The sequence below is a fragment of the Methylosinus sp. sav-2 genome (assembly GCF_004366495.1).
Classification (GTDB): Bacteria; Pseudomonadota; Alphaproteobacteria; order Rhizobiales; family Beijerinckiaceae; genus Methylosinus.
On record NZ_SOEJ01000010.1, the window covers coordinates 115,343 to 170,534 of the forward strand.

Genomic DNA, 55,192 nt, shown 5'->3' on the forward strand with positions numbered 1-55,192 from the left:
TGGCGCGCGCCGAGAGAACGGTGGATTCGGCTTTCTTCACATTGTTGAGCGTGCGGCCGCCGTCGAAAAGCGTCTGCGAGACATTGACGGTCACCGCCTGCGGATTGCCGTCATGGTCATTATGCAGATAGATGCGCTCATGCATGAAGGGCAGCCGAATCGTCGGCACCAGCAATTCGGTCCGCATGGCGCCGAGGCCGGCGATCACCGAGGCGTTGGGCCGCAGGCCGCTCCAGGCTTTGGCGACGCTCTCGTCATGCACGCGCACGCCGGCGCGTTGCTGGTTGAGATCGGGATTATAGGCATAGGCGCTCGCCAGAGCCGATGGCAAAGTCTCGGCGCGGGCGGGCGCGAGTATCGCGCCGACCGCCGTCAGGCCGATGATCATGCACGCATGTATTTTCATCCGTGCCAGCCGCCCTTCGGAGCGCGAATTACAAATATGACACGAGCGTAAAGCTCGGAGCGGCCGAATTAACGGCCTGTTAACGGTACTAGCTTTCGAGACACGCTCTGTCAAGGAAAGCTAGTCTCGGCGATTGCCTGCAAGCTCAGAAAATTGCTCATAAAAGCTCCTTCGCTGTCGCGCTGTGCCGCTGTGGGCCATGCGAGGCGTGGGGCCGCTCATGACGGCGGCGCCGCAAGCTCCTTTTCCGATTTTGCGGGCGTATCTGTTCGAGCTTCCGAATCAGTCGTGGTCGCCTCGACCGCGCCGCCTTCCGCCGTCTGGCTGGCGAGATATTCGGCCAGCGCGCGGACGGTCGGATGGTCGAAGACGACAGTCGAGGGAATGGAGACCGAGGCGCCGAATTGCCCGAGCAGGCGATTGCGCAGCTCCACGGCCATCAGCGAATCCATCCCCAGCTCGAGGAAGCGGCTGTCCGGCGCGGGCGGCTGCGCGAGACCGAGAATATGCTGCAATTGCCCTTGCAGATGCTCGGTCAGGAAGTCCGCGCGCTGCGCCTCCGGCACTTTTTCGAGCTGCTTCAAAAAGGCGCCGTCGAAGGCCTGCGCCGCGGCGGCCTTGGGCAGCACATGCTCCAGCATGGGCGGGCGGGTCGGTCCCATCAGCTTGGCGATGCGCTGCCATTGGGCGCCGATGACGATGGCCTGCGCCGCGCCATGACGGATCATCTCCGCCAAGGCCGAGAGCGCCATCGCCGGCTTCAAAGGCGTCAGCCCTTGCCTTCCGAGATTGACGCGCGCGGCCTCGCTCGCCGCCATGCCGGCCTCGGCCCAAGGCCCGTAATTCACGCTCGCCGCCGGCAGGCCCAGCGCATGACGATGCGCCGCGAGGCCGTCGAGGAAAGCGTTGGCCGCCGCGTAATTCGCCTGCCCGGGCGAGCCGAGAACGGCCGACGCCGAGGAGAACATCACGAAGAGCTCCGGCGCGTCGTCGAGCGTCAAAAGATGCAGGAGCCAGGCGCCGAGCGCTTTCGGCGCGAGGGTCTTCAGCACTTTTTCCGGCGTCTGCTGCGGAATGAGCGCATCGTCCAGCACGCCGGCCAGATGGAAGACGCCGCCGAGCGGCGGTCCGTCGCGCCGCACGCCCTCGAGCAGAGCGCGAAGGCTCGCCTCGTCGCCGACATCGGCCGTGATGGCGTCGACCCGGCAATCATATTGCGCCGCGATCGCCGCGATCGTCTCTTTCGCGCTGTCGTCCGGCGGCCGGCGGCTCGTGAGCACGAGACGTCCGGCGCCCTGCTGCGCCAGAAATTCCGCCATGCGCAGGCCGAGCGCGCCGAGGCCGCCGGTGACGAGATAGCTTCTGTCGCGGCGGGGCTTGGGCGCCTCCGGCACGGTGAGCACGATCTTGCCGATATGACGGGCCTGCTGCATGCAGCGGAAGGCCGTTTTCGCCTCGGTGATCGGATAGGCCATGAAAGGCAGTGTTTGCAATTCGCCGCGGCCGAGATCCTCGGCGAGCTTATCCAGCATTCGCTCGATGCGTGGAAGATCGTCCCGCATCACATCGTCCAGCGCCAATATGTGATAGGCGATGTCGGGCCGGGCCGCGGCCATCGCCTCGGGCGTCCAAATGTCGCGCTTGGCGATCTCGATGAAGCGGCCGCCCTGCGCCGTGGCGCGCACAGTGGCGGCGACGAAGCCTTCGCTGGTCAGGCTGTTCAGCACGATATCGACGCCGGCGCCGCCTGTGTCCGCCAATATCTGGTCGGCGAAATCGAGCGTGCGCGAGTCGTAGATATGTTCGACGCCTAGATCGCGCAGCGTCTGCTGCTTGGGCGCGCTCGCCGTGGCGTAGACGATCGCCCCCGCCTTTTGCGCGAGCTGCACGGCCGCGAGGCCGACGCCGCCGGAGGCCGCATGGATCAGCACGCGCTCGCCCTTTTTCGGCAACGCCCATTCATAGCCGAGCATGACGGTCAGCATGGCCGCCGGCAGCGTCGCCGCCTCCGCCGCGCCGACGCCCGCCGGCTGATGCGCGAGGAAGGGATAGGGCGTGTTCACCGCCGTGGCGAAAGCGCCGCCCGGCGCAAAGCCGAACACGTGATCGCCGACCGCAAAACCCTCGACGCCCTCGCCCACCGCCGTCACCACGCCGGCCAGCTCGCCGCCGATCTCGCCCGGATCGCCGGGATAGAGGCCGAGGACGTTCAGAACGTCGCGGAAGTTCAAGCCGCCCGCGAGCGGACGCAGCTGGACATGTCCCGGCCCCGGCGGCGCGAAGCTCTCCGGCGCGAGGCGCAGATTGTCGATCGCGCCGCGCTCGCTCGGCTGCAGGCGATAATCCTGCGTCGGCGCCGCGAGCAATCCGCTGCGCGCCCAGGGCATCAGCCGCGGAGCCATGCATTTTTTCCGGCGCAGCGCGAGCTCGGGCTCCGGCGCGCCGGAGAGCAGCGCATCGGCGAGGGATTGCAGAGCCTCGGCGCTTCCATCCGTGTCGATCAGCGCGCAATGGGCGTCGGATTGCTCGGCGAGAATGGTGCGGCCGAGGCCCCAGATCGCCGATTGCGCCGGATCGACATTCTCGCTCGGATCGGCGGCGACGGCGCGCTCGGTGACGAGCCACAGGCCCCGCGCCGGCGGCGTCGCGCCCTTGCCGACGAGATAGCGCGTCGCGCCGATGATCCCGTCGAGATCATTGGTGAGGCGGGCGATGAGCGCATCGCTCGGCCCGGCCTCGATGGGGCCGGCGTTGCCGGTCGCCAGAAAGACGAGGGCGAAGGCGCTCTCGCCCGCTTCGGCGAGCGCGAGAAAGGCCTTGCGCCAATGTTCGGCGTCGCGCGGATCGAGCGTGAAGCCGTCGTCCCGCCGCTCATAGGCCGCGGCCGGGGCGACCGTGACGATGCGGCGTCCACGCTCGGCGATCGCCGCGCGCAGAGCCGGCAGCCTCGGATGATCGGGCGCCGCGACGACGAGCGCGACTTCGGACGGCGCCGCCTCGGCCGCCGGCGCCACGACGAGCGGCCGCTCACGCCAGCTCAAGAGATGCAGCAATCGGCCGGCGTCGACGCCGAGGCCGCGCAGCAGCGCTTGGCGGGGCGCGCGCTTGACGACGAAATCGTCTATGCCGCCGAGATAGCGTCCCTCACCATCGACGAAGACGAGATCGAAAGCCTGTGTCTCGGAGCGCTCATCGGCGTCGGCGCGCCAGTGCGCATGGCAGTAGAAGCGGCGCGGCATTTTCTCGCGCAGAGTGACGCGCTCATAGCGCAGCGGCAGGAACAGGCTGCCGTCGTCCGCCGTGGCCTCGGGAGCCGCGGCGAGCAGAACGGCGCCGGCGACGCCGGTGCAGAGATCGAGCAGCACCGGATGGATGGGCTCGCTCGAAATATGCTCGGAAAGCTCCTCGCCGGCCTGCAGCTCGCCCACCGCCTCGGGGCCTTCCGCCCAGAGCGCGCGCAGCGAGCCGGACCAGTTCGGCCCCCAGCGCAGCTCATTTTCCGCGAAACCGTCGAAGAGCCGCTGCGGCGGCATGGGCGACAGCCTGCCGATGATCGTGTCGATGGCCTCGGGCGCTTCGTCGGTGACTGCGGTCTCGAGCTCCACGCTGCCGGAGGCGTTGAGCGACCAGCTCGCGTCGCGATCGTTGCGCGGGCGGCTGTGCACCTCGAATTTGCGCAGGCTCGGCGAGGCTTCCTCGCTGGCGCGCAGCGTCAATTGCACATCGCGCTGCTCCTCGCCGGTGAAGACGATCGGCTCGTAGAAGAACACCTCGCGCAGCTGCGCCGGCGCGCCGACGGCGGCGAGCGCCATGGAGGCGTAGGTGGCGCCGGGCACGACCATGGCGCCATAGATGACATGGTCCTCGAGCCAGGGCAGATGCTTCACGCTGAAGCAGGTCGCATAGAGCGTATCGCCCGAGGGGAGATCGCAGAGCGAGCCGAGCAGCGCGCCGGCGCCCGCTGCGCCGCCGCCCCGCGCGACAATGGCGCGCGGCCAATATTTCTTGCGCTGGAACGGATATTTCGGAATGTCGACCTTGCTGCGCTTCCACGGCGCGTCGATCGCCGCGAAATCCGGCCGCGCGCCCGCGACATAGAGCTGGCCCAAGGCCTCCTCTATCTGCCGCGCGTCGGAGGAATCCCGGCGCAGCGAGGCGACCGCTTGCGGCGCCTGCCGGCCCTCGGGCCAGGCGCGCAGCGACATGGCCGCGAGCACCGGCTGCGGGCCGATCTCCACCAGCACGCGGCAGCCCAGATCGGCGAGCGTCTGCACACTCTGCGCGAATTGCACCGGCTGGCGCGAATGACGACGCCAATATTGCGCGTCCAATCGCGTCTGCGCGTCCAGCGCCCGGCCGGTGCGATTGCAGATGAGCGTATGCGTCAGCGTCTCGAAAGGCGTTTCTCCGGCGAAGGCCTCGAAAGCGTCGAGCGCCGGCTCCAGCAGCTCGGAATGGAAGGCGTGCGAGGTCTCCAGCTCTTCCGTGCGGCGGCCTTCCCCGCGGAAGGCCTCGACCAGCGCTCGCACATCCGCCTGCGGGCCACTGATGACGATATTCGCGCCATTATAGGCGGCCACGGAAACGCGCGGATAGGACGAGAGCCGCGCCTCGACGACGCCGGCCTCGGCGAAGACCGCCGCCATCGAGCCGCCGGCCGGCAGATCGCCGAACAGACGTCCGCGCTCGGCGAGCAGACGTGCGCCCTGCTCCAGCGAAAAGGCGCCGGCGACGCAGGCGGCCGCATATTGGCCGACGCTATGGCCGAGCACGACGTCGGGAGTCATTCCCCAGCTGCGCCACAGGCGTGCGAGGCCCATCTCCAGCGCGAACAAGGCCGGCTGCGCGTAAGAGGTGTGATTGATCGCGCCGTCCTCGCCGAACATCACCTCCAGCAGCGGGCGCGGCAGAATATCGCCGATGGCCGCCGCGCATTGATCCAGCGTCTCTTTGAAGAGCGGCTGCGTCTCATAGAGCTCGCGGCCCATCCCGGAATATTGACTGCCCTGCCCCGTGAACAACCAGGCGGTCTTCGGCGGGTCCGCCGAAACGCCCGAGTGAAGTCCCGGCGCGGGACGCCCCTCGGCGAGCGCCGCCAGCAGCCGCGCGGCGTCGGCGCCATCCTGCGCGACGATTGCCGCCCTGTGCTCGAGATGGGAGCGCGCCACGCCGGCCGTGTGGCAGACATCGGCGAAGGCGGCGACCGAGGGCAGCGCCTCGACGCGCGCAACATAGGCCTGCGCCAGCGCCTGCAGCGCCGGAGCGCTGCGCGCCGAGAGTGGCAGCAAATGCCAAAGTCGCTCGGCCGGAGCGGCGTTCTCGCCGGCCGGCGCGACGACGGGAGCCGGCGCTTCCTCGAGGATCACATGGGCGTTGGTGCCCGAGAAGCCGAAAGAGCTGACGCCGGCGCGTCGCTTGCGATCGGAGCGCGGCCAGGGGCGCGCCTCCGAGACGATTTTCAGCGGCAGCTCCTTCCACGGAATATGCGGCGAAGGCGTCTTGAAATGCAGATGCTTGGGCAGCAGCCCATGTTCTAGCGACAGCACCACTTTGATGACGCCGGCGACGCCCGCCGCGGCTTCCAAATGGCCGATATTCGTCTTGGCGGAGCCGATGAGCAAAGGCCGATCGGCCGGCCGTCCGGCGCCGAGCGCCGCCGCGGCGGCCTGCGCCTCTATGGGGTCGCCGAGCGAGGTGCCGGTGCCATGGGCTTCGATATAATCGACATCCGCCGGGGCGAGGCCGGCCTGGTCCAGCGCCGCGCGAATGACGCGCTGCTGCGCGCGGCCGTTCGGAACGGTGAGGCCGCTGGAGGCGCCGTCCTGATTGACGGCGCTGCCGCGCAGCACGGCGCGGATGCGGTCGCCGTCGCGCTGCGCGTCCGACAAGCGTTTCAGCACCAGCACGCCGACGCCTTCGCCGCGCGCATAGCCGTCCGCCGAGGCGTCGAAGGTCTTGCAGCGGCCGTCCGGCGAGAGCATGCGCGCGCGGCAGGCGGCGATCATCGTCGCTGGGCTGAGCAGCACATTGACGCCCGCGGCGAGCGACATGTCGCATTCGCCCGCGCGCAGGGCCTGGGCGCCCTCGTGCAGCGCGACGAGAGACGAAGAGCAGGCGGTGTCGATCGCCATCGCCGGACCTTCGAGCCCGAGCGAGAAGGCGACGCGGCCGGCGATCACGTTGAGCGCATTGCCGGTGATGAAATAGGCCTGAATCTCCTCCGGCGAGCCGGCGAGGAGATGCGAATATTCATTGGCGCCGACGCCGACGAAGACGCCGGTTCGGCTGCGCGACAGCCCCGCCGGCCCGAGCCCTGCGTCCTCGAGCGCTTCCCATGCGGTCTCCAGCACGAGGCGCTGCTGCGGCTCCATCCACAGAGCTTCGCGCGGCGACACGCCGAACAGCTCGGAGTCGAAGAGATCGACCCCCTCCATATAGCCGCCGTTGCGCGTATAGACCTTGCCGGCCGCTTCGGGATCGGGATCATAGAGCTCGTCTATGTCGAAACGCTCGGACGGGGCCTCTCGGATGGCGTCGACGCCATGCGAAAGCAGATCCCAATAGGCGTCCGCGCCGCCGGCGCCGGGCAGGCGGCAGGCGAGGCCGACGATGGCGATCGGCTCGTCGGCGCGCAAAGTCTGGACGATGGGCGCGGCCTCCGCCTGCGCCTCATTCTGCAATCCGATGCGCGAGAGCAGGAAATCGGCCGCGTCGGTCAGCCGCGGATGGTCGATTGCCATCGTCGCCGGCAGCGTCTCGCCGAGGTCCTTCTCGAGACGCTTGCGCAGCTCGATCGCCATCAGCGAATCCATGCCGAGATCGAAGAAGCCGGCCTCCTCGCGAATCTGCGCCGGGTCGAGGCGCACCACCTCGGCCAGCACCTGCCGCATATGGTCGAGCAGCATGCGCTTGCGGCCCTCGGCCGGCGCCAGCAGCAGGCGCTGCGCCAGCGCGCCGCCGCCGATGATCTGCTCCTCGCCCTCGGGCGTCTCCTTCTCCAGCTCCTTCATGAAGGCGCGCCGCGCTTGCAGCTGGAACACGGGCAGGAAGCGCGCCCAGTCGACGCGCGCCACGACGCCGCGGCCATCGGCGGATTCGAGCACCGCCTTCATGCCGTTCAGCGCCAGCTCGGAGGAGAGCTCGAGCACGCCGCGCTTGGCCAATTGCTCGCGCGCCGCCTCATCCGCCATGCCGGCGGACCAGGGGCCGAAATTCACGCTGGCGCCCGGCATTCCCTGGCGGCGCTGCCAGGCGGCGAGCGAGTCGAGAAAGCCATTGGCGGCGGCATAGGCCGTCTGGCCGAAGCTGCCCCACACAGAGGCGATGGAGGAGAAGGAGATGAAAAAGTCGAGCGACGCGCCTTCGAGCGCGCGCGTCAGCCGATAGGCGCCCCAGACCTTGCCGGCGAAGACTTTCTCTATGTGCTTTTGCTCGAGCGCCGTGAGGCGCGTCGCGTCGATCTCGCCGGCGGCGTGAATGACGCCGGCGAGCGGCGGCATGGTTTCGCCGATGCGCTCCAGAATGCGCGCGACATCCGCCTCTGAGGAGACGTCTCCCGGAATGACGCGCAGCTCGCAGCCCTCATAGCGCTCGCGCAGCGCCTCGAGGCGCTGATGCGCGCGATCGTCTGGCGTGCGCCGGCTGGTGAGCGCGATGTGACGCGCGCCCTGCCCTGCGAGATAGGCGGCCGCCTCCAATCCCAGCGCGCCGAGGCCGCCGGTCACGAGATAGGTTTTTTCCGTCCCGATATCGAGCGGCCGCGCCGCCGCGATCGTCCGGCGGCGCAGGCGCACGATGAAGGTCTGTCCGCCGCGAATGGCGAATTGGTCCTCGTTCTCGCGCGTCTCCGCGCGCAGAATATTCGCGCAGGCGCGCCAGTCGGCGGCCGACGCTTCGGCAGCGGGAAGATCGACGAGGCCGCCCCAGAGATCCGGATGCTCGAGCGCCAGCACCTTGCCGAAGCCGAAGGCGCAGCCCTGCGTCGGATCGATAGCGTCACTCTCGGCGACCGGCTGCGCGCCGCTCGTGACGAGGAAGACGGGCGTCTTGGCGCCGGACGCCGCGAGAGCCTGCGAGAGGCCGCAAGCGCCGGCCATCACCATTTGCTCGAAGCGCTTCAGCGACGTTTCGCCGAAGCCCTCGGGCGCATCGATCGCGGTGAGAATGGCGACGCGCGTCGGCAGAGCGGCGGCGACGAGACGCGGGAAATCCGCGGCGGCGGCGAGATCGACGAAGCGCGCGGCATGGCCGGCGTTCGTCAGCTCGTCCATGAGTGGACGCGCCGACGCTTCGCTGCAAGCGGCGACGAGCCAGGAATGCGCGTTCGCCTGGGGCGCGAAATCGCGGCCGGCGCGCTTGCTCCAGGCGAGCTCATAGAGATTTTCGGCAGTGTTCTGCGAAAAGCGCTCGCGCTGATAATGATCGTAGAGCGCCTGCAGAACGCGCTGCGTCGCGCCTTTGTCGTCGGCAAGGCGCAGCCGGCCGCCGAGCTCCTCGAGCTGGCCATCCTCGATCATTTGCAGGATTTGCGAGTCGGCGCTCTTCTTGTCCTGCGCCGGCGCGCGCGTCTGCTTGAACCAGAAGCGCTTGCGCTGGAACGGATAGAGCGGAAGATCGATCTTGTTGCGCTTCCACGGCGCCTCGACGGCTTTGAAATCGATGCGCGCGCCGGCGACATAGAGCTGGCCCAAAGCCTCCTCTATCTGCCGCGCGTCGGAAGAATCTCGGCGCAGCGAGGCGACGGGCTGCGGCGCCGGAGTCGCCTCCGGCCAGGCGCGCAGCGCCATCGCCGCGAGCACCGGCTGCGGGCCGATCTCCAGCACGGCGCGGCAGCCGAGGCTCGCCAGAGTCTGCACGCTCTGTGCGAATTGCACGGGCTGGCGCGAGTGGCGCCGCCAATATTGCGCGTCGAGCCGCGTCTGCGCGCCGAGCGCCTTGCCGGTGCGATTGCAGACGAGCGTGCGCGTCAAATTCTCGAAGGGAATTTTCTCGGCGAAAGCTTCGAAAGCGTCGAGCGCCGGCTCCAGCAATTCCGAGTGGAAAGCATGCGAGGTCTCGAGCGCCTCGGCGCGTTTGCCTTCGCCGCGGAATTGCTCGGCCACCGCCAGAACATCCGCCTGCGGGCCGCTGATGACGATATGCGCGCCATTATAAGCGGCGACCGAAACATGCGGATAGGCGGAAAGACGCGCCTCGACGGCGGTCGCCTCGGCGAAGATCGCCGCCATGGAGCCGCCCGGCGGCAGAGCGCCGAACAGACGTCCGCGCTCGGCGAGGAGACGCGCGCCCTGCTCCAGCGAAAACGCGCCGGCGACGCAGGCCGCCGCATATTGGCCGACGCTGTGGCCGACCACCACATCCGGCGAGACGCCCCAGCTGCGCCACAGACGCGCGAGGCCCATTTCGAGCGCGAACAGCGCCGGCTGCGCGTAAGAGGTGTGGTTGATGGCGCCGTCCTCGGCGAACATCACTTCGAGCAGCGGACGCGGCAGAATGTCTCTGATCGCCGCCGCGCATTCGTCCAGCGTGTCGCGGAAGATCGGCTGCGTCTCATAGAGCTCGCGGCCCATCCCGGAATATTGGCTGCCTTGGCCGGTGAAGAGCCATGCGGTCTTCGGCGGATCGGCCGAGACGCCCATGTGAACGCCCGGCGACGGACGCTCTTCGGCGAGCGCCGTGAGCAGCCGCGCCGCGCTCGCCGGATCTTCCGCCACGATCGCCGCGCGATGCTCGAGATGCGAGCGGCCGACGCCCGCCGTATAGCAGATATCCGCGAAGGCCGCGACCGAAGGCAGCGCCTCGATGCGCTCGGCATAGGCCTGCGCCAGCGCCTTCAGCGCCGCAGCGTTGCGCGCCGAAAGCGGCAGCAGGCGCCAGGGACGCTCGGGGATGCGCGCGGTCTCCTGCTGCGGAGCGGCAGGCGCGGGCGCCTCCTCGAGAATCACATGGGCGTTGGTGCCGGAAAAGCCGAAGGAGCTGACGCCGGCGCGCCGCGCCCGCTCGGAACGCGGCCATTCGCGCGGCTCCGAGATCACCTTCAGCGGCAGCTGCTTCCACGGAATATGCGGCGAGGGCGTGCGGAAGTTGAGATGCTTGGGCAGCAGCTCATGCTCGAGCGAGAGGACCACTTTCAGCACGCCGGCGACGCCGGCCGCGGCCTCGAGATGGCCGATATTGGTCTTGGCCGAGCCGATCAGCAGCGGCCTGTCCGTCGGGCGGCCTGCGCCGAGCGCGGCGGCCGCGGCCTGCGCCTCTATGGGGTCGCCGAGCGAGGTGCCCGTGCCATGCGCCTCGAGAAAATCGATCTCGCCGGCGACGAGATTGGCCTGCTTCATCGCCTCGCGAATGACGCGCTGCTGCGCGCGGCCATTGGGGACGGTGAGGCCGCCCGAGGCCCCGTCCTGATTGACGGCGCTGCCGCGGATCAGCGCGCGAATGTTGTCGCCGTCGCGCAAAGCGTCGGAGAGGCGCTTCAGCACGAGGATTCCGCAACCCTCGCCGCGCACATAGCCGTCGGCGGCGGCGTCGAAGGTCTTGCACTTCCCGTCCGGCGCGAGCATGCGCGCGCGGGAGAAGTTGATCATCGTGCCGACATTGTAGATGACGTTCACGCCGCCCGCGAGGGCGAGCTCGCATTCGCCGGCGCGCAGCGCCTGCGCGGCCTCGTGCAGCGTGACCAGCGAGGAGCTGCAGGCCGTGTCGATTGTGACGGCCGGCCCCTCGAAGCCGAAACGGAAGCTCACGCGCCCGGCGCAGGCGGCGGGCGAGGTGCCGGTGCCGAAATAGGCCTCGATGACCGCATAGCCCAGCTTGCCGGACAGCAGCGTCAGATAGTCATGCGTGCTGAGGCCGACGAACATGCCGGTGCGGCTGCCCTCGAGATCGGCGGGAGCTATGCCCGCATGCTCGATCGCGTGCCAGCTCGTCTCCAGCATCAGGCGATGTTGCGGATCCAGAAATTCCGCCTCGCGCGGCGACACGCCGAAAAATTGCGCGTCGAAATTGGCGACGTCGTCGGCGAAGCCGGCGCGACGAGTCGTCACCTTGCCGGCGGCGTCGGGATCGGGATCATAGAAGGCGTCGGCGTCCCAGCGGTCGGCGGGAATGGGAGCGATGCCGTCCCGCCCTTCGCTCAGCAGGCGCCAGAAGGCCTCGGCGTCGCGCGCGCCGGGCAGACGAGCGGCGTAGCCGATGATGGCGATGGGTTCGGCGCGGGCGTCCTCGAGCTCGCGCACGCGGGCGCGCAGAGTTTCGATGGCGAGGAGCGCCTTTTTCTTGAAGTCGGCCTCGCTCACGAGCGTCTATCCATTTTGAGAACCGCGTCAATGCTGCCCTCGAGCAGCGCATCCAGAGCGGCGTCGTCGAGCATGTCGATCTCCTGCTCGAGCGAGGCGCCTTCCCAGGCGATGGGCGGCGGAGGCTCCGGCTCCGGCTCGGCGGGCTTCATCCCCAGCGCCTCCTCGCGAATGAGCCGCGCGAGCGCCTCCACTGTCGGATGCTCGATCATCAGCGTCACCGGGAAGGAATGCTGGAAGGCGGCGGAGAGCGCATTGCCGAGCTCGACGCCTTTCAGAGAGTCGATGCCGAGATCCATCAATGGCGTCTTCCAGCTGATGTTCTCGACGCCGCATTCGCGTTGCAGCCAGTCGACGAGCTGGCGCTCCAGCACGCCCGGCTGGGTGAGCGGCTCGCCGGTGAAGTCGATGGGCGCGACCTGCATGGTCGAGCGCCACTCGTGCAGCGCCGCGAGCGTTCCGTCCTCGAGCGCGGCGCGGCAGGCCGCGCGCTGGACCTTGCCGCTCGACGTCTTGGGTAGGCCGAAGGATTTGAGCAGCACGATGCGGTGCAGCGCGAGCTGATGCTCGCGGGCCGCCTCGCGCCGCATGGCCATGAACACCTCCGCGGCATCGACGGAGCGCCAGGCGCTGCGGCGCAGCTCCTGCACGGCGACGAGGCGCACCGCGTCGCCCTCCTCGACGCCGAAGACGGCGCAGGAGGCCGGCTGCAAGGCCGGATGGCTCGCCTCGATCGTCTGCTCGAGATCCTGCGGATAATAATTGACGCCACGAATGACGATCAGATCCTTGCGCCGCCCGGTGACGAAGAGCCGGCCCTCGCTCAGAAAGCCGAGATCGCCCGTGCGCATGAAGGGGCCTTCGCCCGCCGCCGTGCGCGCGCCGAATGTCGCCGCCGATTCCTCCGGCTTGTTCCAATAGCCTTGGCCGACGCTGCCGCCGCCCACCCATATCTCGCCGACCTGCGAAGCCGACGCCTCGACGAAGGAGTCCGGATCGACGATGCGGACATCGACGCCGAGCGCCGGCTCGCCGGAGCTCACCAGCGGCTTGCCGCGCGCATCCTCGGCGTCGCAGAAGGCGACGCTGTCACGGCGCAGCGCGGACTCGTCGACCGCGCGAACGAGCGGCCGGACGGGACCGCGCTTGCCGGTGACGAGCAGCGTCGCCTCCGCGAGGCCGAAGGCCGGCGTCAGCGCCTCCGCACGGAAGCCGGCGGGCGCGAAAGTCTTTGCGAAATCATCGATCGTCGAGGCGCGAACCGGCTCCGCGCCATTCCAGGCGATCATCCAGGAGGAGAGGTCGAGCCCCGCGACTCCATGCGCGCGGGCCGCCTCGACGCAGGCCTGATAGGCGAAATTGGGGCCGCCGCCGATCGTGCCGCGATAGCGCGAGATGGCGCGCGGCCAGCGCAATGGGCTCTGCACGAAGCTCGCCGGGCTCATGAGATAGACGGGACATCCGGCCCATGTCGGGGCCAGCGCGCCGGCGATGAGCCCCATATCGTGGAACAGAGGCAGCCAGCTGACGAAGACCGACTCCGGCGTGGAGCCGAACCCGTCATGCAGCGCCATCAGATTGGCCGCCACATTGCCATGGCCGACCATCACGCCGGCCGGCGAGCGCGTCGAGCCGGATGTGTATTGAAGGAAGGCCAGATCGCCGGCGGCGCGCGGGACGTCGCGCCAGACGTCGCTCTCATCGGCGAGCCCGTCGACGGCGATGATCGGCGTCGCCGCCGCTTCGCCCTCGGCGAGGCGGCGTTGCAGCAGCTCGACATGCTTGGCGGTGGTGAGGACGAGCTTGGCGCCGCTGTCGGAGACGATGAGCTCGAGCCGCCGATCCTTGCCATGCGCGAGCGGCAGGGAGGCCGGCACGGCCGGCATGCCGGCGAGGAGACATCCATAGAAGGCCGCGAGAAAATCGAGGCAGGTCGGAAAGGCCAGCACCACGCGCTCGCCGGGCGCGGCGTGCTTTTGGAGAAAGGCCGCCATGAAGCGCGCGCGGCGATCGAGCTCGCCGAAGCTCCAGGATTGGCGGATCTCGAGATCGTCGTCGAGAAATGCCGCCGCCAGCCGGTCCGGATGCTCGACGGCGTGACGCCGCAGCCGCTCTGTCGCCAGCTCCTCGACTTCGCTCAATGAATTCGTCGCGCCCATTTCGTCGCCCCCAACGCGCACGCGTCCGATCACGCCGCAGCCGCGGCGTGGACGCAGTGTCGAACCTTGCTCGTCATAGCGGCTTCGCCCGTCGCCCCCGGGCCGACGAAGCCTGCTCGCCCCTCATCTCACGCCGAAGCGATCATCTTCTTCAGCTTCAACGCGAGCCCCATATCGCCATCGACCTTCAGCTTTCCGGCGAAGAACAGATCGCGGCTGTCCACATCTCCCTCGGCCATGCGGACGAAATCGGCGGCGGCGACGCGGATCGTGCAATCGGCCTCGCTCTCCCCTTCGCGCACGCCGGGATCATCCGCTGTGAGATTGAGCACGAAAGTGCAGGCGCCTTCGCCCTTCAGCACGAATTTGTAGCGGGCGCCCACAGAGCTCGCCTTGTCTCTGTGCGTGTCGATCATCTGGGTGGCCCGATCCAATATGTCCCTCACCGTGGGCATGCGCTCTCCTCGAATTTGCGCGCGCGCAAAATTGCTGCTCAGAGTCATTTGAAAACGCGGGACTTCGAAAAGCCGACTCCCGCTTTTTCGAATTCCCGCTCACGCGGGCTCGGCCTGAAATTCATCGATCTGCGCGAGCAGCCGCTCGTCGGGTCCGGGAAAGGCCGACGGCTGCTCTCCCTTCTCGATTCGAGACATTTCCCGCGTATAGAGCTTCCTCAGCAAAATGATTGCCGCGTCGGAGGCGCCGAGCCGGTTCTTCGAGCGATCCGGAATAATGCCTTGGCCGACCAGAACGATTCCGTCCTCGATGAGCAGAAGATCCGGTCGCGATTCTATGTCTTCCCAGCGCTTCTCGCCGGAGAGCACGGATTGGATGACCTGCTCGACGGGCGGCAGGGACGAGGCGACATAGCGCATGCCCGAGCGCACTCCATCGGCGACGTCGCGGCCGTCCTCCGGCGACAAATGCGCCGCGACGAGGAGAAAGAACATTTTGTGGCTGACGTCGTCGACCGGCACATTCCACAAGAAGCTCTTGAATCCGCGCAGCATGCCGGCGCCGGAGGTGAAATAGAGCATGTTCGGCATGAAGAGCGCGAGCTTGCGCAGATAGCCGTTGGGAAAGGAGGTGTATTGCATCAGGCCGAATTCGGTCTCGAGCGCCGTCGCCGCGGGAATCTGCCCGGCGTTGGCGGCGTCCTGATAAATGCCCTCGGCGTGCACCCAGCGCTGGTGCACATCGTCGACCGTGTTCTCGAGATCGTGGAAATAGTTCCACTTGCGCAATTCGACGACGTGAAAATAGCCGCATTGCTCCAGCGAGGGCCAACGCGGCAGCGGCGGCGTCGGCGCGGGGCCGAGATAGACCCAGATCAGGCCGAAATATTCTTCGACCGGATAGCTGCGCACGCGCACCTTGGCGGCGAAGCTCTTGGGCTCGAAGGGCTGCTCGACGCATTGGCCGGTCGGGTCGATCTTCCAGCCGTGATAGCGGCAACGTATGCTGTCGCCTTCCACCTTGCCGACCGACATCACGAGCCCGCGATGCGGGCAGCGTCCGTCGATGATGCGCGCCACCTTGTCCTCTCCCCGATAGAGGGTGAGCTCCTCGCCCAGAATTTTCAGAGGCTTGGGATGCGCCACCGGAAGCTCTTCGGAGACGAAGGCGGGCTGCCAATAGCGCCGCAGCAATTCGCCCGCCGGGAGTCCGGGGCCGGTGTGCTCGAAGTCGACATGCGTCGATCCGTTCATTCTACTCGTTCCTAGAGATAGTTTGGACAAAAAAGCTCAGCGTCATTCGATGCAAAATAATCTCGTCGCGCATCCGCGCGCAAAACGGCAAGTAGACCATGCGACCTATCGGCCGTTCATGCGGTCGTTAACCGTAACAGCCGGCGAGTGGCGCGGTCCCGGCGCTGTCCGCGACGGATGGATGGCGTTGCATCCCTTTGGACTGTAGCGTAAAAAGCAAAGGTAGCCAAGCGCGCCGGCGTCGCGCTGCGATGCGAAATATTGCGCTTACAATCGAATGCGCAGGTGGTTTCATTGATCGACCTCTCGGAATCTATCCGGACTTCTTCGATATCTACTTCCATAGCAGGCGCCGCTGAAGCGTGGTGTGCGCTGCGACACATCGCGATCGCGCGCGGCGCCGCATGAACGAGCCGAACCCTGCCTCGCTCGATTGGCTGAAGCGTATGTCCGCAGACGATCACTCTTTAGTGACGATGATCTGCTTTCCGCCCGCGGGCGGCGGCATGACGGGATTTTGGCCCTGGATCGCGCCGCTGCGCGGCCGCGCCAATCTCTACGCCGCCTCGCTTCCGGGACGTGAGCAGCGGCTGCGCGAGGAGCCCGCGCGCAGGCTGGACGCGCTCGCGACGCCGCTCGCCGAGGCGGTCGCGGCGCTGGCCGATCGGCCGCTGCTGATTTTCGGGCACAGCTTCGGCGCTCTGCTCGCCTATGAGATCGTCCATCGCCTGCTCGCCGAGGGACGCGCGGCGCCGGAGCGCCTGCATTTCCTGGCCTCGGGCCGCGTCGCGCCGCATCTGCTCTCACGAGCGGAGCGCGTATCGCATCTTCCGCCGCGCGATGTCGTGTTCCGCGTCGCGAAGCTGCACGGCAATATTCCGGTCGCTCTGCTCGAGCAGAGCGATTATGTCGAGATGATCGGCCGCGCGCTGCAGGCCGATCTCTCCATCAACGAGACTTATGGCTGGACCGAGCGTCCGCCCCTCCCTTGCCCGCTGACGGCCGTGGGCGGCGACGGCGATCCGGTCGTGTCGGCGGCCGAGCTCGACGCCTGGGAAAAGCATGCGGGCGGCGGCTTCGAGCGGCGCCTCGTCGCGGGCGATCACTTCTACTTTCGTCCGGCGACCGGACAGCGGGCGCTGATGGAGATCGTCGCTCGCTGCTGCGAGACGCTCACCGCCACGACGCAATAAACGCGCGAGACCCGAAATGAGCGAGCTCGAATTCAAGAAAAAGGCGATCGTCGCTCTGGAGACCCTGCGCCGTCGCGTGGCCGAGCTCGAAGCCGCGACGCGCGAGCCGATCGCGATCATCGGCTATGAGGCGCGCTTTCCCGGCGGCGCGGACGCCGAAGCCTTTTGGGAGATGCTGCGGGACGGGCGCGAAGGCGTCGGCGAAGTGTCGCTCTCCCGCTGGGACGCCGAGGCTGTTTATAACGCCGATCCTGACGCGCCGGGAAAATCGCTGACGCGGCGCGCCGGACTCTTGGACAGCATCGATGATTTCGACGCGCAATTCTTCGGCGTCGCGCCGCGCGAAGCCTCCTGCATGGATCCGCAGCATCGTCTGCTGCTGGAGACGAGCTGGCGCGCGCTGGAACATGCAGGCGTCGCCGCCTCGGAGCTGGAAGGCGCGCGCGCCGGCGTCTGGATAGGCGTCAGCACGCATGAATATCTCGGCCTGCTCGTCAACAATATGACGCCCGAGACCATCGACGCCTATTATGCGACGGGAACCTCGCCCGCGGCCGGCGCCGGACGCATCAGCTATCGACTCGGGCTCGAGGGGCCTGCGGTGACGGTCGACACGGCCTGCAGCTCCTCGCTCGTGGCGATCCATCAGGCCTGCCAGGCGCTGCGCTTACGCGAATGCGACCTCGCGCTGGCCGGCGGCGTCAACGCGATCCTCACGCCGGCTCTGATGATCAGCATGTCGCGCGCGCGCATGCTGGCGCCGGACGGCAAGTGCAAGACCTTCGACGCCGCCGCCGACGGCTATGTGCGCGGCGAAGGTTGCGGCGTCATCGTGCTGAAGCGGCTCTCCGACGCGCTGCGCGACGGCGACCGCATCCGCGCGGTGCTGCGCGGCGGCGCCGTCAATCAGGACGGTTCCTCGGGCGGGCTCACTGTCCCGAGCGGCCGCGCGCAGCAGCGCGTCATTCGCGCGGCGCTGGATCAGGCCGGGCTCACGCCCGCCGATGTCGATTATCTCGAGGCCCATGGCACGGGCACGTCGCTCGGCGATCCGATCGAGGCGCAGGCCGCCGCCGCCGCGCTCGGCCCCGGCCGCGCGCCCGACAGGCCGCTGCTCATCGGCTCGGTGAAGACGAATATCGGCCATCTCGAAGCAGCCGCGGGCGTCGCCGGCGTCATCAAGGTGACGCAGGCGCTGGAGAACGAGCTGCTGCCCGAGCATCTGCATTTCCGCACCCCGTCGCCGCATATTCCGTGGAAGCAATTGCCGCTGAAGGTCGTTTCGGAGGCGCGCCCCTGGCTGCGCGCCGAGCGCAAGCGACGCGCCGGCGTCAGCTCTTTCGGCTTTTCCGGCACCAATGCGCATGTGATCCTCGAGGAGGCGCCGGCGGCGCCCCAGGCCGAGACGAAGGACGCAGCTTCGTCATTTTCCGAACGTCCCTGGCATATGTTGCCGCTGTCGGCGCGGAGCGTTCCGGCGCTGAAGGCTCTGGCGCGATCCTATATCCAGCGCGTCGAGACGCTGCCCTCGGCGAGCGCGCTCGCCGATGTCTGCCATTCGGCCGGCGTCGGGCGCTCGCATCTCGAGCATCGCGCGGCGATCGTCGCTGAGGACGGCGCCGAGGCCGCGCGTCTGCTGGAGGCGTTCGCCGATGAGCGCGCCTCTGCGGGAGTCTACACCGGCTTCGCGGCCGATCCGCCGAAGACCGCCTGGCTCTTCACCGGACAGGGCGGCCAATATTCCGGCATGGGCCGCGAGCTCTATGAGACGCAGCCGCTCTTCAAGGAGACGCTGGACCAATGCGCCGCGGCGATCGCGGATATGCTTCCCGGCCCGCTGCTCGAAGTGATGTTCGCCGAGGATGGCGCGATCAATCACACCTCTTACGCGCAGCCGGCGCTGTTCGCGCTGGAGATGGGTCTCGCGCGGCTGTGGCGCAGCTGGGGCGTCACGCCGGATGTGGTTCTGGGCCACAGCGTCGGGCAATATGCAGCCGCCTGTGTGGCCGGCGTCTTTACGCTCGAGCAGGGCGCGCGTCTGCTCACCGAGCGCGGGAGATTATTCGGCGCCTTGCCGGCGGGTGGGCTGATGGCGGCGATCTTCGCTGAGGCCGAAGCCGTCGAGGCGCGGCTCGCCGCTTTCCCGCATGTCTCGATCGCGGCCTATAATGGCGCGCATATCGTGGTCAGCGGTCCGCAGCCGGATGTGCGCGCGCTGGCGGAAATGTTTCGTAGCGAAGGCCGCCGCACGGAAGAGCTCGAGACCTCGCACGCCTTTCATTCCGAGCTGCTGGAGCCGGCGCTCGACGCCTTCGAGCGTTTCGCCGGAGAGACGCCTTTCGAGGCGCCGACGCGCACGCTCATCTGCAATCGCACGGGCAAGCCGCTCGCCGCGCAGACGCGATTGGATGCGCAATATTGGCGGCGCCATTCGCGCGAGCCGGTCCGCTTCGCGCAGAGCGCGCAGACGCTCGCGGAATTAGGTTGTCGGGTCCTGCTCGAGGTCGGTCCGCAGCCGGTGCTCGCCGCAATGTCGCTGCGCGCCTGGCCGGAGGGGCGGCCGACGCCGCAGGCGGTCGCCTCGCTGCGCCGCGACGTGTCCGACGCTCGGCAGATAGAGGAAGCGCTCGGCCAGCTCTATGCGGCCGGCGCCCGCATCGACTTCCGCGCCGTCGATGCGCCGTGGCGGCGCAGCAAGGTCGATCTTCCCAAATATCCGTTTCAGCGCAAGCGCTTCTGGTTCCAGGCCGTGCGGCGGGACGCGCATTCCTTCTCGGGGTCCGGCGAAGAGCGCGCGGCCGCGCTCGCCTCCGACGACTCTCTCGCTCTCCCGGCCGACACTCCCGCCGCCGCCGCGCCCGACTCCTGGCTTGCCGATGCGCCGCAGGAGGAGCGGCGCGGTCTCGTCGTCGAGCGTCTGAAGGCGGAGATCGGCTATGCGCTGCATATGAGCGCCGAGGATATCGATCCGCATACGGGCTTCGCCGCGCTCGGCATGGATTCGCTGACCGCGATGGAGCTGCGCAGCCGCTTGCAGGCGGCGCTCGGCGCGGCCATTCCAGTGGCGCTCTTCATCGAGAGCCCCGATGTCGCCACGCTCGCGACGCGCCTCCTCGATTGGTGGGAGGAGCAGCGCGGCGCCGCCGCAAAGCGCCAGCCGCCGATGACGCGCCGGCCGCGCGACGGTTCGCCTCTGCCGCTCTCCTTCAATCAGGAGGCGCTGTGGTTCCTTCATGAGCTGGCGCCGGGCTCCAGCGCCTATAATATCGCCGCCGCCGTGCGCATTCGCGGCGCGCTCGACGCCGCTGTGATGCAGCGCAGCCTCGACGCCATCGTCGCGCGGCACGAGTCGTTGCGCACATCGTTTCGCAGCGAGCGCGGCGTCGCGCAGCCGCAGATCTTCGGCTCGCTGCGCGTTCCGCTGCCCGTCGAGACCGTGCGCGACGAGGAGGAGGCAGCCGAATGGGCGCGGCGCGAGGCCGGAGCGCCATTCGATCTCGCACAGGCGCCTCTGTTTCGCACGCGCCTGCTGCGCTTCGATGAGACGCATCATATTCTGCTGGTGACGATGCATCATATCGTCACCGACGGCTGGTCCTTCGCCGTGCTGCTGCGCGAGCTCTCCGCCGTCTATCGCGCCTTTGCGACGGGCGAGGCCTGGCCGCTTCCCGAATTGCCGATTCAATACGCCGATTACGCCGCCTGGCAGCGCGACTGGCTCGCCGGCGAGATGCTGGGCGAGCTGCTCGAATTTTGGAAGGCGGAGCTTTCCGGCGCCGCGCCTTTGGCCCTGCCGACCGACCGGCCGCCGCCGCGCACGCCGAGCTTTCGCGGCCGCCGTCTGCGCTTCGCGCTCGGCGCCGAGCGCGCAAAGGCGCTGCGCGCATTGGCGCAGGCGGAGGGCGTGACCTTGTTCTCGCCGCTGCTCGCTGCGCTCGCCGCCGTGCTGCAACGTCACAGCGGCCAGGACGAATTCATCGTCGGCGCGATGAGCGCCAATCGCGGCCGGCTCGAGATCGAAGGATTGATCGGCCTCTTCGTCAATGCTCTGCCGGTGCGCGTCGTCCTCGACGGGGATCCCGACATGCGCGCGCTGATCGCCCGCCTCGGCGCGCGCGTTCAGGGCGCGATGGCGCATCAGGACGCGCCCTTCGATCATGTAGTCAACGCCGTCGAGCGCGAACGCGACGGCTCGCGCAATCCGCTCTATCGCGTGCAATTGCTGCTGCAGGGTGGGTTGCAGCCGCCCGCTGTGCCCGGCCTCGAGATCGACGTGCAGGAGATCGACACGCAGACGGCGAAGCGCGATCTCACCTTCACCATCTTCGACGATGCGGCGATGGCCGGCCATGTCGAATATTCGACCGATCTCTTCGATGCGCCGCGCATAGAGCGGCTGCTGCGGCACTTCCTCGCCGCGCTCGACGGCGTTCTCGCGGATCCGGCGCGACGCCTTTCGACGCTGCCGCTGCTGACGCCCGAAGAGCGCGACGCGAGCCGTGCGCCCGTGGAGGCGTCGTCGCCCGCCCCGCTCACTGTGGCGGAGCTGCTCGAATCCGTCGCCGTGACGCGCGCCGATGTGATCGCTTGCGAGGATGACGAGCGCCGCCTCACTTACGCCGAGCTGCAATCGGCCGCGCGGCGTCTCGCGCGCTGGCTGCGCGCGAAGGGAATTCGCCCCGGCGACGCCGTCGCTATGCGCACGGGGCGCAAGGTCGATATGATCGTCGGAATGCTCGGCGTGATGAAGGCCGGCGCCGTCTATGTGCCGATCGACGAATCCTATCCGCGGGAACGTATCGCGCATATGCTCGCCGAGGCGAATGTCGCGCTCGACGTCTCCGCGCCTTTCGACGCCGATGTCGCGCGCCAGTCGGACGCGCCGCTCGAGGCGTTGGTCAGACCTTCGGACCCCGCCTATATCGTCTTCACCTCGGGCTCGACAGGTCGGCCGAAAGGCGTGGTGATCTCGCATGGCGCCGTCGCCGAATATGCGCAGACTCTTCGTGCGGAGCTCGGCGTCGTCGCCTCCGACGCCTTTCTGCATACGGCGTCGAGCGCCTTCTCTTCCTCCATGCGGCAGATATTGGCGCCGCTCGCCGCCGGCGCGCGTATCGTCATCGCCAGCGACGACGAGCGGCGCGATCCCTTCGCTCTGCTTGCGCGCATCCGCGCCGCCAAGGCGACGATCATCGATCTCGTGCCCTCCGTGCTGCGGCAGCTCGCCGATGCGCTCGCGAGCTTGCCGGAGACCGCGCGCGCAACACTGCTCGATAATGAGCTGCGTTTGCAGCTCACCGCGAGCGAGCCTTTGCGTCAGTCGCTCGTGCGCGATTGGCGCGCCCTCGTCGGCGACGAATTGCGCTGGGTGAATCAATATGGGCAGACCGAGACCTCCGGCATCGTCAGCCTGCATGTGGTAGGGCCGAGCGCGCTCGCCGATTCGCAGGCGATCGTGCCGATCGGACGGCCGCGCGCCAATGTGCGATTGGTCGTGCTCGACTCGCAGAAACGGATCGCGCCAATCGGCGTTCCCGGACAATTGCACATCGGCGGGCCATGCCTCGCGCTGCGCTATCTCGGCGATGCTGCGCTGACGCAAGAGCGCTTTTTCGCCTTCGACGATGGCGAGGCGACGCAGCGTCTCTATGCGACCGGCGACATTGTGCGGCGTGAGGAGGACGGCGTTCTCGCCTTCGTCGGCCGCGACGACCAGCAGGTGAAGATTCGCGGCGTCCGGATAGAACCCGGCGAGATCGAGCGCGCATTGCTCGACCATCCGCGCACGCGCGCGGCGGCGGTCGCGGCCTATGACATGGACGGCGAGGCCCGGCTCGCGGCCTATCTCACCTTCGACGGACCGGCGCCGAATGTGCTGGCGCTGCGCAATCATCTGCGCCGCCTTCTGCCCGATCATATGATTCCGTCCGCCTTTGTGACGCTCGACGAAATGCCGCTGACGGCGAATGGCAAGCTCGATCGCGCCGCCTTGCCGGCGCCGCCGCGCGATGCGGTTCGTGACTCGGCCTTCGTCGCGCCGCGGACCGAGGACGAGGAGAGCCTCGCCGAGATCTGGCGTGATCTGCTGAAGCTCGAGCGTGTCGGCGCCGATGACAGCTTCTTTCTGCTCGGCGGTCATTCCATGCTGGCGGCGCAATTGCGCGCGCGCATTCATCAAAGCCTCGGCGTGGAGCTGCCGCTCGGCGCGATTTTCGAGGATCAGACTCTCGCCGCGCTCGCCGCCCGGCTCGACGGCGCGCGGCGCGGCGCGACTGTCGCCCTGCCGGAATTCGTCGCGGCGCCTGCAGGCGCTGTCGCGCCGGCCTCGATCGCCCAGCTCGGCGCCCTCGCGGCCGAGCAGGCGTCTCCCGGTGCGCCGGGTCAGTGGATCGACGTCGGCGTGCAAATTCTCGGCCCGCTCGACGAAGAGCGCCAGATCGAGAGCATAAGGGAAGCCTTCCGGCGCCACGCCATTCTGCGCACCATCCTCGAGCCCATGGCCGATGGCGGCGCGATGCAGCGGATCGTCGATGCGCCGCCCGAGGTGACGCTGCTCGGTCCCGAGGAAGCGCCCGATCCTCTGGAGCCAGTCCGCGCCGATGACGGGCGGCCCGCGATCCGCGTCTCGCTGCAGCGGATCGGCGATGGCGAGCGTCTGCTGCGGCTGCGCTGTCATCGCTCGCTCGCCGATGGCGCCACCGTCCGCATGCTGCTCGGCGAAATCGGGGCGCTCTACGCCAATGGCCTCGAGGGCATGGAGCTGTTTCCGCTCCTCGATCGTTCGCTCTCCTACGCCGATTACGCTCTGTGGGAGCGGCAATGGCTGACGCCGGAGCTACGCAGCGGCCAGACGGCCTATTTCCGCCGGCTGTTCGAGAGCGGCCTGCCCGCGCCGATCCGGTGCGATCGGCCGCGCGGGGAAGGCGCCCTCGTCCCGGAGGGCGCCGTCTTCCGTTTCGATTTTCCGCAGGCGGCCGTCGACGCCGCCGAGGCGCTCGCGGCAAAGGAGCGGGCGACTCTCGCCATGACCTTGACGGCGGCCTTCGCCGCCGCTCTCGCGGAGCGCGCCTCGGACGATGCGCTCGCTCTGACGATTCCGGTCTCGCTGCGGCATCATGCGGCGACGCATCGCATGCTCGGACCCTTCATGAACGCTCTGCCGCTGCGCATAGAGCGGCCCGGCGACGCGCTGGAAGAGCTGCTGCCGCGCGTGCGCGAGGCGACGCTCGGGGCGCTCGCCCATCAGAATGCGCCTTGGCGCGACATCATATCGGCGCTGCGCGAGGACCACGGCCCGGACGCCGAGCGGCTCGGCGATGTGGCGCTGGTGATCGAGGACGCGCCGCCGCAGAATGTGCAATTCTCAGGACTGACGCTGTCGCGCGCTTCCGCCGACCGTGTCGCGGTGCGCCGCCCACTCACTCTCTCCGTCTCCTTGGACGATGGCGAGATCAAGGGCAGCCTCATCTATGCGACGAGCCTGTTCGAGCGCGACACGATCGAACGGCTCGCCGAGCGCGTCATTCGCGCGCTCGCGCCGGGCTGACGGGCGCGCTCCGTCAGCGCTTCGCTATCTCGATCAGCGACGAGACGGCCCGCCGGCCGGCTCATGCGCATGAATATTCGAACGCGCCATTTTGGACTCCCACGGCGACCCGCGCCAATTCCTGCTTGGCCAGCGCCTTTTTCAAGAACTCGCGGGATAGAGCCGGCAATAGCGTGTTGGTGACGATATTATCGATCATCCGGCCGCCCGAGTCGGGATCGCGGCATTGCTCGACGATGTGGTCCACCACCGTATCGTCATAGCTGAACGTCGCGCGATATCCATCCGTCACCCGCTTGCCGATGCGATCCAATTGCAGCCGCGTGATGCCGACGAGCATTTGCCGCGACAGCGGGAAGTAAGGCACGGTCACGATGCGGCCGAGAAGCGCCGGCGGAAATACGCGCAGCAGTTCCGGCTGCAGCGCCTGCGCGAGCGCTTCTGCATCATTCGCGACGGTGGGGTCGGCGCCGAGCCGCATCAGCAGATCGGTTCCGACATTGGATGTCAGAATGATCAGAGTGTTCCGAAAATCGATGCGCCTGCCTGCGCCATCCTCCATTTGGCCTTTGTCGAAGACTTGAAAGAAAATCTCGTGCACGTCGGGATGCGCCTTTTCGATCTCGTCGAGCAGAATGACGCTGTAAGGCTTGCGGCGCACCGCTTCGGTGAGGCGGCCGCCTTCGCCGAAGCCGACATAGCCGGGAGGCGCCCCTTTTAGCGTCGCCACACTATGCGGCTCCTGAAATTCCGACATATTGATCGTGATGACATTCTGCTCGCCGCCATAGAGCGCTTCCGCGAGCGCGAGCGCCGTTTCCGTCTTGCCGACGCCCGAGGGGCCGACCAGCATGAAGACGCCGATCGGCTTGTCGGGATTGTCCAATCGCGCCCGGCTCGTCTCAATGCGCTTTGCGATCGACCGCAGCCCGTGCGTCTGTCCGACGACGCGCTCGTTCAAAATCTCGGTCAAATGAAGGACCGTTTCGATCTCATCCGTCACCATGCGTCCGACCGGAACGCCGGTCCAATCCGAAACCACTGAGGCGATGCATTGCTCATCGACATGCGCGTAGATCATGCGCCGCTCCGGGCTCAGCGCTTCCAGCGCCTCGGATTTGGCGTCGAGCCGCTCGCGGATAGCCTGTCGATGCGCGGGCTCGGCGGAGGCCGCCTCCTCCCGCAATCGATGTATATCCTCGATGAGGCCGCGTTCCCGCGTCCAACGCGATTCGAGCTCGGCGAGCTTCTCCTGCGCGGACGATATCTCCACTTCCACGTCATGCAGGCGGCGCTCGTCCAGCTGCTCGAGATCGCTATTGCTCACGATCGCCGCACGCTCGCTCTCCAAGGCCGCGATCATGGCGCGCGCATCTTCTATGGGCGCAGGCGTCGCATTCTGTGAGATCGCCGCGCGCGCGCAGGCCGTGTCGAGAAGGCTGACCGCCTTGTCTGGAAGCTTGCGCGCGGGAATGTAGCGCTGCGACAGCTTCGTCGCCGACCTTATCGCCATCTCGGAAACGCGCACATTGTGGTGCCGTTCCATCGGCTTCACCATGGCGCGCAGCATCTCGACACAGCGCTCGACGGAAGGCTCGTCCACATCGACCGGCTGAAAGCGCCGCGATAGCGCGGGATCTTTTTCGATATGGCGTCGATATTCGGCGAAGGTCGTCGCTGCGAGCATGCGCAAGGCGCCGCGCGCGAGCGCCGGCTTCAGCAGATCGGCGGCGTCGCCGACGCCATTCTGTCCGCCGGCGCCGATCAGCGTATGGGCTTCGTCGATGAACAGGATCACCGGCGTCGGCGAAGACTGCGCCTCGTCGATGACCGACCGAAGCCGCTGCTCGAACTCGCCCTTCATCGAGGCGCCGGCCTGCAAAAGGCCGATGTCCAGCGACAGAAGACGAATGTCCCGCAAGGCCGCAGGCACGGCGCCGGCGACGATTCGCTGTGCAAATCCTTCCGCGATCGCCGTCTTGCCGACGCCCGCCTCGCCGATCAGAATTGGATTATTCTGCCTGCGTCGCATGAGCACATCGATGACCTGACGAATTTCATCGTCGCGCCCCAGCACCGGATCGAGCTCGCCGCTGCGCGCCCTTTCCGTGAGATCTTGAGCGAAGCGATCGAGCGCCGTATGTGCGCCCTTCGCCTCGCGCGCGCCTTTGGCGACAGGCCCGGCGCCGTCCAGCGGCCTCAGATTCTCTTCTTGTGATCCGGCCCAAATCCGATTGGCCTCCTGCGTCAGCGCCTCGTCTGCGATCTTGTCGAACTCGCGCGACAGCGAGCGCAGAGCGCGACGAAGCTCCGGCGTCTTCAGCAGCGCCGTCAGCAGATGGCCGCTCCGAATTTGAGTCTCGCCAAAGAGCAAAGTGGCGAAATGCCAGCCGCGATCCAGCGCGTCCACCACATTGTGGGCGACGCCGGGCATTTGTGTCTCATTGACGCGAAACGAGCCGATGACCTGTTCCAGATCGCGCGACAGCCTGGCCCTGTCGAGCGCGAAGCGATCGACCGTGAGATCGAGATCGCTCCCCTCGCTCTGCAGAAGATGCATCAGCCAATGTGCGAGTTCTACATTGCGATGCCCGGCCAGCTTCGCCTGCCGCAAGGCGCGCATAAAAGCGTCATAGCCGACGCGATTGAGCTTGCCGGTCACGGTCTCCAGGCTGATCTCAGTCATTTCTCCGCCCTCCTCAAATTCATTGCATCCGCTGCTTAGCGGCGCGCGCATATTTCGCCGGATCGAAGCGGGCGTCGCAGCGTCGCTCGCCGCTCGCGCGGTTCGGCGCCATCCAGCTGGTCCAGCCGAGCTCTCCCGTTCGCCCGAGCGAAATCGGAGTCGTCTGCGTCGCTGGAAGAGAGATTTCGACGTCCCATTCCATTTCTTCGCCGATATAAAAGAAAAGAAGGTCGTTCAGTCTGTGGCAATCCTCACCTGTCGGCAGGAAGTCGCGATAGCGCTTCATATCCTCGACGAAAATCCGAATGCGGAATTTGTGATCGAATCCGAAGGATGCCGCGCCCAGCATCAGATCGCCGCCCAAGCCGCAGTTCCTGCGTCCGAGCCTGTTGCGCTCGCCTTCCTCGATCGTGAGCCAGCCGCCGCCGAGCTGCTCGATCTCGACTTCCACCGCGAACAGTCCGCGAATAGCGCCCGCGAGGCGCTCGCCAGACTTCGTGCGTGAACCCAAAAGACCGGCATAGACGGAAATGCCTTTTGGCGTCGCGGCGAGCCCGCGATAGGGCGGCGTGCCGAGCCCGATGGTCGAGGTCACATAATCCTGGAAGCGATCACAGTCTGGACGATCATGCTGCACAATGGCGCGCGAATCCGCCCAGGCCCGGTAGAAGAGCTGCAGGAATCGATTGTTGAAAATATCCAAGAAATGCGGGAAAGACGGGTCCTGCTGCAGAGACCAGCCATGTGCCTCCTCGGTAACGGATAGAGGCAAAGCGCCCTGCGGGCCGAGCATCCCGAGGAATTTGAGCACGACGTGCAGCCGTTCGCTTTCCTCCGCCGAATCCGGCTCACCGTCCGCGCCCTTCGCGTGCTCACGCCATTCGACGCGCGCGACATTGGAGCCCGGAAAGCTCATCCAAGGATCCTGCCCGAAGGACAGCGCGACAGCCTTGCCGTCGATCTCGATCGTCTCGTCCTTGCGAGACGCGCTATCGCCGATCCGGGGCTTGGCCTTTGCTTCGTCGGATGCATGTCCGAGCGAACGCTCGAGCCGACGCATCATGTCGAAGAAATCGACGCGCCAGGGTTCGTCCGCCAAATGTTCGAGATAGGTCACATCAGCCTCCGCGAGCCAATTCGCGCCGGCCAACGCATGATCACGCCGCGCTCGCTGGTGCGCATCACCAGCTGCGTGAAGCTGTTCATCCCCGCATAGGCTGGGAAAAACCGATCCAGCACCGCGCCGAGCAGAAAGGCGCCAGATCCTTCGAACGCTTTGTCGTCGACTGTGACCGTGATCTCGACGCCGAGCGCCGTCCCGACGCCTCTCGCGCGACGCAAGCGGCGTACGATCTGGCGACTCTCCACCGATTTGATTCCGCGCAGCCGCTTCTCGATCGAGCTGTCCGCGGCGTCGGCGAATGTCGCCAGCATCTCTCGAAGCGCCAGCGCATTCTTGCCCCCACCATGCTCGCTGAGGCCGAGATAGTTGAGGCTGAGCATATTCAAAAGACGCCAGGCGACGACGCCGGAATGCGCCGATTCTGTGCGGCTCTTGATCTGGGAAACGACCGCATCGCGCGGCGCCGTGGGCCCTGCGGCGCAGACGACGTCGAGAGACATATCGTCCGTCAGCCGAAAATCGGCCTTGCCTGTCCCAACCGGCAGATGTTCGGGAAGATGCCGATTGGAACACAACGCTCGAACGCCGAGCTCGGCGATCTCGCTTTCCGTGGTCAGCGACGCCGGCTCGCTGATCGAGATGAAAACGTCGGAGCCCGTGTAATTGGATGCGACGCCTCGCCGCCTTTCGTCCTCCGAATGGCGACGTGGGCTTCTTCGTATCGTGTAGCTCAGATCGGACGACGATGCATCGTCGGCCGTCGCTGTGTAGAGCGGACGCACGGGACGCTTTTCTCCGCCGCCCGACATATAGGCGACGACATCGAGGACGCGATAGGGCTCGAAATCGAGAGGCTTGCTTCGATCCGGGAGGATCTGATGCTCGTGCTGATTCTTGCGAATACGGATGCGATCGGTCGTCATCTCGAACAGATTGACCGCAGGCGCGCTGAAAAGCGAAAACATTTGCGGACGAACCGCCGCGGGGAGCTGCGAATTGATCTCATCGAAGCCGAAGATCACGCTGATCGAGCTCGCTGGCATTCGCGCCAGCGCGCGCCGCAGACCGCGGAGATCGAAGCCCAGGAACTTCTGTGGAAAGGTGAAATACTCGCGCAGCAGCTCGAAGCCGCGAAAAATTCGATCGTCCGACGGGATCAACTCCTCGTCGTCGCCAAAGCCTATCTCGCCGATCGCCTCACGCCCGAGCGAGATCACGATTGGTTCTCCCGTCTCATCGACGCAGCGCAGCCACACGCCGGTGCAATGCGCGAACAGCTGCTCATAGAGGCCGACCGATTCGGCCTCCGCGCCACATAAATGAATCGGCAGATGTTCCACGGGACAGGACGAAAAAATATCTTGCGCGGCTCCGTTGCTCTCGCGGGGTTCCACTGCCGAGCGCATGCTCAGGGTCAGCTTCATTCCGGCGACCGTTTCGGGTCCCGGCTTCACCCCGAGCGCCGCCAGTGGCGCCGCTGTCTGGCAATATTCCGCGGCGGCGATTTCAAATGGCCAGAGTTCGACAGGCGCTGTGAGCTTATATCGGCAAGAGACTTCTCGCTCACGTTCGACATAGCCAGCGTCCACACTCGCGCCGCGCGCGATCACGCGTCCTTCTTTCAGAGCGGGGTCGCCGAAAGGCGGACGAATCTGAGCCAGGAAAATGGAGGGGGTCGGCGCCAAAAAATTCGGGACGAGCTGTTCCAGGAGATTGTTGATGAACTCGGGAAACTCGTGCTTCAATTTCAGCTGAACGCGCGCGGCGAGAAACGCCGACCCTTCGAACAGGCCCGAGATCGAGGGGTCCATAGAATCGCGCGCCAAGCCGCCGAGACGCGATGCGACGCCAGGATATTCTTCGGCGAACTCTCGTCCATGTTCGTACAGGAGATCGAGCTCACGATCATAGAGATCGAGGAATTCGCGGTTCATGGCGTCACCTCTGCTGAATTTGGATCTTGCCGGTCGTGACTTCGACATCGGCTATGAATTCCATAGGAAGGGGAAGCGGCGTGCTCGCCAGCTCGGCATGGACGATGTAACGAATGGTGAGCTCGGCCGGGTCGATGCGTCGGTCTCGTTTCACCTGCAGCGTCGAGGCGATCAGCCTCGGCTCATAGCTGCGCAACGTCCGCTCGATCTCGGATTCGAGGCCCGAGCGCTCCAATTCGTCTATGGTGAGACGCGCAATGCTCGGGAAGCCGTAATTCAAGACCGAGCGTCGAGCCCGTGGAAACCGCTCGAGATCGATCGTCGAATCGACAGCGACGCAATTGAGCAGCGTTTCGACATGCTGGGCAACTTCCTCTTTGAGGGCCGATTCCGCAATTGCAACGCGCCGGCCTTCGCGCGAAATCGTCGCCGAACGCTGCGACGCGCCGGCAGTAAGCTTCGTTCGCGTATCCTTCGCCTTATGCGCTGCACGAAAGCAGTGCAGCAATGAAGACTCGACTCTGTTTCGCAGCGATTCCGCCATTTCCGCCTCCCTCAATCATTGGTCGCAATATCGTCGGCGAAGGAAACGGCGCCGTCTTTCAGTCCCTTGTCGTCTTGCGCCTCATATTCGACCTCGAGACGGCGGTAGCTGATCTCGAATTCCTCCTTCGGCAGAGCGGCGAATTCGTCGGCGGCGTCCTCGCCGCAAATCTTGTAGGACACAAAATACGCGTCCTTGAGAACGAGCGTGTAATAGACGAGCGGCTCGCCGCCGCCCTTTGTCAGGCTGAGAGTCGCCTTCCGTAACTTTGTATTCTGCGCGAGCATCTGCTGTATGGTGACGCTCGATCGATCGACGATCTTGCGGAAGCGCACATTCGAATAGCTGCGGCGCTTATGTCCCGGCTCGCCTTGGAAATGATTGGCGGTGGTCCCATATTCGAATCCGAGAATCTCGATGAGATCGTCCTTTCCACCGCGCCGCGCTTCGCCACGCACGCTGTCGATCTGCAATGTGTAATTGGTCGAACCCATAGAAATGCTCCTCGACGATTCTCGCATTTCGTCGTCGCCGCTGCGCGGCGATTGTCGCGCAGCGGCTCGTCGCAGCGTCCTCGGTCAGCTCGCCTTGCCCTGCAGCGCCTTGAGGTCCCAGGCGAACTGGCCGCCCTTGACCTTCTTTCCATCTCCGTCCTGCTCGTTATACGAGAGGTCGAACTTCGCGAAGGAGAGGCCGATCGCCTCCATTCCTTCGCCGGTAGTGAGGCCCGAGGGAACGACGCTGGTAATGAAGCACTGCTCCATCACGATCGTGATATATTCCAGCGGCTCCTTGTCGCCGGAGGATTTGAAGAGCTTCACCTGCACCTTCGGAATGTGCTTGCCGACCGCGCAGAAATGCATGAGGCCCGGCGAGGATTTGTCGTAGCGCTTCACGAAGGAGATGGCGCCGAAGTCGGCCTTGCCGACGCCAGAGCCGCCGCCATAGCTGGAGCTCGAATGATTGTGAATGTTGAAGTTGACATCGAGGATATCGATCCACTCCGCCTTCGGGCTCAGCTCGGCGTATTCGGCTTTCGACTCGCCCTTGATCCCGGCGATGTGGAGAAAAGCATTAGAAGACATATCGAGTTCCTTTCAGTATTGCGTTTTTGGATCTCGTCGATTTCGACGATGGTTCTACAATGAAGAAGAAGCGCTTCGACGGATGTGGCTGAAGCCACAATGCGTACTCGTGTCTCACTTGCCCGTCGGCAGGCGGGAAACGAGACGCAGGCCGATGTCCATTCCTTCGAGCTGATAATGCGGTCGCAGCTCGAATGTGGCGGAGTAATAGCCGGGGTTTTCCTCATTCGGCACAATGGAGATCGATGCGCCGGCGAGAGGACGGCGCGCCTTCACATCTTCGGTCGAATTGGTCGGATCGCCGTCCACATAGTCCTGGATCCAATTGTGCAGCCAGCGCTCGAGCTGCTCCTTCTCGCGATAGGAGCCGATCTTGTCGCGCACCATGCACTTCAGATAATGAGCGAAGCGGCTGACCGCGAACATATAGGGAAGGCGAGAGGCGAGGTTGCTGGACGCGGTGGCTTCCGGGTCATTCTGATAGGCCTTCGGCTTGAACAGAGACTGCGCGCCGATGAAGGCTGCGCGATCGGTGTTCTTGCGGTGGATCAACGGAATGAGGCCGGATTTCGCGAGCTCCGCCTCACGGCGATCGCTGATCGCGATTTCGGTCGGGCATTTCAGATCGACGCCGCCGTCGTCGGTGGGGAATGTATGGGTGGGGAGATTTTCGACTTCGCCACCCGATTCGACGCCGCGAATGCGCGTGCACCAGCCATATTCCTTGAAGGCGCGATTGATGTTCGACGCCATCGCATAGGCGGCGTTCATCCAAGCGTAGTTTTCACCCGCATGTCCGTCCGTATCCTCCTCGAAAGCGAATTGCGGCACAGGCTCGGACTTCGCGCCATAGGGCTGTCGCGCGAGCACGCGCGGCAGGCAGAGGCCGATGTATTTTGCGTCGTCCGAATCGCGCAAGCCCTTCCATGCCGCATATTCCGGCGTGTCGAAGACCTTGGAGAGATCGCGGGGGTTGGACAGCTCGGTCCAGCTGTCCATGCCCATCAGCGTCGGATCGGCGGCGGCGATGAAAGGCGCATGCGCGGAAGCAGCGATCTTCGAGAGATCACGGAGCAGCTGCACATCGGTCGCGCGCTGCGAGAAATAATAGTCGCCGATGAGGCAGCCGTAGGGTCGGCCGCCCAGCTGCCCATATTCCTCCTCATAGACTTTCTTGAAGAGCGGGCTCTGGTCCCATGCCGCGGCCGGATATTGGCGGAGATGGCGATAGAGCTCTTCTTTCGACGCATTGATCACGCGAATTTTGAGCGTTGCGTCGGTTTCGGAATTATAGACGAGGTGATGCAGGCCCCGCCAGGCCGATTCGAGCTTCTGAAAATCGGCGTCATGCAAGATCACATTGATTTGCGAAGTGAGCTTCTCGTCGATCGCGGCGATGATCGCCTCGATCGTCTCGACGACATCGTCCTTGATGACGGCCGTGTCGGCGAGCGCTTCCTTGATCAGCGTCGAGACGGCGTTCTGCACTTCGGTCTCGGCGCGCTCGGTGCGCGGCTTGAAGCTCTGCTTGAGCACCTCGGAAAATTCGTCGGCGATGACGATTTGGGAGGGTTCGGAGGGGTGAAGAATTTCCTGTTCCTGGGACATATGATCCTCGTTTCGTGTCGAAGGCGGGTTGCGGAAAGCTGGTCGGCGGAATGGTTCAGGCGCGGCTGTCGCGCAGATCGGCCATCAGCTTGTGATCTTTGAGGAGCTTGCGCAGCTGCTCCTCGGCGGCGGCCTTTCCGTCCATGTAGCGAAGCAGATTGGCCAACTGCGTGCGCGCCTCGAGCAGCTTCTCCAGCGCCGGCGTCTGCGCGGCGATCGACGCCGGATTGAAATCGGCCATTGTCTCGAAGCGAAGATTGACGGCGAGCTTCTCGCCCGGCTCTTCGGCGAGCTTATTCTCCACGCGCAAAGCCAGGCCGGGCGCGACAGCGCCCATGCGCTGGTCGAAATTGTCCATGTCGAATTCGAGGAATTTGCGCTGCGTCATCTCCTCTTTCGGCGTGCTCGGCGCATTGCCGGAGAGATCGGCCATCACGCCCATCACAAAGGGGAGCTCGATTTTCTCTTCGGAATTGGTGGGATTGGCGTAGGTGATCTGGACCCGCGGCGGGCGGTTGCGGCTGATGAACTTCTGTCCGCTATTGCTTTGTCTGGTCATTTTTCTGTCCTCGCTTCGATGCGATGGTCGCGGCGCGAGCATCGGCCCGGGTTCCTCCGGGGCTTTCAGGACGGAGCGTTTCTCGTCGTCGTGACCGCGTCGTTGGCTTTCGTGCGGGTCGGCGATTTGTCCTGGAGCGCAAAATGCTCGAAGTGATCGATTGTGGCGGTGACTAAAGTCACAAGGCGAGCGCCTGCGCTTCGCGTGATCGGCTCGAACGTCATTCGGCGTTGCGGTCGCTCAGCGCGCGCTCTTTCAGCAGCTCGCCGAGAAGGCTCAGGAAGTCTTTTTCGGCGAGCTTTTTTGCGCTGGCGATCAGCCAGGGGATCGGGCTCGACGGTTCCGCGATCTGGAAATAGCGCGATGTCTCGTCGAGCAGCTGCATCGCTTCGGCGCGCGTCGCGACGCAAAATATCGGTTCGGGCGGGATAGGAAACGCAGCCGCGAGTGGAAGATGGTCGACATAGGGTTCGTCGGTCGGCGCTTCATTCCATTCGTCATAATGAGGATCGCTTTGCTCTTCGGCGTCTTCGTGCGTCGGGGCGTGCGGCTCTGTTTCGATCTCGGCGCCCGAGTCTTCGCAATAGCCTTCTGCCGGCGGCGTGACATGGGTCAAAAGATCGAGCGGCAGGGCGAAGAATTTCTGGTCGCCGATTTCATATTCGGCGTCGGAGGCATGCCGGGGCACGAGAGACTCGAGCACTTCGGCGAGAGACTTTCCTTGAATGTCGCGCGCCTTGGCCACCAGTGGCAGCACCGGACTGGAAGGCTCGTGTCGTCGGAAATAGTCCATCGTAGCGTCGAGAGCGCGGCGCGCATGGGCGGGGGCGTCGATGCGACTGTCGGCGTAATGTCGAGGTTCGGGCTTCCCGTTCGCGGCAGCGTCACCTTTCGGCTCGTCGCCGGCGGCTTCGGTGAGCAAGGCGCGCATTCCGGCCACGGTCGCGCGGATTTTGTCGAGGCGCGGCGTTTTGTCGAAACCGCACATTCGGCCGAAGCAGCTGTGGATGGTCTCGAGCGCCTCGGCCAGTCGGTCGATGAGGACCCGCTTCGTAACGAGTCGCTCTCTTTCGCAATCCCGAAAAGCCTGCGAAATGGACAGTGAGGAGAGAATGGGCTCGCCTTCCCTGGGCTTGGCTTCGCCGACCGCGCACATTTGGGCGCGATAATGGATAACGCCGAAGCGGCGATCCTCGCAGAGCGGCATGTATTGGAGCGGGAAGATGACGGTCGACTCGTTCAGCGGCCCGAGGGCTGCGGCGCGAAGCGCGAAGGAGCCGTTTTCGGCGCCGGGATGGGCCTCTTCCCAATTGGCGGTGAGCAATTCGGCGATGGCGTGGACGGCGCCGACGAATTGCTCATAGTCGCGACGCAGAATGGCGAAGCGCGCGACGAGACAGAACAGGCGTATGTCGCGCGTTCGTCGCATGAGAGCGCCGATCTGATCGAAATGTGCGAGCATTGCCGGTTGCGAGGCGTCGAAAGCTTCGCCGTCGCGAAAATATTCGGTCGGCAGCAATCCCTCGGCAACGGCGACGAAATTCAAATAGTCGTCGTCTCCTTGCAGATCGAGGTCGGGACCACAGGGGTCGCGATCGGACAGTGGCGCGATCGCCGTAGTGAAGTCGATTTTGGTCATGATTTGCCTCACTCTATGGTTTGCGTTGGCTCCCGCCTCCTTTTCGTGCGCCGACGGCATGCGCGATGTGGCCTATGCCACAGCCCGCGATCCGTAGAGGCGAGTAGCTTGCGTCGAGGAAGCACGCTGGCGGTGACGCTGGCGGCAGGGAGTGAACCGCAATGGACAGTCGTCTCGATCAGCAGAAGCGGCTCGCCGCGTTCAAATCGCCTTTCGCGGACGAGCGTTTGGTCGTCGAGAGCTTCGAAGGGACGGAGGGGTTGAGCGAGCTTTTCGAGTTTCGCGTGCTGGCGCTTTCTCGCGAGGCGACGATCGATTTCGACCAGGCGCTCGGACGTTCGTGCAGCGTCGGCTTGCGTGGAAGCCATGGCGAAACGCGGCATTTCAGCGGAATTGCGGTGGAGGCCGAGGCGATCGGGCGGCGCGGCGATCTGTTCGCCTATCGCTTCGTGTTGCGGCCGTCGCTCTGGCTGCTGACACGTACGAGCAATTGCGCGATCTGGCATCGAAAGACCGCGATCGAGATCATCGAGGAGGTGCTACGCAAGCGTGAGATCGATTTTCGCAAGGCGCTGTCGGGCGACTTTCCGTGTCTCGATTATTGCGTGCAATATAGGGAGAGCGATTTTGCTTTCGTGTCGCGGCTCATGGAGCAGCATGGCGTCTATTATTTCTTCGAGCATAGTGAGGACGGCGCAAGGCTCGTGCTCGCCGATTCGGCGTCTTCTCATGGCGCGCTGCCGAATACGCCGACGATCGAATATGCTGGAAAGGAGTTCGGCTCCATTCATGCAAAGGCGAGACGTCTCTATGGATGGTCCTCCAATCGCAAGCTGCAGACCGGCAAGGTGACGCTGCGCGATTATAATTTTGCCACGCCCAACGCCGACATGTCCGGTGAGGCGAACGCCACGGAGCGTTATGACAAGTCGACGCTCGAATATTACGACTATCCTGGCAAATATGAGCAGCGCAATATCGGCAAGTATTATGCGCGAATAAGGTTGGAGGCCGCGCAGGCGGGTGATTATCGTCGCTTCGTGGATGGCGACGCGGCGGACTTTTTCCCCGGCGGCCTCGTGAGCGTGACACGCCATCCGACCGACGAAGAAAACAAGCAATATTTGATCGCGCGCTGCACGCATCGTTTTGCGATGGAAGCCTATCGGTCGGGTGCGCGCGCGGATGCGCGGCCTTACGAGGGTTCCTACGAGCTGCATCCGAGCGATCGGCCTTTTCGTGCGCCCTTGGCGACGCCGAAGCCGATGATTCATGGTCCGCAAACGGCCAAGGTGGTGGCGCGCAAGGGCAAGGATAGCGAGGAGATCGACGTCGATGACGACGGCTACGGCCGCGTGATGGTGCGCTTCTATTGGGATCGCGACGATCTGCGTTCCTGCTGGGTGCGGGTCGCGCAAATGTGGGCGGGCGCAAAGTGGGGCGGGCAGTTTATACCGCGCGTTGGAATGGAGGTCGTCGTCGAATTTCTCGAGGGCGATCCTGATCGGCCATTGATCGTCGGAGCCGTCTACAACAAGGACAATGGGCTCCCATACTGCCTGCCCGCGAATAAGACGCAGTCGGGCGTGAAGTCGAACAGTTCGACCGGCGGGAATGGTTACAATGAGCTGATGTTCGAAGACGCGAAGTTGCAGGAGAAGATACGGCTTCATGCCGAACGCGATCTCGAATCGACGATCGAGCATGCTGAGACACGCGAGATCGGCGAGCGTTTCGAGACGCCGGTCGGACAATCGTCACGCAAGACGACGATCAAGATGGGCGATGACGAGCTCAATGTCATGAGCGGCGACCGCAAGGTGACGATCGCGAGCGAGGACAAGCTGACAGTCGGCATGAGTCGCGAGGCGACGATTGCCATGAGCGACAAAACGACAGTGGGCGCCAATCAGAATGTGACTGTAGGCGGCGAGCAGACGACGCAGGCGGGGGGCGCGATCACGATCCAGGCGGGCGGCGAGGTCACGATCATGGCGGGGGCGACGATCACGCTCGTCGCGGGCGTGTCGATCGTGCTGCAAGCCGGCGGCGCGACCTTCACCGTCGGGCCGGGCGTGATCAACGCCGTCGGTCCCATGATGGTCCCTGGGCCTTTGAAGGCGGTCGGCGTCGTGGCTCCGGTTCCTTGATGGAGGCGCGTGATGATCCGCGAAAGATTCTCGACCGCATATGATCTGTTCGCGGCTTTCCCTGCCGCAGCGCGTGAGATCGGAGTCGCGCCGACGAGGGAGACGCCGCTCGAATTCGTGGCGAAGCTGCGAGCCTCTCGACGAATTGCGGAAGCCGTCGGCTTTTGCGCCTATTTGCTCGAGCGTCGTAGAGCGGTCTGGTGGGCCTGTCAGAATTTGCGCGCCTTGCAGCCGACGGCGGCCGATCTCGATCGCGACGCGCTCGACGCGGCGGAGGCCTGGGTTCGCCAGCCGGAGGAGCGGTTGCGCGCGCAGGCGTTCGAGGTCGCGCGCCGCGCCGCGCGGCCGACGCCTGCGACGAGCGTCGCTTACGCGGCCGCCTATTGCGGTCCGAGCGTCTGGCTGCGCTCGAGCGGCCAGGCGGAAGCGGTCGCATTCGTCGTCGATCCGGGACTGGCGCTCGGCTGCGTGCGCGGCGCCTTGATGCTCGCGGCCGGCCGGCTCACGCCGTCGGCGCGGGAGGACGCTTTTCGTCTTTGGCTGGACGAGGCTCTGCGCCTCGCGCAGATCGCGTGATGGGAATGCGCGCGACGGAAGGAACGAAAATTCTTTGCGCCGTTCACAGCGCTGTGGGTTTTCTCACCGAGGGTGCGCTTCTGCGCGGGTAGAACGGTCGTCGAGAAAGAACAGCGGGTCTTTCCGGCGTGCTCACATGCGATATCTCACAATGCGACGAGATGGAGCGACCCGCGCATCCGAGGGGACGAGAACAATGTCGTGGCGCAGCAAAGTCGTGTGGCGGGAAGGTTTGTTCTTGCGGCCGCACCATCTCCAGCAGAATGATCGCTATCTCGAGCGCATCATCGAGAGTCGCACCCGGCACACCAGTCCCTACCCTTGGGGATTCGCTCAGCTCGAGATCGATTCCGATCTCGCGCAGCAGAGCAAGATCGCGCTACGCAAGGCGGCGGGCGTGATGCCGGACGGCACGCCTTTCGATATTCCGGGCGAAGGTCCGGCGCCGGCCTCCATCGAGGCGCCGGCGAAGGCGGCGGGCCTCACCGTCTGGCTGACATTGCCCAACGCCTCGCCCAATTCGCGCGAGGTCGATTATCGCGCGAAAGATGTGGCGAGCCGTTTCACCGAAGGCGTGGAGACGATCATCGACTCGGTCGCGGAGATGCGCGACGAAGAGGAGATCGACGTCGCGCATCTGCGTCTCGAGCTCGAGATCGGCCGTCGGCCGAAGCCGGGATATGATTGCCTCGCCATCGCGCGCATTTTCGAGATACGCGACAAGGTCATCATCTTCGATCCGAATTTCGCGCCGCCGCTGCTCGTCTGCGCGGCGCATAGCGTCGTGACCGGATGGATCGACCGTGTGATAGGCTGGGTCGATAGCAAGCTCGAGGAGCTGGCGCGCTATGCCGCCGATCCGTCCTCTGGCGGCGGAATGCAGAGCGCGGACTATCTGCTGCTGCAGACGCTCAATCGCGCCGCGCCCTTGCTACGCCATCTGCGCCAGTCGGGCTATACGCATCCGGAGCGGCTCTACACATCGCTCGCCTCGCTCGCCGGCGAGCTCGCGACATTCGGCTCGCAGCAGCGTCGCAGCCGCATTTATCCGGCTTATGATCACGACGATCTGGAGAATGTCTTCGAGCCGATCCTGCGTGATCTGCAAGAGTTTCTCAGCGCCCGGACGAGCCGGCGCGCGCGTCGGATGGAGCTGGTTCAGCGGGCGCCCAATGTCTATATCTCGCCCATCCGCGACCGTGCGCTGCTCGGCAATGCGACGCTGGTGCTGGAAGTGGCGAGCAATCGGCCGCCGTCGGAGATTCAGCAGCTCTTGCCGCAGCTGCTGAAGGTCGGGCCGAATAATCGCATGAACGATATCGTCTACGCCAATCTGCCGGGAATCCCGCTCGTGCATATGCCGACGCCGCCCGGCCAGATTCGCACGATCTCGCATCATGTCTATTTCTATCTCGATCGTCATTCGCCGCTGTGGCGGGAGTTCTCCGTCGCCGCCTCGATCGGGCTGCATTTTTCCGGCGACTGGCCGGAGCTCGAGCTCGAGCTGTGGGCGATCGCGGAGGAGGCGCTCTAAATTCCAGGGTGCGAATGCGGTTGGATCGAACGATTCCGTTCGATCATTTCAATTTCGAGGGGTCCCCCATTCACACCGGGTTTCTCATCGTTGGCCGGAGATTGGACGCGGATCGATGTTGGCGCCGGCGTCTCCGCAGCGCCGTCGGAGCGTGCGCTCGACGATCGCGTCAGGCAATGGCCTGACTTCGTGGAAGTCCGGTCCCGCCCATTTGGGCGCAATCGTCATCGCTCCGGTCTCTGCCGGATATCCGCGAATGTCAGCATTGGAAATTTTGTAAAAACGGGAAAGTCGCGGGCGACGGATGCGGACCTTTTCCGTGAGCGCGACTATAGATCGGGCGTCCGAGAAAATCCAAGTCGCCGCGCCTCGGCGGGCGAGGCTCGAGGCGGACGCCCGGGACTGACGCATGAGAACAAGCCGCGGAATTGTCACGGACGTCCAACGCTGCCGGCGAGCGAGTCCAGAAGCAGGGACTTGGCTGCTCTCGTCGCCATGGGACAGGCGAAAGCTGCGCAATGCCGGCGTCCCCGCGACAAAAATTCTCGACACAGCGGTTTTTCTTGGGCCAACCGGCCTAGCGGCCCCGATTTTCGAGCCGGATCGATGCCGATCGACCCCTTCTTCCGTGAAAGAAATTTGACAAAAGCCCCGTCTTCGCCCGATAGGCAGAGGCTGCGGCCTCAGACAGTAGCCGAGCGTGCTACCCGGGTATTCCATTGAACCAACAACATGCAAGTTCGGCCACCCTCGATGCTCCAGACGGCGCCCCGGACGCAAAAGGCCTGGCCCAGCGTATCGCTGCGTTGAGGAGCTGGGCGCATGAGCAGGGCTATTACAGCGTGCCCTTTTGGGAACAGGCGCTTCGCTGCCTGGAGCTTGTGGCGGCCCCCGCCCTCGCTTTCACGCTGCTCGCACAGGGCGGCGTCGCTGCGGCGGTCGGACTGCTCGTTCTCGGCCTGCATTATCCGCGGACGGCCTATCTCGGTCATGACGTCGCGCATAGCCAGTGGGGTCCCCGCGGCGAGACGAAGGCGCGTCTGAAGCTGCGGCTGATCGCGCTCGCCCAGGGATTCGGCTCCACCTGGTGGGTCGAGAAGCACGAGCTTCACCACGCTTTCCCGAACGCTTGCCGCGTCGAGGAGGATGGCAGCCTCACGCCGATCGACGGCGATATCGACTCCCCCCCTTGGCTGGTCTGGGACAAGTCGCTCGCGGAATACAACGCCAAGTCGCGGCGCGCCGGGCTGGGGCGCGCGCTGTCCTTCTTTCTGCCCCGCTTTCAGGTTCCGCTGTTCTTCCCGATCCTCTCGGTCGCGCGCTTCAACTGGAGCTGGCAGAGCATAGAGGTCGCGGCCAAGAACAAGCAATGGTGGGAAGCGTCGCTCTGCGTCGCCCATTGGGTGTCGGGCTTCGCGCTCGCGGGAATGCTGACGCCGGGGCCGGCCTGGACCGGCTGGCTCTGGTTCCTCGGCGCCCAGCTCGTCGGCGGCTTCATCCTCGCCTTCGTCTTCGTGCTCAACCACACGGGCATGGAAGTCTATGACGCCAAGGAGTCGAAGGGATTCTACGACCGGCAGGCGCGCGCGACGCGCAACACGCCGAGCTCGCCTTTTCTCGATTGGCTGACCGGCGGCCTCAACAGCCAGATCGAGCATCATATGTTCCCGAGCCTGTCGCGTCGCCGCCTGGCGAAAATGCGCGAGGCGACGAGAGCAGCGATGGAAGAATGTGGCTACGCCTATGTCACGCTGAGCAATCGCGAGGCGATGCGCGCGGTTCTGTCCACGCTCGGCGAGGCGGCTTGGGCCTGACGCGCTAGGCGTTTTCGGAAGGAAAACAGGGCGTTGTCCGATCCAGACGGATCGGGCGGCGCCCTTTTCGTTTTTTGCGGGCGACGAGCGCCATTCCGAGGCAGTGAGCGGCAGGCCGCTGATCCAAAAGCGGCGTCTCGGCGTTTGGCGCGCAAAATGCGTGGCGCGCGGCGTGGACCCCGGTTTTGTCGGGTCCAACGTTGAAAACCACAAGGAGCCGACCTTGCCCGTACTGCAAGAAACCCGCACCGTCGTGACGCTGGCGCCCGCCAAGCCCACAGGATTGGCCGATCTTGGCGTCCCGCTGGACGACGCCAGTCAGGTCAAGAAGGGGCGCGCGCATGAATTTCAGCAACTTCTGACGGATGGCGCGATCGGTCGCCGTTTCCAGGATCTCCGCGTCATCGGGATCAAAACCTCGGAGGGCGGCGTTACGTCCGCCAAATTCGTGGTCCAGTTCGAAATATTCGGCGACAATACTGTCGGGCCGACCAATGGCGTCGGAGTGGAGGTCGTTCTCTTCGCCGGGACCGAGCCTCTGGCCAGCCTGTCGTTCGGCAATCTGTTCCTGCCCTACGCCAATTTCTGGTATCCGAACCGCTTCCTGCTCGAGGCGGCGGCGGCGGATTTCGATCGCGCCGATCGCCTGGAATTCATCGCGAAGCCGGAGGAGGTTCGCGCCGTCTAGGCGAGCAGCCGAGCCCGAGCCCTCGTGGCATGGGCGTTGCTCGTCACCCAAAAGCAGCCATCGCCGCGTTTCTCCGCGGAGACGACGACGGTGGCTCCCCACTCTGTCGCGGCGCCGGAAAGCGCGACCGTCCTGGCTCCAGCCGCACAGCCTCACCCGAGCAGAGACGCATGAGCTATCCCCTCGTCAAGCGCGTGTCGAACCGGCTGTTCGGCGATATGTTGCGGATGATGCTGAGCGAGCGGGTATATTTCGACCTGACCCTCGAGGAAGGCCGAACGTTGTCGCGCAATTTTACCGCTCTGGCCTATGACTGGCGCCGGGCCGACATCATCTATCTGAGCCCGGTCGGCGGCGATGTCGAATTCTCGGCGACCGTCGGGCAGGATGGCGTTCTCGTGGAAACGGTGGAGGGACGCCACCTTTTGACCTGGGACGATGTGTCCGAGCTCGCCGAGCGGCTGGCGGTGGAGTGAGGCCGCGCGCATTGTCCCGTAAGGCGGCGAGACGCGGCTATCGGCTCGCGCCGAGGGGCGCGATAAGTCCTCTCGCCTTTCGAGCAGCCGGCGCTTCGGCAGCCGAGCCGCGTCGCGCCGATCGGGCGAGCATTTGGCGCGGTTGCCTAAACCTTCGCGTCGAGAGCATCCTCCACCATCTTCGACGCCTGCGCCAGATCGCCGTAACGCAGCTCATAGGCTGGAGTGGACAGGATGAAGCGGCAAATCTCGGCGATCTTCGCTTCGGTGACGGGAGCCTCGATATCCATCGCCGATTCGAGCAATCGCGTGATCGTCTGCAGAGGCGTGAGCTTCGCGAGCGTCGCGGGCTCTTCGGGCGTGTAAGACGGAAAGAGAATGATCGCCGGCGCGCAGGAAGAGCGCTCTCTCGCGCGCGGCGCCACATAGCGCACGTCGCGCCCTTGGCGGCATAGGGTCGGACGGTCGGACAGCTCGGGAAAGAGCCCTTCCAATATGTTCCAGGATTCGGATTTCAGCGAGAGGAGCGTCGGCAAAGGCCGTAGAGACCAGTCATGCGCCGACAGGGCGACGAGGTCGTCGCCGAGATAGGAAAATCCGTGGTCGCAAAGATAGCCGACGAGCGTCGAATTGCCGGCGCCGCTCGCGCCCGGAAGAAGGACGGCGCGCGCGTTGCGGCTCACCGCCGCCGCGTGAAAATAAGCGAGAAGCTCCACATCGGGATGCTCCCATCCGAGGAAGAGCTCGTTAAGTCGCGCGATCAGCTCCGGCAATGTGTCGCCGATCCATCTGCTCTCGCCCTCCAGCGTCAGCCGATAGCCGTCGCCGGCTGTCGATAATCGCAGCTGCGCGGCCTTTGCGCTCGGCGGCGCGATCTCATGCGCGAAGCGCGCGAAATAATCTCGGGTCAGCTCCGGCACGCTCGACACGATGTGGACGGCCTGGTCGCCGAAGCGCCATTCGCCGCAGTCGATTTCGTCGCCTTCGATGGAAGGAGAAGCCGATGCGTCGCATGCAACATCGCTCGCGGCGTCATCCAGCGGCAGGTCGAAATGCTCTGTGAAAGCGCCTGCGATCTCCTCACGCGTCACGCCTGCCCGCAGCAGGTCCAGCACGAGCTTCGCAGTCGCGTTGATGATGACGAGGCGATCCGTGGCGGGCGGGTGGAGACCCCAGCCGTCGCCCAATGGAAGCGAGAGGTTTGTTTCGATTTCCACTTTCATCGCTTCGCGATTCGAGATTCGACGCCAGTCGTGGCCAGACTCGTCATTGACGCGCCGATAATTGTTTTGATCGCCGTCATTCGAGCCCCCCCGCGACTAGGTCGCGAACTGCTCGCGACACGAGGCGGATGACGAGAATCCGTTTATCGACGCTTCCGCAGAGTCGCCATTCGGGTGTTCACTTATCCTCGCCGGCGATCACGATTCGCTAAAAGCCATTGGCGATGGCGGAGTGGGCGCGCGCGATGACAAGCCGTGAGCTCGGCTTCCGGCGACGGCGCGAAAGCTTTGCGGGGTATGGCGCGCCCACGCTTTTAGGACGCCTCCGTTGCGTCGCGCGTATGAGCGACATCGGCGCGTGGCAGACGAGCGCCCATGACGAGCGCATAGATCGCCGGAATGACGATGAGCGTCAACGCCGTCGAGGAGACCATGCCGCCGATCATGGGCGCCGCTATGCGCTGCATGACCTCCGAGCCGGCGCCGGAGCTCCAGAGGATCGGCAGCAGGCCGGCGATGATGGCCGTCACCGTCATCATCTTCGGGCGCACGCGCTCGACGGCGCCGAGCATGATGGCCTCATGAAGATCGGCGCGCGTGAGCGCGCAGCCCTGCGCGGCGCGTGCGGCGGCGATCTCACGTAGCGCCTGATCGAGATAGATCAGCATGACGACGCCGGTCTCGGCGGCGACGCCGGCGAGGGCGATGAAGCCGACCGCTGCGGCGACCGACATGTCGAAGCTCATGAGCCACATCGCCCATACGCCGCCGACGAGCGCGAAAGGCAGCGACGCCATCACGATCAATGTATCGGTCAGGCGGCGGAAGTTGAGATAGAGCAGCAGAAAGATGATGGCGAGCGTCAGCGGCACGACGATCCGCATCCGCGCCTCGGCGCGCTGCATATATTCGAACTGCCCGCTCCAGGTGAGATAGGAGCCGGCGGGCAGAGCGATCGATTGCGCGACGGTCTTCTGCGCCTCGGCGACATAGGAGGCGAGATCGCGATCACGCACATCGACGAAGACATAGACGGCGAGCTGGCCGTTCTCGGTGCGGATCGACGTCGGTCCGCGCGTCAGCTCGATCGTGGCCACCTCCCCCAGCGGCGCGGCGCCGCCGCGCGGCAGCGGCACGAGCACTTCCCTGCCGATCGTCTGCGGATCGGAGCGGAACTCGCGCGGATAGCGAATATTGACGCCATAGCGCTCGCGCCCTTCCACTGTCGTCGTCACTGTCTCGCCGCCGAGCGCGGTGGCGATCACCTCCTGCACATCGCCGATCATCAGATTATAGCGCGCGAGCGCCGGATGATCGGGCACGATATCGAGAAAATAGCCGCCATTGACGCGCTCGGCATAGGCGCTCGCCGTGCCGGGCACGCGCTTCAGCGCCGCCTCCACCTGACGCGCGAGACCTTCCATCTGCGCGAGATCGCGGCCGAAGATCTTCACGCCGATCGGCGTGCGTATGCCCGTCGCCAGCATGTCGACGCGCGCCTTGATCGGCATGGTCCAGGCGTTGGAGACGCCGGGAAATTGCAGGGCCGCGTCGAGCTCGGCGATGAGCTTGCTCGTCGTCAGCCCCGCGCGCCATTGCGCCTTGGGCTTCAGCGCGATGATGGTCTCGAACATTTCGAGCGGCGCCGGATCGGTCGCCGTCGCCGCGCGGCCCGCCTTGCCATAGACAGATGCGACCTCGGGAAAGCTCTTGATGATGCGATCCTGCGTCTGCAGCAATTCGGCGGCCTTGGTGACGGAGAGGCCGGGCAGCGTCGTCGGCATATAGAGCAAGGCGCCCTCATCCAGTGTCGGCATGAATTCGCCGCCGAGCCGGCCCGCCGGGACGATCGTCACGAGGATCGCGACGATGGCGACGAGGATCGTCGCCGTCTTCGCTCTCAGGACGCGCGCGATGATCGGACGATAGAGAAAGATCAAGGCGCGATTGATCGGATTCTTCGCTTCCGGCACGATCTTCCCGCGCACGAAGACGACCATCAGCGCCGGAACCAGCGTCACCGAGAGCAGCGCCGCCGCCGCCATGGCGAAGGTCTTGGTATAGGCGAGCGGCGCAAACAGCCGTCCCTCTTGCGCCTCGAGCGTGAAGATCGGCAGGAAGGAGACGGTGATGACGAGCAGGCTGACGAATAGCGCCGGCCCTACTTCGCTCGCCGCCTCGATCAATATGTCGAGGCGCGGCTTCTGCGGCGGCGCGCGCTCCAAATGCTTATGCGCATTCTCGATCATGACGATCGCCGCATCGACCATCGCGCCAATGGCGATGGCGACGCCGCCGAGACTCATGATGTTGGAGCCGACGCCGATCGCCTTCATCGCTGCAAAGGCGATGAGCACGCCGATCGGCAGCATGACGATCGCGACGATTGCGCTGCGCATATGCATCAGAAAGGCGGCGCAGACGATCGCGACGATCAGGCTCTCCTCGACGAGCGCCTTGCGCAATGTCTCGATCGCCGCGTGAATGAGCGGCGAGCGATCATAGACGGTCGTGATCTCGACGCCTTTCGGCAGTCCGGGCATGAGCCGCGCGAGCGCCGCCTTCACATTCTCGACGACGCTCAGCGCATTGACGCCGTAACGTTGCAGCGCGATTCCGCTGGCGACCTCGCCTTCGCCGTCGAGCTCGGCGACGCCGCGGCGCTCGTCTGGCCCCAGCTCGACGCGCGCGACATCGCGCAGCAGCAGAGGCGTGCCATTCTCCGCGCGCAAGCCGATATGCTCTATGTCGGCGGCGCTCTTCAGATAGCCGCGGCCACGCACGATGAACTCGAATTCGGAGAGCTCCACCGTGCGTCCGCCGACATCCGTGTTGCTGGCGCGGATCGCTTCGCGTAGCTGCTTCAGCGAAACGCCCAGCGCGCGCAGCCGGTTGGGATCGACGACGACATTATATTGCTTGACGAAACCGCCGACGCTCGCGATCTCGGCGACGCCCTCCGCCTTGGAGAGGCCGTAGCGCAGCGTCCAATCCTGCAGCGAGCGCAGCTCGGCGAGCGTCATCTCCTTGGCGATGAGCGCATATTGATAGACCCAGCCGACGCCGGTGGCGTCCGGGCCGAGCGTCGGCGTCACGCCTTGCGGCAGCTTCTTGCCGGCGGCGCTCAAATATTCCAGCACGCGCGAGCGCGCCCAATAGAGATCGACGCCATCCTCGAAGATCACATAGACGAAGGAGACGCCGAAGAAGGAGAAGCCGCGCACCACTTTCGAGCGCGGCACGGTCAGCATGGCGCTGGTCAGCGGATAAGTGACCTGATCCTCCACCACTTGCGGCGCCTGCCCCGGATATTCCGTGTAGACGATCGCCTGCACGTCGGAGAGATCGGGAAGCGCGTCGAGCGGCAAAGTGCGCAGCGCATAGAGTCCCGCCGCCGCGGCGAAGGCGGCTCCGATGAAAACGAGAACGAGATTGCGCGCCGACCAGGCGATCAGCCGGCCGATCATCGCGCTGTCTCCGCGCCGGCGAGAGTCTGCAGCGCCGCGCGCAGATTGCTCTCCGAATCGATGAGAAAATTGGCCGCCGTCACCACGCGGTCGGTTTCGGCGAGCCCGCTCCTCACCTCGACATAGCCTTCGCCACGCCGGCCGAGCGTCACCGCGCGCGGCTCGAAACGGCCATCGCCCTTGTCGAGCAGAACGAGCGCGCGCTTGCCGGTCTCGATCACCGCGCTTTCCGGCGCGGCGATGACGGCGTCGTGATCGCCGGAGCCGATCTGCGCCTCCACATACATGTCGGGCCGCAAGGTCAGATCGGGATTTGGCAGCTCTATGCGCACGCGCGCCGTGCGCGTCTCGCGATTGATCTGCGGATAAATGGCCGTCACATGGCCGGAGAAGATGCGATCGGGAAGGCCGCGCGCTCTGATCTCGACCGGCTGGCCGAGGCGCAGCCGCGCATAATCATGCTCGGAGACATCCACCAGCGCCCAGACGACAGAGAGATCGGCGATGCGGAACAGCACCTGGCCGGCCTCGGCCTTCATCCCTTCGACGGCGTTGCGCTCGAGAATGAGTCCGTCGCGCGGCGCGGGCCAGGAGACGCTCGCCGGCACGCGCCGGCTCCTGGCGATCTCGGCGATGAATTCCGCTGGCGCGTTCAGCGTCTCGAGCTTGCGGCGCACGCCCTCGAGCAGGCTGGGATCGCCGCTGTTGCGCGCGCCGGAGAAGGCGAGATAATCGGCAGCCGCCGCCGCAATGGCCGGCGAATAGAGCCGCGCCAACGGCTGGCCCTTGGCGACGCGCGCGCCGGTCGTCGCCTCGAAGACCTTCTCGATGAAGGCTTCCGAGCGCGTCGCGACGACGGCGACGCGGCGCTCGTCGACCTGCACGGCGCCGGGCGCGCGAATCTCGGTGACGATCGGCTGACGGCGCACCAGTTCCGAGCGCACGCCGGCGCGCTGGATTTTCCCAGGTGCGATGCGTAGCGCGCCATCGGCCTCGACATCGTCGCCCTCATAGACGGGCGTGTAATCCATGCCCATCGAATCCTTCTTCGGAACGGCCGACACATCCGGCAGCCCCATCGGATTGCGGTAGTAGAGGATGCGTTTCCTGCGCGGCGCGGCGGCGAGCTTCGTCAGTATGGCGCGCAGATCGGCGGGACGGACCGGCAGAAAGTCCATCCCCATGCCGTCCTTGCGCGGCGTGGCGGAAATCGCGTCACCGCCCATGGGATCGCGGTAGAAGAGCGGCTCCTCGCTCGCGGCGACTGGCGGATCGGGGAGCTTTGCGACGAAAGGCGCGAGCTGCGAGCGGCGCACGGGCAGGAAATCCATTCCCATCTCATCCTTGCGCGGCTGGCGCACGATCTCCGTCCCACCCATCGGATCGCGATAGAACAAGATGGGATCATCGAGCGCGGCGGCCCGCGTCGAATGTTCGGACCCCGCGGCGTCGCTATGGGAAGCGTCGGAATGGGAGGCGTGAAGCACGGATGCGGTCACGCTCGCGGCGAGCGCGAGCGCGCCGAAAATAGGCGCGTAAGGAGGCATGATCTCGATCTCCGGCCGCTACAGCGGCGGATGGCGTTGAAGCGACATGGCCGTTCCGTCGCGCGAGCGGCGGAGCCGGCGATTGCGGCTTCAGGCGATCGGAGGTCGAAGCTCTGGAGAGCCGGTCAGAGAGGCGAAATCGGCGTCGCTCGCTGCGATGACCCTCCCCTTCGCCGTTACGGCGGGGATGAGGAAGGAGGATGCATTCGGCGCGGCGATGGGCGAAATCTGCGCGCAGGACACAGCCGCGCAATCATCCGCCGCGACCGAGCCGCGATCCCCCGCCGCCTTATGGCAATCCTCCATGGCGGCGGCGCTCATGCCCTCGCATCCGTGACCGGCGCGCGCCAGCGGCGCGGCTCCGAGGAGCAGCGAAGCCAATGCCAGCATGGGGATGAGCGCGCGGAACAAACGGATCATAAGTCATTCTATCATCGACAGACAAAGCGGTAAACCCGGCCCCCACGCGCGCATCGCGGACGATCGATCGTCGAGGCCCTCGTCGGTCTCGGCTGCATCGTCCGAGACCGACGAGCACGGCGTCGAGGGTCAGTTCGCTGTCTTTGGGCGAAGGCCTGCGGCGCGGCCGAGCAGGAGAAGAAGAACACGGATCTCCGTTCGAGGATCGACCTCATTATTGGGCATTTGGCGTGGGAGCCGAGTTCCTGCCGCCGTTGTCAAGATCGAAATGCTGGCCGTCGACTTCGATGCTGCGAATGCGCGCGCGATAATGAGCGCCCGGCGAGGAGACGTGGACCTTGTGAGGCCCGCTCGTCGTCGTCGAAGCATGCTGCGTATGCGTGCGGACCGCCGGCAGAGGCGTCTGCGTGGGCTCGCAGCCCTGTATGAGGGCGTCGACATCGGCCGAGGACACGGCCTCCACCGCCGCTCTGCCCGCCGTGGCGAGCAACCCGTTGGGAACAGTGGTCGGCGCCGTCGCCCGATTGGAGATCACATTGCCGGCGCCGCTCGCCGCATGTTGCGTCTGGGCCAGACGCGCGGCGGCGGCCGAGGCGGCTGCGGCGGCTTCTGCCGCTGCCGCGCGCGCGGCGAACACTTGGTTGATCGTGCCATTGATATAGAAGGGCGCGTCCTTGATTTGGGCGCTCGTCAAACCGCCGCCGCCAGTCACCTTGCCGGCGACGAGTTGACTTGCGAGGCCTGACGGAAAATTGGTCGCCGGCAAGCTGGGGTTGACCTCGGAGTTGTAATAGCTGTTGTTGATGACGCCGGTCGTCGTGTTGTTGGGATTGCCGCTATTGTTGAAATTCACGCCGGCGATCCCGCCCGTGTAGCCGCTCTGGCCCGTCACGGCGCCGGTGGCGTAGGAATTGGAGATTAGTCCAAAATTGGTTCCGACCAACCCGCCGGCGGAAGCCAGCGTGGCGTTGGTCGTCGTGCCGAGAGCGGTCACCGATCCGGTCGCGTGTGAGCCGGTGATCGTCCCGCCGGCGTTGGTTCCCACGAGGCCGCCGGCTTGCACATTGGCGACGACATTGCCCGTAGCGTAGGAATTGGTGATGGTCGCGCTGCTGGAGCCCGCGAGGCCGCCGGCGTTGTTGCCCCCGGTCACATTGCCGGTCGCATAGGAGTTGGTGATGTTGGTCGAGCCGCCTGTGCCAATAAGGCCGCCCGTGCCGGAGACGCCTGTGACATTGCCGGTGGCGTAAGAATTGGCGATGAGCCCGTTACCCTGCGTATAGCCGACGAGGCCGCCGGCCCCCGTGCCGAAGGCCCCCGTATAGGTCACATTGCCCGTGGCGTGAGAATTCGTGATCGTCACGATGTTGGAGCCAAAGCTGCTGGCCGCGCCGATCAGGCCGCCGATGCCGGGGGGCTGGCTGACATCTGTGTTCTGATAGCTGGTCACATTGCCCGTGGCGTAGCTATTCTCCAGGGTGAAGTTGGAAATCGACGATGAGACAGTGCCGACCAACCCTCCGAGATCGTAGAAACCCGTCGCATTGCCGGTGGCGAAGGAGTTCCTGATGAGGATCGGAGCGGAGCCGCTCGGCACATTTCCGATGAGGCCTCCGAGACCAACGCCGATCGTGCCGCCGAGGACATCACCGGTTGCGTAAGAATCGTAAACATTCGTATTGCTTGCGTAGCCGATCAATCCTCCGCTGTTTCCTCCGAGTGAAGAGTCGACGGTTCCGCTGGCGTGGGAACGATAGATCTTGAGATATTCGCTTCGGCCGATCAGTCCACCGACCGTTGCACCGGTCACATTCACTGTCGAGAAGCTGTCCGAGATGGTGTTGAACACGCCGGGTTGTGGGAAAATGCCGTTATAGCCGATCAGACCGCCGGAATTGCCTCCAACGACGGTTCCTGTGCTGTAGGCTTTGCTGATATTGGCCAAATTCGAGCCGACCAGCGCACCGAGGAAGTTGCCGTAAACTGTCTGCGGTCCGGACGAAAAGACAACTGTGGCCGAGGAGCTTATATTGGCGTTGACGACTCCGATATCGCGAACGAGGCCGCCAGCGGTCGTCTGGCCGATCAGAGCGAGATTGGAAACGGGATTATTGTTCACTAACGCCGTGGAGGTGATCGTCAGATTGCCGACCGTATGGTCGAGGCCGGCCGGCATTCCGGAAAATTTCTCGATCAACGCATCGGTGTAGGTCGTCCCTGACGCATCGATATTCTGCCCCAGCGCATAATTGCCGGAGACGCTCGCCGCCGTGGTTCCCGGCAGGACGGTGGCGTCATGGCTGTCGAGCGCGTCGAGCTGCGCGACAGTCTGGATGAGCGTGTAATTGGTTCCGTTGATCTTCAGGCCGGCGTTTGCGCCGCTCAGCGTCACGCTCGCGTATTGCGTGCTGGCGGGCGCCAGAAGCGGGATCGGGTAGCCATTGTGTGGTCTGCGCCGATGAATGCTGTCCAAATGACGATAATATAATGGTCGATATTCTGCTTCTGGATACGCCACTCCGCCTCCCGTTGAGCGCGAAATACTTTTCGATGTGCCGGCCATCGGCTCCAGGTATTAGACAAAAATGGGGTTATTCCATCTTGCTATCGTTCAGATTGGCGTGTGCTTTCCGTTACGATATGTAAATGATATAAAATAATATGGCATAGCTTTGTATTCGTCTGGCGCAAAGGAGTTCGCGGAATGCAGAGGGAATGTCTGTCGACAAGGTCGATTTTGCCGTGCTCTGGCTCTTTGTCACGCTCAGCATCATGGTGGAGCCGGGGCAGGGGCTGGTCCCATAGCGGCGTAGATTGAGGCAGTTTTCCTCACGCGTGAAGCGATAGATCGCCGCTCGCCCGCGGAACAAATATAAGCGTCTTGCTCCGGGGCCGAATTGCTTAAATAAAAAGCGCGGGGCGTGTTGCGCCGTTGAACGCCCAGAATTCGGAGAACGCCAGGCTCGGTCGCTACGTGGGAGCGACTGTCGGCGGCCTCCCTTGCCGCCGATCAGGGTATTGACCTGCCGCCCCTTCTCGGTCGCGTCAGCGCCGCTGAGAAGGCGGCTAGGTCGTCTCAGCGGCGCCTGCTGCCGCGGCAGGAGCTTTTTCGCTATACGTATGTCCGCACGGGAGCGGTGCGCTCATCGCGATTCGAGGGGACACAGTCGACGCTCGTCTGTCTCCTTCGGTTCGAGACCGCGGGCCGTGCCAATGCGGGTTGCGCGTTCATCGGCCGAGAGCCGAATCATTGAGGCGCTATGGGCGATGCATGCATTTGCGCGGACTGCGGCCGGTGGGCCGTTAGGACACCATTAACTCAATACGGCTTGCAACGAATCGAGAATCGGCCTCTAGTCACAGACGGAAATTGGCCGTTTAACGCTTAGGAACCGTTTTCTGTGACGAGCAACTTGGACGCCCTGCCCTATACGGCGCCGGAGAGCGCGCTGCAGCGAATGACCCGCCATGCGAAAGTCTTGTCGGGGCAGATGCAGGCGTTGAGCGCCACGCTGTTTCCGCCGGCGGCTCGAAAAACCCTTCGCTCTTTCTCGTCGGGCGAGGTCGCGCGATTCCTCGGCGTGTCCGACGGATATCTTCGGCAATTGTCGCTCGACGGGCTCGGCCCGACGCCCGCGGTGGCGGGCGGTGGACGGCGATCCTACACGCCGGCCCAGATCGGTGAGCTGCGCGTCTACCTCGCGGGCGCGCGTCCAAAGGAGGCGCTCGGATTCTTGCCGCATCGGCGCCCCGGCGACAAATTGCAGGTGATCGCGGTCGCCAATTTCAAGGGCGGGTCGGCCAAGACCACGACGTCGCTCTATCTCGCGCAGTTTCTCGCGCTCGAAGGTTATCGGGTGCTGGCCATAGACCTCGATCCGCAGGCCTCGCTTTCGGCCATGTTCGGCTATCAGCCGGAGTTCGATATTGGCGAGGGCGAAACCCTCTATGGCGCGATTCGCTATGACGAGGCGCGCCGGCCGATGCGGGACGTGGTGCGACCCACCTATTTCGCCGGGGTCTCGCTCGTCCCCGGCAATCTCGAGCTCATGGAATTCGAGCATCACACTCCGCGCGCCATGGCGGAGCGGTCACTGCGCGGCGGCGATTTGTTTTTTCGGCGGGTCGGTAGCGCGATCGCCGAGATCGCGGACGATTTCGACGTCGTCGTGATCGATTGCCCGCCCCAGCTCGGCTATCTCACCATGGGCGCGCTGAATGCGGCGACGGCCATGCTCGTGACCATTCATCCGCAGATGGTGGATGTGGCCTCGATGAATCAATTTCTGCTCATGACGTCGGACGTCATGACGGTCATCGAGGAGGCAGGCGGCCGGCTGGATTATGATTTCATCCGATATGTCGTGACACGGCACGATCCCAATGACGTGCCGGAAACGCAGATTGTCGCTCTTCTGCGCAATCTCTTCGGCCAGGATGTGCTGGGCGCGACGGTATGGAAGTCGACGGCCATCGCCAATGCCGGGCTCACCAAGCAATCGCTCTACGAACTCGAAAGGGGCTCGGTCGGCCGCGCCGCTTTCGAGCGCGGGCTCGAATCGGTCAATGGCGTCAATCGGGAAATCCTCAGCCTCATGGAAAAGGTCTGGCGGCGATGAGCAAGCGCACGGATACGATCCGCTCCCTCTTCGCGCAGCCCCCCGCCCCGATGTTGTCTGCTGACAACAATCCGGAGCCGCGCCGCGTCGCGGCCGGGGCGGTGCGCTCGATGAAGGAGACCTTCTCCGACATAGAGCGGGAAAACGAAATGCTGCGGGCACGCATCGCCGCGGGCGAGCAGGTGGTCGACATCGACCCGGGGTTGGTCGACCCCTCCCCTTTCGCCGATCGGTTCCCGCAGGAGGAGGACGCCTCCTTCGAGGCGCTGAAACAATCGATCGGCGATCGTGGGCAGGAAGTTCCCGTCCTGCTGCGCGTCAACCCTGCCCTGCCCGGTCGCTATCAGACGGCCTTCGGCCATCGCCGCATTCGCGCCGCGCTCCAACTCGGCCGTCCGGTGAAAGCGATCATTCGCGCGCTCGGCGATGATGATCTCATCATCGCGCAGGGCGTCGAAAATTCAGCGCGTGAGGATTTGAGCTTCATCGAACGCGCGGTCTTCGCTTGGCGGTTGGAGAGCGCCGGGCGCAGTCGCTCGGTCATTCAGCAGGCGCTCGCCATCGACAGGGCCGAGGCCTCCAAGCTCATATCGGTCGCCAAGGCGGTGCCGGAGGATGTCGTTCGAGCGATCGGAAGGGCGCCGAGGATCGGCCGCGGCCGCTGGCAGGAATTCGCCGAGTTGTTGCGTGACGCTCCGGCGCTGAGGCGGGCGAGGGCGGCGGCCGCCCTTCCCGCCTTCTCATCGCTCGATGGCGACACGCGTTTTGCACGGACGCTCGCCGCGGCGAAGCGGGCCGAGGCGGAGCCGCGCCCTGCCCGCCCGATCATAGAGATCAGGAACTCCGCGGGCCAATCGATCGCGGAAATTCGCGCCTCCGAGCGCGATGTCAGAGTGACGCTGGCAAAAGCGGATGGAAGCGCATTTGCGCAGTTTCTCGCCGCTCGCCTGCCCGAGTTGCTCGAGGAGTATCGTTCTTTCGACGCCGGCGACGGCGCATCGAAAGGCGCGTGAGAGGCGGCGAGAGGAGAACCCAGCAAAAGAAAAAGGCCCCCGAAACGATCACGCCCCGGAAGCCCTTCTCAATGTGTAGCAACTGAGAGAATCACACTTCCGCGAATCGCTGTCAAGCATTTTGGCGCCGTTTCGGTGAGCGGATTTCTTTTGCCTGAATGAGGCAAAGGAACATGCAGA

The 55,192-nt window shown here is 65.2% G+C and carries 30 protein-coding genes (1 of these 30 only partly in view); 11 read left to right on the forward strand and 19 right to left on the reverse strand.

All coding sequences use genetic code 11. The features are described 5' to 3' along the window. The 5 genes from EDE12_RS16005 to EDE12_RS16025 form a co-directional block, all read right to left on the reverse strand. Window positions 1-406, reverse strand: the start of a protein-coding gene (locus tag EDE12_RS16005) for a TolC family outer membrane protein (protein ID WP_026597771.1). It extends 992 nt beyond the left edge of the window; 406 of the gene's 1,398 nt are visible here — the first part of the coding sequence; its start codon is at window positions 404-406; the stop codon falls past the left edge of the window. A gap of 218 nt (window positions 407-624) precedes the next feature. Beyond that, window positions 625-11,700 (reverse strand): type I polyketide synthase, encoded by an 11,076-nt coding sequence (locus tag EDE12_RS16010; RefSeq protein WP_245511940.1) that lies wholly within the window; start codon window positions 11,698-11,700, stop codon window positions 625-627. Further along, window positions 11,697-13,859 (reverse strand): AMP-binding protein, encoded by a 2,163-nt coding sequence (locus EDE12_RS16015; RefSeq protein WP_051592326.1) that lies wholly within the window; start codon window positions 13,857-13,859, stop codon window positions 11,697-11,699. The genes EDE12_RS16010 and EDE12_RS16015 overlap by 4 nt, the downstream gene beginning before the upstream one ends. A 128-nt stretch (window positions 13,860-13,987) precedes the next feature. Beyond that, on the reverse strand, window positions 13,988-14,314 hold the full coding sequence (locus tag EDE12_RS16020; RefSeq protein WP_166671868.1) for an SCP2 sterol-binding domain-containing protein: 327 nt from the start codon (window positions 14,312-14,314) through the stop codon (window positions 13,988-13,990). 99 nt (window positions 14,315-14,413) lie between these two features. Continuing rightward, entirely contained in the window at window positions 14,414-15,568 is a 1,155-nt protein-coding gene (locus EDE12_RS16025; RefSeq protein WP_024882188.1) for a Rieske 2Fe-2S domain-containing protein, read from the reverse strand. A 404-nt stretch (window positions 15,569-15,972) separates the two neighbouring features. On the opposite strand from EDE12_RS16025, the gene EDE12_RS16030 reads away from it, so the two are divergent. Continuing rightward, window positions 15,973-16,761: an alpha/beta fold hydrolase gene (locus tag EDE12_RS16030; RefSeq protein WP_051592324.1), complete on the forward strand. Its 789-nt coding sequence runs from the start codon at window positions 15,973-15,975 to the stop codon at window positions 16,759-16,761. Between the two features lie 16 nt (window positions 16,762-16,777). Beyond that, on the forward strand, window positions 16,778-24,307 hold the full coding sequence (locus tag EDE12_RS16035; RefSeq protein WP_026597770.1) for a hybrid non-ribosomal peptide synthetase/type I polyketide synthase: 7,530 nt from the start codon (window positions 16,778-16,780) through the stop codon (window positions 24,305-24,307). Window positions 24,308-24,368: 61 nt separating this feature from the next. On the opposite strand, the gene tssH is transcribed toward EDE12_RS16035, so the two are convergent. The 9 genes from tssH to EDE12_RS16080 form a co-directional block, all read right to left on the reverse strand. Beyond that, window positions 24,369-26,993 carry a type VI secretion system ATPase TssH gene (tssH, locus tag EDE12_RS16040; protein ID WP_026597769.1) on the reverse strand — a complete coding sequence of 875 codons (2,625 nt, stop codon included), beginning with the start codon at window positions 26,991-26,993 and terminating at the stop codon, window positions 24,369-24,371. A 19-nt stretch (window positions 26,994-27,012) separates the two neighbouring features. Next, the gene (tssG, locus tag EDE12_RS16045; protein WP_134188161.1) at window positions 27,013-28,110 is read right to left on the reverse strand and encodes a type VI secretion system baseplate subunit TssG; all 1,098 of its coding nucleotides are present in this window, start codon (window positions 28,108-28,110) and stop codon (window positions 27,013-27,015) included. After that, window positions 28,107-30,050 carry a type VI secretion system baseplate subunit TssF gene (gene tssF, locus EDE12_RS16050; protein ID WP_026597768.1) on the reverse strand — a complete coding sequence of 648 codons (1,944 nt, stop codon included), beginning with the start codon at window positions 30,048-30,050 and terminating at the stop codon, window positions 28,107-28,109. The genes tssG and tssF overlap by 4 nt, the downstream gene beginning before the upstream one ends. Before the next feature lie 4 nt (window positions 30,051-30,054). Continuing rightward, on the reverse strand, window positions 30,055-30,594 hold the full coding sequence (locus EDE12_RS16055) for a GPW/gp25 family protein (RefSeq protein ID WP_051592323.1): 540 nt from the start codon (window positions 30,592-30,594) through the stop codon (window positions 30,055-30,057). Between the two features lie 11 nt (window positions 30,595-30,605). Then, window positions 30,606-31,088, reverse strand: a complete 483-nt coding sequence (locus EDE12_RS16060; RefSeq protein ID WP_026597766.1) for a type VI secretion system tube protein Hcp — start codon at window positions 31,086-31,088, stop codon at window positions 30,606-30,608. A gap of 84 nt (window positions 31,089-31,172) precedes the next feature. Further along, on the reverse strand, window positions 31,173-31,679 hold the full coding sequence (locus tag EDE12_RS16065; RefSeq protein ID WP_026597765.1) for a type VI secretion system tube protein Hcp: 507 nt from the start codon (window positions 31,677-31,679) through the stop codon (window positions 31,173-31,175). 114 nt (window positions 31,680-31,793) lie between these two features. Beyond that, window positions 31,794-33,287, reverse strand: a complete 1,494-nt coding sequence (gene tssC, locus EDE12_RS16070; RefSeq protein ID WP_026597764.1) for a type VI secretion system contractile sheath large subunit — start codon at window positions 33,285-33,287, stop codon at window positions 31,794-31,796. A 55-nt stretch (window positions 33,288-33,342) separates the two neighbouring features. Continuing rightward, entirely contained in the window at window positions 33,343-33,846 is a 504-nt protein-coding gene (tssB, locus tag EDE12_RS16075) for a type VI secretion system contractile sheath small subunit (RefSeq protein ID WP_026597763.1), read from the reverse strand. 220 nt (window positions 33,847-34,066) lie between these two features. Further along, window positions 34,067-35,485: a type VI secretion system ImpA family N-terminal domain-containing protein gene (locus tag EDE12_RS16080; RefSeq protein WP_166671869.1), complete on the reverse strand. Its 1,419-nt coding sequence runs from the start codon at window positions 35,483-35,485 to the stop codon at window positions 34,067-34,069. 161 nt (window positions 35,486-35,646) lie between these two features. On the opposite strand from EDE12_RS16080, the gene tssI reads away from it, so the two are divergent. From tssI to EDE12_RS16110, 6 genes are all read left to right on the forward strand, one after another. Next, a complete protein-coding gene (gene tssI, locus EDE12_RS16085; protein ID WP_051592322.1) occupies window positions 35,647-37,635 on the forward strand; it encodes a type VI secretion system tip protein TssI/VgrG in 1,989 nt (662 codons plus the stop codon). A gap of 12 nt (window positions 37,636-37,647) precedes the next feature. After that, entirely contained in the window at window positions 37,648-38,211 is a 564-nt protein-coding gene (locus EDE12_RS16090; protein ID WP_051592321.1) for a hypothetical protein, read from the forward strand. A gap of 196 nt (window positions 38,212-38,407) precedes the next feature. Continuing rightward, a complete protein-coding gene (tssK, locus tag EDE12_RS16095; protein ID WP_026597760.1) occupies window positions 38,408-39,745 on the forward strand; it encodes a type VI secretion system baseplate subunit TssK in 1,338 nt (445 codons plus the stop codon). 881 nt (window positions 39,746-40,626) lie between these two features. Beyond that, window positions 40,627-41,559: an acyl-CoA desaturase gene (locus EDE12_RS16100; RefSeq protein WP_245267496.1), complete on the forward strand. Its 933-nt coding sequence runs from the start codon at window positions 40,627-40,629 to the stop codon at window positions 41,557-41,559. A gap of 160 nt (window positions 41,560-41,719) precedes the next feature. Further along, on the forward strand, window positions 41,720-42,247 hold the full coding sequence (locus EDE12_RS16105) for a hypothetical protein (protein WP_245275691.1): 528 nt from the start codon (window positions 41,720-41,722) through the stop codon (window positions 42,245-42,247). Between the two features lie 170 nt (window positions 42,248-42,417). Further along, a complete protein-coding gene (locus EDE12_RS16110) occupies window positions 42,418-42,723 on the forward strand; it encodes a hypothetical protein (RefSeq protein ID WP_026597758.1) in 306 nt (101 codons plus the stop codon). A gap of 146 nt (window positions 42,724-42,869) precedes the next feature. Here EDE12_RS16110 and EDE12_RS16115 read toward each other — a convergent pair whose 3' ends face one another. From EDE12_RS16115 to EDE12_RS16135, 5 genes are all read right to left on the reverse strand, one after another. Continuing rightward, on the reverse strand, window positions 42,870-43,940 hold the full coding sequence (locus EDE12_RS16115; protein ID WP_134188163.1) for a hypothetical protein: 1,071 nt from the start codon (window positions 43,938-43,940) through the stop codon (window positions 42,870-42,872). Window positions 43,941-44,260: 320 nt separating this feature from the next. Next, window positions 44,261-47,413 (reverse strand): CusA/CzcA family heavy metal efflux RND transporter, encoded by a 3,153-nt coding sequence (locus tag EDE12_RS16120; protein WP_026597756.1) that lies wholly within the window; start codon window positions 47,411-47,413, stop codon window positions 44,261-44,263. Beyond that, window positions 47,410-48,960, reverse strand: a complete 1,551-nt coding sequence (locus tag EDE12_RS16125; protein WP_026597755.1) for an efflux RND transporter periplasmic adaptor subunit — start codon at window positions 48,958-48,960, stop codon at window positions 47,410-47,412. The genes EDE12_RS16120 and EDE12_RS16125 overlap by 4 nt, the downstream gene beginning before the upstream one ends. 90 nt (window positions 48,961-49,050) lie before the next feature. After that, window positions 49,051-49,380 carry a hypothetical protein gene (locus EDE12_RS16130; RefSeq protein WP_026597754.1) on the reverse strand — a complete coding sequence of 110 codons (330 nt, stop codon included), beginning with the start codon at window positions 49,378-49,380 and terminating at the stop codon, window positions 49,051-49,053. A gap of 214 nt (window positions 49,381-49,594) precedes the next feature. After that, window positions 49,595-51,898: a GLUG motif-containing protein gene (locus tag EDE12_RS16135; RefSeq protein ID WP_166671870.1), complete on the reverse strand. Its 2,304-nt coding sequence runs from the start codon at window positions 51,896-51,898 to the stop codon at window positions 49,595-49,597. 619 nt (window positions 51,899-52,517) lie between these two features. Here EDE12_RS16135 and EDE12_RS22285 point away from each other — a divergent pair. From EDE12_RS22285 to repB, 3 genes are all read left to right on the forward strand, one after another. Beyond that, window positions 52,518-52,634 carry a hypothetical protein gene (locus EDE12_RS22285; protein ID WP_245267493.1) on the forward strand — a complete coding sequence of 39 codons (117 nt, stop codon included), beginning with the start codon at window positions 52,518-52,520 and terminating at the stop codon, window positions 52,632-52,634. 237 nt (window positions 52,635-52,871) lie between these two features. Beyond that, window positions 52,872-53,999: a plasmid partitioning protein RepA gene (repA, locus tag EDE12_RS16145; RefSeq protein WP_245275699.1), complete on the forward strand. Its 1,128-nt coding sequence runs from the start codon at window positions 52,872-52,874 to the stop codon at window positions 53,997-53,999. Further along, window positions 53,996-55,012 carry a plasmid partitioning protein RepB gene (gene repB, locus EDE12_RS16150; protein ID WP_024882163.1) on the forward strand — a complete coding sequence of 339 codons (1,017 nt, stop codon included), beginning with the start codon at window positions 53,996-53,998 and terminating at the stop codon, window positions 55,010-55,012. The genes repA and repB overlap by 4 nt, the downstream gene beginning before the upstream one ends. The last annotated feature ends 180 nt before the right edge of the window (window positions 55,013-55,192 follow it).

Bases quoted from the DNA above. Each gene is read 5' to 3' on its own strand.
- EDE12_RS16030 (WP_051592324.1), top strand. From the start codon at position 15,973: ATGAACGAGCCGAACCCTGCCTCGCTCGATTGGCTGAAGCGTATGTCC.
- tssH (WP_026597769.1), bottom strand. From the start codon at position 26,993: ATGACTGAGATCAGCCTGGAGACCGTGACCGGCAAGCTCAATCGCGTC.
- EDE12_RS16020 (WP_166671868.1), bottom strand. From the start codon at position 14,314: ATGCCCACGGTGAGGGACATATTGGATCGGGCCACCCAGATGATCGAC.
- tssF (WP_026597768.1), bottom strand. From the start codon at position 30,050: ATGAACCGCGAATTCCTCGATCTCTATGATCGTGAGCTCGATCTCCTG.
- EDE12_RS16130 (WP_026597754.1), bottom strand. From the start codon at position 49,380: ATGATCCGTTTGTTCCGCGCGCTCATCCCCATGCTGGCATTGGCTTCG.
- EDE12_RS16120 (WP_026597756.1), bottom strand. From the start codon at position 47,413: ATGATCGGCCGGCTGATCGCCTGGTCGGCGCGCAATCTCGTTCTCGTT.
- EDE12_RS16015 (WP_051592326.1), bottom strand. From the start codon at position 13,859: ATGGGCGCGACGAATTCATTGAGCGAAGTCGAGGAGCTGGCGACAGAG.
- EDE12_RS16055 (WP_051592323.1), bottom strand. From the start codon at position 30,594: ATGGCGGAATCGCTGCGAAACAGAGTCGAGTCTTCATTGCTGCACTGC.
- repA (WP_245275699.1), top strand. From the start codon at position 52,872: ATGCAGGCGTTGAGCGCCACGCTGTTTCCGCCGGCGGCTCGAAAAACC.
- EDE12_RS16035 (WP_026597770.1), top strand. From the start codon at position 16,778: ATGAGCGAGCTCGAATTCAAGAAAAAGGCGATCGTCGCTCTGGAGACC.
- tssK (WP_026597760.1), top strand. From the start codon at position 38,408: ATGTCGTGGCGCAGCAAAGTCGTGTGGCGGGAAGGTTTGTTCTTGCGG.
- EDE12_RS16110 (WP_026597758.1), top strand. From the start codon at position 42,418: ATGAGCTATCCCCTCGTCAAGCGCGTGTCGAACCGGCTGTTCGGCGAT.
- EDE12_RS16025 (WP_024882188.1), bottom strand. From the start codon at position 15,568: ATGAACGGATCGACGCATGTCGACTTCGAGCACACCGGCCCCGGACTC.
- EDE12_RS16090 (WP_051592321.1), top strand. From the start codon at position 37,648: ATGATCCGCGAAAGATTCTCGACCGCATATGATCTGTTCGCGGCTTTC.
- tssC (WP_026597764.1), bottom strand. From the start codon at position 33,287: ATGTCCCAGGAACAGGAAATTCTTCACCCCTCCGAACCCTCCCAAATC.
- EDE12_RS16065 (WP_026597765.1), bottom strand. From the start codon at position 31,679: ATGTCTTCTAATGCTTTTCTCCACATCGCCGGGATCAAGGGCGAGTCG.
- EDE12_RS16125 (WP_026597755.1), bottom strand. From the start codon at position 48,960: ATGCCTCCTTACGCGCCTATTTTCGGCGCGCTCGCGCTCGCCGCGAGC.
- EDE12_RS16060 (WP_026597766.1), bottom strand. From the start codon at position 31,088: ATGGGTTCGACCAATTACACATTGCAGATCGACAGCGTGCGTGGCGAA.
- repB (WP_024882163.1), top strand. From the start codon at position 53,996: ATGAGCAAGCGCACGGATACGATCCGCTCCCTCTTCGCGCAGCCCCCC.
- tssB (WP_026597763.1), bottom strand. From the start codon at position 33,846: ATGACCAGACAAAGCAATAGCGGACAGAAGTTCATCAGCCGCAACCGC.
- EDE12_RS16080 (WP_166671869.1), bottom strand. From the start codon at position 35,485: ATGACCAAAATCGACTTCACTACGGCGATCGCGCCACTGTCCGATCGC.
- tssI (WP_051592322.1), top strand. From the start codon at position 35,647: ATGGACAGTCGTCTCGATCAGCAGAAGCGGCTCGCCGCGTTCAAATCG.